54 protein-coding genes and 2 pseudogenes (1 of these 56 running past the window's edge) are annotated in these 56,114 nt (G+C 64.3%); 30 read left to right on the top strand and 26 right to left on the bottom strand.

The window, feature by feature from the left end; all coding sequences use genetic code 11:
* Positions 1–443 carry the 3' portion of a phosphoserine phosphatase SerB gene (gene serB / locus FEV53_RS10070; RefSeq protein WP_142834686.1) on the top strand. Its footprint begins 424 nt before the window's first position, so only the last 443 of its 867 coding nucleotides appear in the window; its start codon lies off the left edge, out of view; it ends in the stop codon at positions 441–443.
* A gap of 3 nt (positions 444–446) precedes the next feature.
* Here the strand turns inward: serB and FEV53_RS10065 are convergent, their stop codons facing one another.
* Positions 447–1,430 carry an asparaginase gene (locus FEV53_RS10065; RefSeq protein ID WP_246100778.1) on the bottom strand — a complete coding sequence of 328 codons (984 nt, stop codon included), beginning with the start codon at positions 1,428–1,430 and terminating at the stop codon, positions 447–449.
* A gap of 175 nt (positions 1,431–1,605) precedes the next feature.
* Between FEV53_RS10065 and FEV53_RS10060 the strand changes: the two genes are divergently transcribed.
* The 3 genes from FEV53_RS10060 to FEV53_RS10050 all read left to right on the top strand — a co-directional run bounded on the left by FEV53_RS10060 (position 1,606) and on the right by FEV53_RS10050 (position 4,357).
* Positions 1,606–2,130, top strand: coding sequence for an invasion associated locus B family protein (locus tag FEV53_RS10060; RefSeq protein ID WP_142834685.1), 525 nt, complete (start codon positions 1,606–1,608; stop codon positions 2,128–2,130).
* Positions 2,131–2,208: 78 nt separating this feature from the next.
* Complete coding sequence (rlmN, locus tag FEV53_RS10055; RefSeq protein WP_142834684.1) at positions 2,209–3,393, top strand: dual-specificity RNA methyltransferase RlmN; 1,185 nt, start codon at positions 2,209–2,211, stop codon at positions 3,391–3,393.
* Entirely contained in the window at positions 3,371–4,357 is a 987-nt protein-coding gene (locus FEV53_RS10050; protein ID WP_246100777.1) for an HNH endonuclease, read from the top strand. Before rlmN ends, FEV53_RS10050 begins: the two co-directional genes overlap by 23 nt.
* Before the next feature lie 3 nt (positions 4,358–4,360).
* Here FEV53_RS10050 and FEV53_RS10045 read toward each other — a convergent pair whose 3' ends face one another.
* Positions 4,361–5,182, bottom strand: coding sequence for an LOG family protein (locus tag FEV53_RS10045; RefSeq protein WP_142834683.1), 822 nt, complete (start codon positions 5,180–5,182; stop codon positions 4,361–4,363).
* An 80-nt stretch (positions 5,183–5,262) separates the two neighbouring features.
* Between FEV53_RS10045 and dapD the strand changes: the two genes are divergently transcribed.
* From dapD to FEV53_RS09990, 11 genes are all read left to right on the top strand, one after another.
* Entirely contained in the window at positions 5,263–6,090 is an 828-nt protein-coding gene (gene dapD, locus FEV53_RS10040) for a 2,3,4,5-tetrahydropyridine-2,6-dicarboxylate N-succinyltransferase (RefSeq protein ID WP_142834682.1), read from the top strand.
* Between the two features lie 123 nt (positions 6,091–6,213).
* Entirely contained in the window at positions 6,214–6,456 is a 243-nt protein-coding gene (locus tag FEV53_RS10035; protein ID WP_142834681.1) for a GlsB/YeaQ/YmgE family stress response membrane protein, read from the top strand.
* Positions 6,457–6,548: 92 nt separating this feature from the next.
* The gene (locus FEV53_RS10030) at positions 6,549–6,899 is read left to right on the top strand and encodes a hypothetical protein (protein ID WP_142834680.1); all 351 of its coding nucleotides are present in this window, start codon (positions 6,549–6,551) and stop codon (positions 6,897–6,899) included.
* Between the two features lie 19 nt (positions 6,900–6,918).
* On the top strand, positions 6,919–8,049 hold the full coding sequence (gene dapE / locus FEV53_RS10025; protein ID WP_142834679.1) for a succinyl-diaminopimelate desuccinylase: 1,131 nt from the start codon (positions 6,919–6,921) through the stop codon (positions 8,047–8,049).
* The gene (locus FEV53_RS10020) at positions 8,046–8,483 is read left to right on the top strand and encodes a GNAT family N-acetyltransferase (RefSeq protein WP_142834678.1); all 438 of its coding nucleotides are present in this window, start codon (positions 8,046–8,048) and stop codon (positions 8,481–8,483) included. The genes dapE and FEV53_RS10020 overlap by 4 nt, the downstream gene beginning before the upstream one ends.
* Before the next feature lie 79 nt (positions 8,484–8,562).
* Positions 8,563–9,312 carry an SDR family NAD(P)-dependent oxidoreductase gene (locus FEV53_RS10015; RefSeq protein WP_142834677.1) on the top strand — a complete coding sequence of 250 codons (750 nt, stop codon included), beginning with the start codon at positions 8,563–8,565 and terminating at the stop codon, positions 9,310–9,312.
* 67 nt (positions 9,313–9,379) lie between these two features.
* On the top strand, positions 9,380–9,757 hold the full coding sequence (locus FEV53_RS10010; RefSeq protein WP_142834676.1) for a hypothetical protein: 378 nt from the start codon (positions 9,380–9,382) through the stop codon (positions 9,755–9,757).
* Positions 9,758–9,802: 45 nt separating this feature from the next.
* Positions 9,803–12,067: a ribonuclease R gene (gene rnr / locus FEV53_RS10005; RefSeq protein WP_142834675.1), complete on the top strand. Its 2,265-nt coding sequence runs from the start codon at positions 9,803–9,805 to the stop codon at positions 12,065–12,067.
* Between the two features lie 39 nt (positions 12,068–12,106).
* Positions 12,107–12,988: a DMT family transporter gene (locus FEV53_RS10000; RefSeq protein WP_142834674.1), complete on the top strand. Its 882-nt coding sequence runs from the start codon at positions 12,107–12,109 to the stop codon at positions 12,986–12,988.
* Between the two features lie 26 nt (positions 12,989–13,014).
* Entirely contained in the window at positions 13,015–13,617 is a 603-nt protein-coding gene (pncA, locus tag FEV53_RS09995; RefSeq protein ID WP_142834673.1) for a bifunctional nicotinamidase/pyrazinamidase, read from the top strand.
* The gene (locus FEV53_RS09990; RefSeq protein WP_142834672.1) at positions 13,617–14,489 is read left to right on the top strand and encodes a DMT family transporter; all 873 of its coding nucleotides are present in this window, start codon (positions 13,617–13,619) and stop codon (positions 14,487–14,489) included. The genes pncA and FEV53_RS09990 overlap by 1 nt, the downstream gene beginning before the upstream one ends.
* A gap of 6 nt (positions 14,490–14,495) precedes the next feature.
* Here the strand turns inward: FEV53_RS09990 and polA are convergent, their stop codons facing one another.
* The 3 genes from polA to FEV53_RS09975 form a co-directional block, all read right to left on the bottom strand.
* Positions 14,496–17,282: a DNA polymerase I gene (gene polA, locus FEV53_RS09985; protein WP_142834671.1), complete on the bottom strand. Its 2,787-nt coding sequence runs from the start codon at positions 17,280–17,282 to the stop codon at positions 14,496–14,498.
* Positions 17,283–17,351: 69 nt separating this feature from the next.
* Positions 17,352–18,038, bottom strand: a complete 687-nt coding sequence (locus tag FEV53_RS09980) for a hypothetical protein (protein ID WP_142834670.1) — start codon at positions 18,036–18,038, stop codon at positions 17,352–17,354.
* A 4-nt stretch (positions 18,039–18,042) separates the two neighbouring features.
* The gene (locus FEV53_RS09975; RefSeq protein WP_142834669.1) at positions 18,043–18,225 is read right to left on the bottom strand and encodes a zinc-finger domain-containing protein; all 183 of its coding nucleotides are present in this window, start codon (positions 18,223–18,225) and stop codon (positions 18,043–18,045) included.
* 96 nt (positions 18,226–18,321) lie between these two features.
* Here FEV53_RS09975 and FEV53_RS09970 point away from each other — a divergent pair, with 96 nt between their 5' ends.
* The 3 genes from FEV53_RS09970 to FEV53_RS09960 all read left to right on the top strand — a co-directional run bounded on the left by FEV53_RS09970 (position 18,322) and on the right by FEV53_RS09960 (position 20,985).
* On the top strand, positions 18,322–19,257 hold the full coding sequence (locus FEV53_RS09970) for an ABC transporter ATP-binding protein (protein WP_142834668.1): 936 nt from the start codon (positions 18,322–18,324) through the stop codon (positions 19,255–19,257).
* Positions 19,258–19,263: 6 nt separating this feature from the next.
* Positions 19,264–19,854: a pseudouridine synthase gene (locus FEV53_RS09965; protein WP_142834667.1), complete on the top strand. Its 591-nt coding sequence runs from the start codon at positions 19,264–19,266 to the stop codon at positions 19,852–19,854.
* Between the two features lie 69 nt (positions 19,855–19,923).
* A complete protein-coding gene (locus tag FEV53_RS09960; RefSeq protein ID WP_246100776.1) occupies positions 19,924–20,985 on the top strand; it encodes a transglutaminase-like domain-containing protein in 1,062 nt (353 codons plus the stop codon).
* Here FEV53_RS09960 and FEV53_RS21480 read toward each other — a convergent pair.
* The 4 genes from FEV53_RS21480 to FEV53_RS09945 form a co-directional block, all read right to left on the bottom strand.
* Positions 20,960–21,232 carry a WYL domain-containing protein gene (locus FEV53_RS21480; protein WP_246100775.1) on the bottom strand — a complete coding sequence of 91 codons (273 nt, stop codon included), beginning with the start codon at positions 21,230–21,232 and terminating at the stop codon, positions 20,960–20,962. The two genes, FEV53_RS09960 and FEV53_RS21480, sit on opposite strands and share 26 nt — an antisense overlap.
* A gap of 26 nt (positions 21,233–21,258) precedes the next feature.
* Entirely contained in the window at positions 21,259–21,756 is a 498-nt protein-coding gene (locus tag FEV53_RS21475; RefSeq protein WP_246100774.1) for a hypothetical protein, read from the bottom strand.
* A gap of 85 nt (positions 21,757–21,841) precedes the next feature.
* On the bottom strand, positions 21,842–22,339 hold the full coding sequence (locus FEV53_RS09950) for a DUF6446 family protein (RefSeq protein ID WP_142834665.1): 498 nt from the start codon (positions 22,337–22,339) through the stop codon (positions 21,842–21,844).
* The gene (locus FEV53_RS09945; RefSeq protein WP_142834664.1) at positions 22,336–23,262 is read right to left on the bottom strand and encodes a glycine--tRNA ligase subunit alpha; all 927 of its coding nucleotides are present in this window, start codon (positions 23,260–23,262) and stop codon (positions 22,336–22,338) included. Before FEV53_RS09945 ends, FEV53_RS09950 begins: the two co-directional genes overlap by 4 nt.
* 266 nt (positions 23,263–23,528) lie before the next feature.
* On the opposite strand from FEV53_RS09945, the gene FEV53_RS09940 reads away from it, so the two are divergent.
* From FEV53_RS09940 to FEV53_RS09930, 3 genes are all read left to right on the top strand, one after another.
* Entirely contained in the window at positions 23,529–24,788 is a 1,260-nt protein-coding gene (locus FEV53_RS09940) for a PQQ-dependent sugar dehydrogenase (RefSeq protein ID WP_142834663.1), read from the top strand.
* Positions 24,785–25,363 carry a c-type cytochrome gene (locus FEV53_RS09935; RefSeq protein ID WP_142834662.1) on the top strand — a complete coding sequence of 193 codons (579 nt, stop codon included), beginning with the start codon at positions 24,785–24,787 and terminating at the stop codon, positions 25,361–25,363. Before FEV53_RS09940 ends, FEV53_RS09935 begins: the two co-directional genes overlap by 4 nt.
* 129 nt (positions 25,364–25,492) lie before the next feature.
* On the top strand, positions 25,493–27,223 hold the full coding sequence (locus FEV53_RS09930; RefSeq protein WP_185962162.1) for a serine protease: 1,731 nt from the start codon (positions 25,493–25,495) through the stop codon (positions 27,221–27,223).
* 3 nt (positions 27,224–27,226) lie between these two features.
* Here FEV53_RS09930 and FEV53_RS09925 read toward each other — a convergent pair whose 3' ends face one another.
* Positions 27,227–28,018 carry an alpha/beta hydrolase gene (locus tag FEV53_RS09925; protein ID WP_142834660.1) on the bottom strand — a complete coding sequence of 264 codons (792 nt, stop codon included), beginning with the start codon at positions 28,016–28,018 and terminating at the stop codon, positions 27,227–27,229.
* Between the two features lie 101 nt (positions 28,019–28,119).
* Between FEV53_RS09925 and FEV53_RS09920 the strand changes: the two genes are divergently transcribed.
* Entirely contained in the window at positions 28,120–29,595 is a 1,476-nt protein-coding gene (locus FEV53_RS09920; protein ID WP_142834659.1) for an NAD-dependent succinate-semialdehyde dehydrogenase, read from the top strand.
* A gap of 48 nt (positions 29,596–29,643) precedes the next feature.
* Here the strand turns inward: FEV53_RS09920 and FEV53_RS09915 are convergent, their stop codons facing one another.
* The 5 genes from FEV53_RS09915 to FEV53_RS09895 form a co-directional block, all read right to left on the bottom strand.
* Positions 29,644–30,102, bottom strand: coding sequence for an Hsp20 family protein (locus tag FEV53_RS09915; protein ID WP_142834658.1), 459 nt, complete (start codon positions 30,100–30,102; stop codon positions 29,644–29,646).
* 170 nt (positions 30,103–30,272) lie between these two features.
* A complete protein-coding gene (locus tag FEV53_RS09910; protein WP_246100780.1) occupies positions 30,273–30,977 on the bottom strand; it encodes a trypsin-like serine peptidase in 705 nt (234 codons plus the stop codon).
* Positions 30,978–31,104: 127 nt separating this feature from the next.
* Positions 31,105–32,409, bottom strand: a complete 1,305-nt coding sequence (glcF, locus tag FEV53_RS09905) for a glycolate oxidase subunit GlcF (RefSeq protein WP_142834656.1) — start codon at positions 32,407–32,409, stop codon at positions 31,105–31,107.
* 12 nt (positions 32,410–32,421) lie between these two features.
* Positions 32,422–33,507 carry an FAD-binding protein gene (locus FEV53_RS09900; RefSeq protein WP_142834655.1) on the bottom strand — a complete coding sequence of 362 codons (1,086 nt, stop codon included), beginning with the start codon at positions 33,505–33,507 and terminating at the stop codon, positions 32,422–32,424.
* Positions 33,507–35,006, bottom strand: coding sequence for an FAD-linked oxidase C-terminal domain-containing protein (locus FEV53_RS09895; protein WP_142834654.1), 1,500 nt, complete (start codon positions 35,004–35,006; stop codon positions 33,507–33,509). Before FEV53_RS09895 ends, FEV53_RS09900 begins: the two co-directional genes overlap by 1 nt.
* An 80-nt stretch (positions 35,007–35,086) precedes the next feature.
* On the opposite strand from FEV53_RS09895, the gene FEV53_RS09890 reads away from it, so the two are divergent.
* Both FEV53_RS09890 and FEV53_RS09885 read left to right on the top strand, forming a co-directional pair.
* Positions 35,087–35,794, top strand: a complete 708-nt coding sequence (locus FEV53_RS09890) for a DUF599 domain-containing protein (protein ID WP_142834653.1) — start codon at positions 35,087–35,089, stop codon at positions 35,792–35,794.
* The gene (locus FEV53_RS09885; protein WP_185962161.1) at positions 35,791–36,144 is read left to right on the top strand and encodes a hypothetical protein; all 354 of its coding nucleotides are present in this window, start codon (positions 35,791–35,793) and stop codon (positions 36,142–36,144) included. The genes FEV53_RS09890 and FEV53_RS09885 overlap by 4 nt, the downstream gene beginning before the upstream one ends.
* A 9-nt stretch (positions 36,145–36,153) precedes the next feature.
* On the opposite strand, the gene FEV53_RS09880 is transcribed toward FEV53_RS09885, so the two are convergent.
* The 5 genes from FEV53_RS09880 to FEV53_RS09860 all read right to left on the bottom strand — a co-directional run bounded on the left by FEV53_RS09880 (position 36,154) and on the right by FEV53_RS09860 (position 43,694).
* Entirely contained in the window at positions 36,154–36,915 is a 762-nt protein-coding gene (locus FEV53_RS09880; protein WP_142834652.1) for a TerC family protein, read from the bottom strand.
* A gap of 84 nt (positions 36,916–36,999) precedes the next feature.
* The gene (locus tag FEV53_RS09875) at positions 37,000–39,057 is read right to left on the bottom strand and encodes a hypothetical protein (RefSeq protein WP_142834704.1); all 2,058 of its coding nucleotides are present in this window, start codon (positions 39,055–39,057) and stop codon (positions 37,000–37,002) included.
* A 7-nt stretch (positions 39,058–39,064) separates the two neighbouring features.
* A complete protein-coding gene (locus tag FEV53_RS09870; RefSeq protein ID WP_142834651.1) occupies positions 39,065–41,821 on the bottom strand; it encodes a DUF4159 domain-containing protein in 2,757 nt (918 codons plus the stop codon).
* The gene (locus tag FEV53_RS09865; RefSeq protein ID WP_142834650.1) at positions 41,821–42,696 is read right to left on the bottom strand and encodes a DUF58 domain-containing protein; all 876 of its coding nucleotides are present in this window, start codon (positions 42,694–42,696) and stop codon (positions 41,821–41,823) included. Before FEV53_RS09865 ends, FEV53_RS09870 begins: the two co-directional genes overlap by 1 nt.
* The gene (locus FEV53_RS09860) at positions 42,693–43,694 is read right to left on the bottom strand and encodes an AAA family ATPase (protein WP_142834649.1); all 1,002 of its coding nucleotides are present in this window, start codon (positions 43,692–43,694) and stop codon (positions 42,693–42,695) included. Before FEV53_RS09860 ends, FEV53_RS09865 begins: the two co-directional genes overlap by 4 nt.
* Before the next feature lie 87 nt (positions 43,695–43,781).
* Between FEV53_RS09860 and FEV53_RS09855 the strand changes: the two genes are divergently transcribed.
* Positions 43,782–44,345: a DUF1285 domain-containing protein gene (locus FEV53_RS09855; RefSeq protein ID WP_142834648.1), complete on the top strand. Its 564-nt coding sequence runs from the start codon at positions 43,782–43,784 to the stop codon at positions 44,343–44,345.
* A gap of 845 nt (positions 44,346–45,190) precedes the next feature.
* Positions 45,191–45,847: pseudogene (locus tag FEV53_RS21470) on the top strand (transposase family protein); the annotation flags it as partial.
* Here FEV53_RS21470 and FEV53_RS09840 read toward each other — a convergent pair.
* The 6 genes from FEV53_RS09840 to FEV53_RS09815 all read right to left on the bottom strand — a co-directional run bounded on the left by FEV53_RS09840 (position 45,848) and on the right by FEV53_RS09815 (position 52,098).
* A complete protein-coding gene (locus FEV53_RS09840) occupies positions 45,848–46,438 on the bottom strand; it encodes a Crp/Fnr family transcriptional regulator (RefSeq protein ID WP_185962160.1) in 591 nt (196 codons plus the stop codon).
* 95 nt (positions 46,439–46,533) lie between these two features.
* Positions 46,534–47,511: a hypothetical protein gene (locus FEV53_RS09835; protein ID WP_142834644.1), complete on the bottom strand. Its 978-nt coding sequence runs from the start codon at positions 47,509–47,511 to the stop codon at positions 46,534–46,536.
* The gene (locus FEV53_RS09830) at positions 47,508–48,029 is read right to left on the bottom strand and encodes a (2Fe-2S)-binding protein (RefSeq protein ID WP_142834643.1); all 522 of its coding nucleotides are present in this window, start codon (positions 48,027–48,029) and stop codon (positions 47,508–47,510) included. Before FEV53_RS09830 ends, FEV53_RS09835 begins: the two co-directional genes overlap by 4 nt.
* Positions 48,026–50,815 (bottom strand): xanthine dehydrogenase family protein molybdopterin-binding subunit, encoded by a 2,790-nt coding sequence (locus FEV53_RS09825; protein WP_142834642.1) that lies wholly within the window; start codon positions 50,813–50,815, stop codon positions 48,026–48,028. The genes FEV53_RS09830 and FEV53_RS09825 overlap by 4 nt, the downstream gene beginning before the upstream one ends.
* Positions 50,816–50,909: 94 nt before the next feature.
* A complete protein-coding gene (locus FEV53_RS09820) occupies positions 50,910–51,302 on the bottom strand; it encodes a hypothetical protein (RefSeq protein ID WP_142834641.1) in 393 nt (130 codons plus the stop codon).
* 343 nt (positions 51,303–51,645) lie between these two features.
* Positions 51,646–52,098 (bottom strand): NUDIX domain-containing protein, encoded by a 453-nt coding sequence (locus FEV53_RS09815; protein WP_142834640.1) that lies wholly within the window; start codon positions 52,096–52,098, stop codon positions 51,646–51,648.
* A gap of 94 nt (positions 52,099–52,192) precedes the next feature.
* Between FEV53_RS09815 and hslO the strand changes: the two genes are divergently transcribed.
* The 4 genes and pseudogenes from hslO to FEV53_RS21465 all read left to right on the top strand — a co-directional run.
* Positions 52,193–53,194: an Hsp33 family molecular chaperone HslO gene (gene hslO, locus FEV53_RS09810; protein ID WP_142834639.1), complete on the top strand. Its 1,002-nt coding sequence runs from the start codon at positions 52,193–52,195 to the stop codon at positions 53,192–53,194.
* Positions 53,184–53,768 carry a CoA pyrophosphatase gene (locus FEV53_RS09805; protein ID WP_142834638.1) on the top strand — a complete coding sequence of 195 codons (585 nt, stop codon included), beginning with the start codon at positions 53,184–53,186 and terminating at the stop codon, positions 53,766–53,768. The genes hslO and FEV53_RS09805 overlap by 11 nt, the downstream gene beginning before the upstream one ends.
* Positions 53,765–54,919 carry a CCA tRNA nucleotidyltransferase gene (locus tag FEV53_RS09800; RefSeq protein ID WP_425465479.1) on the top strand — a complete coding sequence of 385 codons (1,155 nt, stop codon included), beginning with the start codon at positions 53,765–53,767 and terminating at the stop codon, positions 54,917–54,919. Before FEV53_RS09805 ends, FEV53_RS09800 begins: the two co-directional genes overlap by 4 nt.
* A 339-nt stretch (positions 54,920–55,258) precedes the next feature.
* Positions 55,259–56,114: pseudogene (locus FEV53_RS21465) on the top strand (IS5 family transposase); the annotation flags it as partial.

The raw sequence follows: 56,114 nt of genomic DNA, 5'->3' as shown, positions 1-56,114 counted from the left end.
GCCGCATCACCCTGACCCCCGGCGGCGAGGCGCTGCTCGCGACCATGCGGGCCAATGGCGGTTATGCGGCGCTGGTTTCGGGCGGCTTTACCCAGTTCACGGCGCGGGTGTCGGAACGGCTGGGCTTTGACGAGCACCGCGCCAACACCCTGATCGAAGAGAACGGACTGCTGACCGGACAGGTGGGTGAGCCGATCCTCGGGCGGGATGCCAAGGTCGCGGCGCTGCAACGGATCTGCGACGACCGTGGCATCAGCACCGACCGCGCCATGGCGGTGGGCGACGGGGCGAATGATCTGGGCATGTTGCAACTGGCCGGAGCCGGGGTTGCGCTGCACGCGAAACCCACCGTGGCGGCGCAGGCGAAGCTGCGCATCAACCACGGAGATCTCTCGGCGCTCCTGTATTTGCAGGGATATGCAAGCGAGGACTTTACCGCCTGAGGCTCAGAAAACCCCTTCGGTCGCGCGGATCTGACCCACTTCGGCCCCCGCCCGGTTCATCACCGGCGTGTTCAAAAACGCCGTGACCTCCGGTGCCGCCGCATCCAACACGCCCAGCCGCACGAGAAGAGCCGCCATAGCAGCTTCGGCGGCACGAGGAGCGCCGTCGGTAATCTTGAGCGCAATGCCGAGGCCGCGTCCAGGCAGGATGCCGACAAAGACCCCCTCGGCCCCGGCCTTTACTGCGAGAGGTTCTTGCGCAGCGCGCATGAACAAGGTCGTGGCCTTGCCCTCCCCCGCGACCAGCTCAGGATGGGCCATCATGCCCTCACGCAGGGCCAACATGGCGGTCTGGCGGGCGTCCGCACCCTCCACTGCGCCTGCGAATCGCGCCATCGCCCGGGCAAGACCCGTCATCGAGGTCGCGAAGTTCGGCGCCGCACAGCCGTCGATCCCGTAGCCGGGGCTGTCCTCGCCCGTGACCTCTTCGAATGCCGCGCGAATCTGGCGCTGTACCGGGCCATTCGGATCCGTATAGTCGCCCTCGGCCCCCAAATGCCGGTGGAATTGCAGAAACCCCGCATGTTTTCCCGAGCACTGGTTGTGGGCCTGTTCCGGCCTCTGCCCCTCACGGATCATCTGGTGCCGATAATCACGGTCGCGCGGCGCTTCGCGGCCACACAGGAGGTCATCGTCCGTGTGACCCGTCTCCGCCAGCCAATCACGCACCATGTCATAATGCATCGGCGCACCTTCGTGGCTCGACGAGGCCAGCGCCAGCCGTTCAGGTGAGAGCCGAATCCCCGCTTCGACCATGGGCAAGGCCTGCACCATCTTGCAGGACGAGCGCGGGAACATGCGTGCGCCCGCGTCGCCCCACGCCTCGACCACCTCCCCGGTGCCGTCGCAAATCACCGCATGGCCGCGATGAACCGTTTCGCAAAACGGTCCGCGCCACAGTTCGATCATCGGAATTGCGTCAGCCATCTGGGTCTCTCCTTCACGAGATAGCGATTTTTTGCCGCTCGCCCTTTCGCGTCGCGGTGTTTTCCCTTTACAGTCGCATCGCTGAATAAGATTGGAAACCGCGAAGGTTCAGCGCCCCGACAGAGGGCGGGCCTGCGTGGTACGAGGCAGAATGCAGCTGGAGGCTGTTAAACAGATGAAAGCACTGACCGGATTTCTGGCGGCACTTGTGACCCTGACCGCCACCACCCCACTTTTCGCACAGGACGAGAGTACAAACCGCGTCGCCGTCGAGACCGCCTGGACGGTTTTCGTAGAGGACAGCCCAAAGGAATGCTGGAGCGTCTCCAGCCCCACCGACACTGTGAACACGCGCGGTGGCCAGGTGGTGACAGTGCGACGCGGGGATATCCTCTTGTTCGTCACCTATCGCCCGGGGGCGAAGGTGCGCGGCGAGGTGTCCTTTACAGGCGGCTATCCCTTTGCGGACGGTTCAACCGTGTCGCTGGCGATCGGCGGCACCAGCTTCGACCTCTTCACTGAGGGCGAATGGGCTTGGCCGGGATCGCCGGAGGATGACGCGAAGATCATCGCTTCCATGAAGCGCGGCGCCGAAGCGGTGCTGACCGCGCGTTCGGGCCGGGGCACCCAGACCAAGGACACCTTCTCCCTGATCGGCTTCACCGCCGCGCTCGACGAGGCGGCCGGACGCTGCGGCTGATCGGCTGACCCGTCAGGCAGGGTTTATTTGTGGACGGAATGGCCTTATATGCCAGCCATTCCGCAAGAGAGTAAGCCCATGACCGTGCCCGCCACGCCGATCACCCAGGACGTTCTGACCCTTCCCCGCAAAGTCGAGGAAGGTGCGCGCCGCAATCTCGTGGGCCTGACCCGCGACCAGATGCGCGCGGCACTGATCGAGATGGGTACGCCGGAGAAGCAGGCGAAGATGCGCGTGGGGCAGGTCTGGCAATGGATCTACCAGCGTGGGGTGCGGGATTTCGGCGAGATGACCAATCTCGCCAAGCCGTATCGCGCGCAGCTCGCCGAGCATTTCGAGATCGCGCTGCCGGAGATCGTGCGCAAGCTCGTTTCCGAGGATGGAACCCGCAAATACCTGCTGCGGATCGCGGGCGGCCATGAGGTCGAGAGCGTCTACATCCCAGAAGAAGGGCGCGGCACGCTATGCATTTCCAGTCAGGTGGGCTGCACGCTGACCTGCTCTTTCTGCCACACCGGCACACAGAAGCTCGTGCGCAACCTGACCGCCGCCGAGATCGTGGGTCAGGTCATGCTGGTTCGAGATGACCTGGGCGAATGGCCCCAGCCGGGCCGCAACCCGAAGGATGAGACCCGCCTCCTGTCGAACATCGTGCTGATGGGTATGGGAGAGCCGCTCTACAATTTCGAAAACGTCCGCGACGCCATGAAGATCGCCATGGATCCCGAGGGCATCTCTCTGTCACGGCGGCGAATCACTCTCTCGACCAGCGGTGTGGTGCCTGAGATCGCCCGTACCGCCGAGGAAATCGGCTGCCTGCTCGCCGTGTCCTTCCACGCCACCACGGACGAGGTGCGGGACAAGCTGGTGCCGATCAACCGCCGCTGGAACATCGAAGCCTTGCTCGATGCCCTGCGGGCCTATCCGAAGCTGTCCAATTCCGAGCGGATCACGTTCGAATACGTGATGCTGAAGGATGTGAATGACAGCGACGAAGATGCCCGGCGGCTGGTGAAGCTGATCGAGGGCATTCCGGCGAAGATCAACCTGATCCCCTTCAACGAATGGCCCGGCGCGCCCTATCAGCGCTCCTCCAACAACCGCATCCGCGCCTTTGCCGACATCATCTACAAGGCTGGCTACGCCTCCCCGATCCGTACCCCCCGCGGCGAGGACATCATGGCCGCCTGCGGCCAGCTCAAATCCGACACCGAGCGCCAGCGCAAATCTCGCAAACAGATTGAAGCCGAAGCGGGGCTTTGATAAAATTGTTGCAACATGTGGTTTTCTGGATTTCCTGGAAACCATGGCAAAGCTGGTTCTCGTGTATAGAGCGGATTCGATCTACGATGACCGACCCGACGTGTCCTATGATTTTCCGAAGCGCTACATAAAGAATATGTCGCGCGGCGAAGGTGATTGGGTCGTCTATTATGAGCCAGTCAAGGCCGGGAACCGCGGCTATTTTGCGGTCGCCAAGATCAGCCGCATCATCGAGAACCCCGCATCCCAAGAGCACTTTCTCGCCATCATTGAACCCGGAACGTATCTTGAGTTCGACAGAACAGTTCCACGCTTGATCGATAATAGCCCGGTCGAATCGGCTCTCCGGGATGAGACAGGGCGGGCCAAGAGAGGCGGGTTGCAGCAATACCCTGTGCGGATCCTGCCGGAGGATGAGTTTTCCCGGATCATCCAGCTTGGTCTTCCGGTAGACCTCGAAGAAATGGAGTCGCGGCGATACGAAGCGTCTCAAATTATCGCCTACGAAAGACAGGAACCCTTTGAGCGTCCTGTTATGGAGCGCCTCATCAACATACGTTATCGTGAGGTGGCTTTCCGGCGTAAAGTCAGGGATGCCTATGACTACACCTGTGCTTTGTCAGGCCTCCAACTCAAGAACGGTGGAGGACGGCCCGAGGTGCAGGCGGCGCATATCGTGCCCGTGGCTGAGCAGGGCAGCGATTCCGTGCGCAACGGTCTGGCCTTGTCCGGCACGCTTCACTGGATGTTCGACCGGGGGCTGGTTTCTGTTGCGGATGACTACAGCATTCTGGTCTCCCGGAACAAGGTGCCATCGGAGGTGAGTGATCGACTGTTGGCTCCGTCGGGTAAGCTCACCTTGCCCGACGATCCGCGCGATCATCCCCACTCGGAGAATCTCCGCTGGCATCGCGAGAACGTCTATGGCCACATTGTTGCCGATATCCCTGAGCAATGGCGCTAAGGTTTACACCTCCGGCTCGGGCCACTCCTCGATCAGTGTAACGGCCTCCTCAGCGGTCTCGACAAAGCGGAACAACTCCAGATCACTTTCCGAGATCGTCCCCGCCTCGGCCAGCGCTTCGAAATTGATGATCTTGCGCCAGAACTCTTCGCCAAAGAGCAGGAAGGGCACGGGCTTCATCCGGCCCGTCTGGATCAGGGTCAGCGCCTCGAACAGTTCGTCCATCGTGCCAAATCCGCCCGGAAAGACGCAAACGGCGCGAGCGCGCATCAGAAAGTGCATCTTGCGGATGGCGAAATAGTGGAAGTTGAAGCACAGCCCCGGCGTCACATATTCGTTCGGCGCCTGCTCATGGGGCAGCACAATGTTGAGCCCGATGGACTGGCCGCCCGCATCCTGTGCGCCCCGGTTGCCCGCCTCCATGACACCCGGCCCGCCGCCCGTGGTGATCACGTAATGCCGGCCATAGGTCTGCATGGACCGCTCGGTCATCAGCCGGGCAAAGCGCCGCGCCTCGTCATAATAACGCGACAGCCCCGCCATGGCCTCGGACTTGGCTTCCTCCGGATTCTCCCGGATCCGCGCTCCGCCAAAGAGGATCACGGTGCTCTCGATCCCGCGCTCGGACATGATCATCTCGGGCTTGAGCAGCTCCAGTTGCAGGCGCACAGGGCGCAGCTCGCGGCGGCACATGAAATCGTCATCGGCAAAGGCCAGACGATAGGCCGGAGCGCGGGTCTGGGGCGTGTCAGGGATCAGCTCGGCGGCCTCGTAATCCGTGGGCGCATCGCGAAAGCGCGACGGGGTCGGCGGGGTTTTGGTCATTCGGTCCTCCATTGCAGAGCAGGGATAGCGGCCCTATAGGCTGTCCACCAGTGGCCCCGCACCCTCAGCAGGAGAAACTCATGTCGAATGCCCAGCTCGAAACCGCCATCGAAGCCGCCTGGGAGGCGCGCGCCGAGATCACCCCGGCAACAACGGGAGAGACCCGTGAAGCCATCGAGGACACGCTGAACGCGCTCGACAGCGGCTCCCTGCGCGTGGCCGAACGGCAGGAAAATGGCGACTGGCATGTGAACCAGTGGGCTAAGAAGGCGGTGCTTCTGGGCTTCCGCATCAAGGATATGGAGCACCAGCCCGGCGGTCCGCAAGCCGGTGGCTGGTGGGATAAGGTGGACAGCAAGTTTGCCGGTTGGGGCGACAACCAGTGGCGTGCCGCCGGTTTCCGCGCCGTGCCCAACTGCGTGGTCCGCAAATCCGCCTTTATCGCACCCGGTGTGGTTCTGATGCCGTCCTTCGTCAATCTGGGTGCCTATGTGGACGAAGGCACCATGGTAGATACCTGGGCCACCGTCGGCTCCTGCGCTCAGATTGGTCAGAACGTGCACCTGTCCGGTGGTGTCGGCATCGGCGGCGTACTGGAGCCCATGCAGGCCGGACCGACGATCATTGAGGATAATTGCTTTATCGGCGCCCGGTCCGAGGTGGTCGAGGGTTGCATCGTGCGCGAGGGCTCTGTGCTCGGCATGGGCGTCTTCATCGGCAAATCGACGAAGATCGTGGACCGGGAAACCGGCGAAGTGATGTATGGCGAGGTGCCACCCTACTCCGTCGTCGTCGCGGGCTCGATGCCGTCGAAGAACGGGATTAATCTGTATTGCGCCGTGATCGTGAAGCGCGTGGACGCCCAGACCCGCTCGAAAACCGGGATCAACGAGCTTCTGCGCGATTGACGTTGGGGGAGGGAGCGAATTTTCGCAGAAAATTCGGGGAACTTCCCTCAACCGGTCGCGTTCAGCGATCAAACCGCGTAAGCGGGCGCCATAACACCACATCCCCATCGAGGAGTACACACTATGGGTTGGATTGCGACCATCATCGTCGGCGGCATTGCAGGCTGGCTGGCCGAGCAGTTCATGAAGTCCGAAATGGGCATCCTGATGAACATCATCCTGGGCATCGTCGGTGCCTTCCTGGTGAACTTCATCCTGGGTTCGGTTCTGGGCCTCTACGCCAGCACCAGCTGGATCAGCTACCTGATCGTCGGCTTCGTCGGCGCTTCGGCTCTCATCTGGATCGCCCGCAAAGTTCGCAGCTAATCCGCTCCGGACAGACGCAACAGGCGCCGCTTTCCATCCGGGAGGCGGCGCTTTGCATTGACAAGACCGCTCACATCACGGACGCCCGGATCATGGCAAAGTCTCACAACGTCTACACACTTCTCGTACAGGTTGGCCGCAGCGCCGAAGATGATCTGCCCGACGGGGCCACCGGCGGCGCGCTCCTGTGCTACGCCACCGGAATCGACGAGGCCGAAGCGGTCCGCGAGACCGTCGCGGTGCTGAAACAGGCCGGCATGGCGCCCCTCGATGTGACGGGCTACGGCTCGCTGGAGGACCGTTTGGAAGACGGGGCAGAGATCGACGACGAAGAGCGTGCCCTGATGGACCGCGCCCGCGAGGAAAACGCTGTGATCGTCGCGCAGGCGACGCCGCTCTATGACGGCGAGCAGGCGGAGGATCCCGCCGCAACCCGCCACTGACCTGTCGAGGAAAGCGCCCATGACCCCCGATCCTGTCGAGCTGACCCGTGCCCTCATCCGCGACGCCTCCGTAACCCCCGACAGCGCGGGCGCCATTCAACTGGTGGCGGATCTCCTGAGCGAGGCCGGGTTTACGGTCACCCGCACAGATCGCAACGGCATCCCGAACCTGTACGCCCGTTTCGGCACCGAAGGTCCTGTGCTGGGCTTTAACGGCCATGTGGACGTGGTGCCGGTGGGCGACGCAGCCGACTGGACCGACCCGCCCTTTGCTGCCGAGATCCGCGACGGCACCCTCTACGGACGTGGGGCCTGTGACATGAAATCCGGCGTCGCGGCATGGATCGCTGCTGCCATCACCGCCGCGCCCGATTGCCCCGGCTCTCTGGTCCTGACCATCACAGGGGACGAAGAGGGCGACGGCGTGGACGGCACTGCCGCGATCCTCGACTGGATGGATCAGGCGGGCGAGCGGATGGACGCCTGCATCGTGGGCGAGCCGACCTGTCCCCAGACCATGGGCGAGATGATTAAGATCGGCCGCCGCGGCTCGATGACCTCATGGATCACCGCAAGGGGCAAACAGGGCCATTCGGCCTATCCCCACCGTGCCCGCAACCCAATCCATGCCATGGTCGATTTCCTCGCCCGCCTGACTGCTGCGCCGCTGGACGAAGGCACGGACCATTTCGACGCCTCGACCTTGCAGATCACCGGGTTCGACACGGGCAACGGTGCCAATAACGTGATTCCCGCAGCCTGCACGGCCATGGCGAATATCCGTTTTAACGACGCCCATTCCAGCGCCAGCCTGACCGAGTGGCTGACCGCCCACGCGCAGGCCGTCGAAGACGCCACCGGCGTCACCATCGAGCAGCGGATCGCCGTCTCGGGCGAGAGCTTTGTCACGCCGCCGGGACCGCTGACGCAGATCGTCTCTGACGCTGTCGAGGCCGAGACGGGCCAGCGGCCAGAGCTGTCGACCTCGGGCGGCACCTCGGATGCGCGGTTTGTCAAGGATCACTGCCCGGTGATCGAGGTGGGTCTGGTGGGCCAATCCATGCATCAGGTCGATGAGCATGTCGAAGTCGCTCATATCCAGCAACTTACGGCTATTTACAGCCGCATCATCCGGGAGTTCTTTGCATGACTCTCACCGTTTCCGTGACAGGGGATCTGGCCGCCTGCCACGCGCTGCGCCGGACGGTTTTTATCGAGGAACAGCAAGTCCCCGAAGAGCTTGAGATGGACGACAAGGATGGCGGTGCACTGCACTTCCTGGCGGTCCTTGACGGGACGCCTGTTGGCACGGCGCGGGTTTTGCTGAGCGCCACCGAGGCGAAGATCGGCCGTGTCTGCGTCCTCGCCGAGCATCGCGGCACCGGAATCGGCAAGGCGCTGATGCACTCCGCAATGGCCACTCTGCGGGACGACCCCACCGTGACGCAGGCCGTTCTTTCGGCGCAGATCTCGGCGCTCGGTTTCTACGAGGCCCTCGGTTTCGTGGCAGAGGGTCCGATCTATGATGATGCCGGGATCCCCCATCGGACCATGCGATGTGATCTGAATCGGGTCAGGCCCTGACAAATTCATCCTGCTCAGGAAACTCCGGACAATTTGAATCGTTAAACCCTCGACACGTAAGATTTATATCGAGGACAAAATGTTTGATCTGAAAGATAAGGTCGTTCTGGTGACGGGCGCCAATAGCGGCATCGGCAAAGCGGCAGCTTTGGGACTGGCCAAAGCGGGCGCGACAGTGGTCGTCAGTGACCTGCCGGGCTCCGATTCCGACGAGACGATGAAAGAGGTCCGTGAACACGCGCCGGACTCCATTTTCATCGGCATCGACGTGGCCGATGAGGACAGCGTCGCCAAGGGCATCGCTGATATCGTGGAAAAGTTCGGCAGGCTGGACGTGGGCGTGAATAATGCCGGGATCGGCGGCGGTCACAAACCGCTCCATGAAACCAGCGCCGAAGAGTGGAACAAGGTGGTGAACGTCAACCTCACCGGCCAGTTCTACTGCGTGAAGCACGAGCTGCTGCAATTTTTGAAGCAGGGCGGCGGCACTATCGTGAACGTGGCCTCTCTCGGTGGCCTGCTGACCATTCCTGGCGAAGGCAGCTACATCGCGTCCAAGCACGGCTCTCTCGGCCTGACCAAGACCATCGCCGCCGAATATGGCAATAAAGGCATCCGCGCCAACGCCGTCTGTCCCTATTATATCGCCACCCCGATGACTGCCAATGCGGATGAGGCGACGCTGAAGGCCTGGAAGGCCGACACCCCGATGGAACGCCTCGGCTCCCCCGAAGAATGCGCCAGTGCGGTGGTGTTCTTCGCCTCAGATGCGTCGGGCTATTGCAACGGCGATACGCTGGTGCTGGACGGCGGCAAGCATATCCGGTGATAAGGCCGCGCGGAGCCCGGCTTTCTCCGGGCTCTACGCCTGATCCTTACCTTTCCGGGAGACCCCGATGCGCGTGCTTATCCTCTCCGCCCTGACCCTTGGCCTGCTGATGGGCTGCAACAGCAGTTCCGAACCGGCGAACGGGATCACCGTTGATCAAGGCTATGTGGACACTGTGAGTCGTGAGAGCGGACTGAGCCGGGAGGAGGTTGAGACCGCCTACCGCGATTGCGTCAAGGGTGGAGGAAAACCGATTTTTGGTGGCTTCGGCCAGCCCGCCTGCGAAACACCAACGCTGGACGCCGGAAAATCCTGCACGCAGAACAGCGACTGCGACAGCTTCTGCCTCGCCGAGACAGCCACCTGCGCACCGAAAAAACCGCTGTCTGGATGTACGTCTGTGCTACCTTCACCGGGTCGCCCCGCGACGATCTGCGTGGACTGATCCTTGCCGCTATGCGCCGCCCTCACGCCGTGCTAGGGGCGGTTTATGGCTCAGATCCCTTCAAAAGCGGAGGTCCTGCAATGGATCTCCGACAATCCCACCCAGACCTCGAAACGTGACATCGCCCGGGCTTTTGGCCTGAAGGGTGCTGATCGCATTCCGCTGAAACGGCTCCTGCGCGAGCTGGAGGATGAGGGGCACCTGCAAAAGCGCGGCAAGACCTATCGCGACCCCGAAGTGCTGCCGCCGGTTTCGGTCTGCGAGATCACCGATCCGACCCGGGACGGGGATCTGCTGGCGAAACCACTGGAATGGCGGGGCAGCGGGGCGGAGCCGCGCATCTTTGTGATCGAAAAGGACGGCGACCCGGCGCTCGGCCGCGGCCACCGGGTGCTCCTGCGCCTGACAAAGCTCGCCGATGGCGAGTATGAGGGCCGTCTGATCCGCAAGATCGGTCCCGCGGGCGGGCAACATGTGCTGGGTATCCTGCGCATGGGTGCCGAAGGGGCGCGGATCGTGCCGGTGGACAAGGGTACGGATCGCGAATGGCGGGTGCGCAGCGCGGATCTGAACGGCGCCGAAGAGGGCGAACTGGTCGAGGCCGAGCGTACCGGGCCGAAGGACCGGCTAGGCCTGCCCTGGGCCCGGATCGTGGCGCGGCTGGGCGATCCGAGCGCGCCGAAATCCGTCTCGCTCATCGCCATCCACCAGCACGGAATCCCCGACCGCTTCCCCGAGGAAGTCATCGCCGAAGCTGAAGCGGCACGGCCCGTGGCGCTCGGCAGTCGCACAGATCTGCGGCACCTGCCCTTGATCACTATCGACCCCGCCGATGCGCGCGACCATGATGACGCGGTCTGCGCGATGCCCGATGACGACCCGGCCAATCCCGGCGGCCACGTCCTTTGGGTCGCCATCGCCGATGTGGCCCATTACGTGCGTCCGGGATCACCTCTGGATCGTGAGGCGCGGCTGCGGGGCAATTCCACTTATTTCCCTGACCGCGTTGTGCCAATGCTGCCCGAGGCCCTGTCCGGAGATCTCTGCTCGCTCCATGAAGGGGTCGAGCGCGCCTGTCTCGCGGTGCGGATGGTGCTGGCCGCTGATGGCACGAAGATCGCCCATCAGTTCCATCGTGGTCTGATGAAGAGCCCCGCTGCGCTGACCTATGAAGAGGTGCAGGCCGCTCATGACGGCCAGCCCGACGCGCGGACAGAGCCGCTGCTGGAGACGGTCATCCGGCCTCTCTACGCGGCCTATGACGCGTTGCGGGAGGCCCGCGCGCGCAGGCAGCCTCTGGAGCTTGACCTGCCCGAACGGCGGATCGAGCTGGATGACTCGGGACAGGTCACCTCGGTGGCCTTCCGCGACCGGCTGGATGCGCACCGGCTGATCGAAGAATTCATGGTTCTGGCCAACGTCGCCGCTGCCGAAGAGCTGAAGGCCCGCCGTCAGCCGCTTGTCTACCGGGTCCACGAAGAGCCCTCGCCCGAGAAACTCGACGCATTGCGCGAAGTTGCGGTGGCCTCGGGGTTGACGCTGGCGAAGGGACAGGTGCTGCAAACCGCGCATCTCAACCGGCTGCTGGCGCAGGCCGCAGAGACGGATGTCAGCGAGCTGATCAACATCTCTACTCTGCGCGCCATGACGCAGGCCTATTATAATCCCGAGAATTTCGGCCATTTCGGGCTGGCGCTGCGCAACTACGCCCATTTCACCTCGCCCATCCGCCGCTACGCCGACCTGATCGTGCACCGCGCGCTGATCGCGGCCCATGGCTGGGGCGATGACGGCTTGAGCGCGGCGGAGTCAGAGGCTCTGGGCGAAACGGCGGAGCATATCAGCCAGACCGAGCGCCGCTCGATGCTGGCCGAGCGCGACACCGTGGACCGCTACCTCGCCGCCTATCTGGCGGAAAGGATTGGGGATGAAATCGGCGGCCGGGTCTCCGGCGTGCAGAAATTCGGCCTGTTCGTAAAGCTCGACGAGACCGGCGCCGATGGGCTGGTGCCCGTGCGGGCGCTGGGCCACGAGTATTTCGACTATGACCGCGATGCGCAAACCCTGATGGGGGTCGAGACGGGGCGGCAGTTCGAGATGGGCCAGCGCGTTCTGGTGCGCATCGCCGACGCAGCCCCGGTGACGGGCGGGCTGATCCTTGACCTGCTGGAGGTCGAGGGGGAGAGCCTGCCCAAAGGCGGGGGCCGCAAGGGCCGCCGAGCCGCTGCGCCGCGACGCTTCAAGGGGAAAGCCTCCGCCAAAGCCCGCGCCAAGGCCCGGAAGATCAATCGCTCCAGCCGTCAGAGGTGATCGGGCCGCCCGCCCGCGAGACATAAGGTGCATTTCTGAATGCAGAACGTGCTGCTCTTTGTGGTGACGGTGCTCGTCTGGGGCAGCACATGGTACGCGGTCGCGGTGCAGGTCCCGCACGCGCCGCTGATCGTATCAGCGCTCTACCGCTTCGTTCTGGCCGCTGTTGTCATGGTCTCGGGACTTCTGATTATCGGGCGCCTTAAGCGTCCTCTTGTCTGGCGCTATGTGATCTTGCAGGCGCTGTGCCTCTTCTCCCTGAACTACCTCGCATTCTACCGGGCCACGGCGCTGATCCCCTCGGGGTTTGTCGCGGTCATGTTCTCGCTCTCGGCAATTTTAAACGCGGTGAACGCCCGGATTTTCTTTGGCGAGCGGATCACATTTCGCGTGGTGCTCGCGGGGGGTATCGGGCTGGCGGGGCTGGTGCTGATCTTCTGGCAGGACCTCATCGCCACGCTGAACGCCGACACGCTGCGCGGCGTCGCATGGGCAGGTCTGGGCACAATGCTGTTCTCTCTCGGCAACATGGCGTCTCGCATGAACGGTGCGCGGGGAGTCACGCCGGTGACAGCCAACGCCTGGGGTATGTGCTTCGGTGCGCTGGTACTGCTGACGCTGACACTCAGCAGCCGGACCCCGATTGTCGTTCCAGATGTTCCGGCCTACTGGACCGCGATGCTGTATCTGTCGGTGATCGGCTCGGTAGTGGCCTTTACCACCTACCTCATCATGGTGGCGCGGATCGGGTCGGCCCGGGCGGCCTATGCGACGGTATTCTTCCCCGTCGTGGCGCTGGCGATCTCAACCGTCTTCGAAGGCTATGTCTGGACCGGCACGGCACTGGCCGGTGTGCTGTTGACCCTCGTGGGCAATCTGGTGATGTTCCTTCCGCGCGGCCTGTTCCGGCGACGCACCTGACATGTACCCCGAAGGGACAAGACACCATGACCGCCGATACCCACGCCCTGATCGTCATCGACATGCAGAACGACTTTTGCCCCGGTGGCGCGCTGGCCGTGCCCGGTGGTGATGCGCTGGTGCCGGGGATCAACGCGCTGATGGACACGTTCCGCACCGTGATCCTGACGCAGGACTGGCACCCGGCGGGGCATTCGTCCTTTGCCTCCAGCCATGACGGCCGCGCGCCCTATGACCTGACCGAGATGCCCTATGGCCCGCAAGTGCTGTGGCCCGATCACTGTGTGCAGGGCAGCAAGGGGGCGGAGTTTGTGCCGGGGCTCCGGACCGATGGCGACCTGATCCTCCGCAAAGGGTACAATTCGCAGATCGACAGCTATTCCGCGTTTTTCGAGAACGACCGCCAGACGCCCACCGGGCTCGACGGCTACCTGAAGACGCGCGGCATCGGGCATCTGACGATGGTGGGGCTGGCACTCGATTTCTGCGTAAACTATTCGGCGCTGGACGCGGCGCGGTTTGGCTATGAGGTCACAGTGCTGCCGGGGCTTTCGGCGGCCATCGACCTCGACGGATCGAAGGACGCGGCGCTGGAGGCCATGCGTGACGCCGGGGTGACCCTCGCCTGATGGACCTGCGCGCGCTTGCCATGGGGTTGGGGTTTGCGGTGATGTGGTCCTCGGCCTTTACTTCGGCCCGGATCATCGTCGCTCATGCCCCGCCGCTGGGCGCTCTGTCGATCCGCTTTGCACTGTCAGGAGCGCTGGCGGTGCTGATCGCGTGGGCCCTGGGGCAGAGCTGGCGGCTGACCCGGTCCCAATGGCGGCTGACCTTCATCTTTGGCCTGTGTCAGAACGCCCTCTATCTGGGCCTGAATTTCGTCGCCATGCAGCAAGTCGAAGCGAGTCTGGCGGCGATCATCGCTTCGACCATGCCTCTGATTGTGGCACTGGCAAGTTGGCTGGCCTTTGGCGAGCGCCTGCCCGCGCGAGGCGTGCTGGGGTTGATTCTGGGTCTTGCCGGGGTGTGTCTGGTCATGGGCAGCCGGATCGGCGGTGGTGCACCTTTGGCCGGGATTCTGCTCTGCATCGGCGGGGTTATCGCGCTGACCGTCGCCACGCTGTCCCTGCGCGGCGCGGCCTCGGGCGGCAATGTCCTGATGGTGGTGGGGCTGCAAATGCTGGTGGGCTCGGGACTCCTCGGCATCGCCGCGCTGGGCTTCGAAGAAGGGTCGGTGGATTGGTCCCCGATCTTCCTCGGCGCCTTCGCTTATACCACATTGGTGCCGGGGCTCGCCGCGACGGTCGTGTGGTTCTGGCTGGTCAGGCGGATCGGGCCAGTTCGGGCGGCCACGTTTCACTTCCTCAACCCGTTCCTGGGGGTCGCGATCGCGGCGCTGATCCTCGGCGAAGCCATCACCCCGCTCGACCTCCTCGGCGTCGCAGTGATCATGACGGGGATTCTGCTGGTACAAATGGCGCGCGGGCAGGCCGCGCGCTGAGAGCGCTTAATGCGCCTCGGCCCAATTCGGACCCTGCCCGGCATCGACGACCAGCGGAACTGACAGGTCCACGGCGGGCAGGGAGGCACGCTCCATCACCTCACGGGCGTGGGCGATAAGCGCGTCCTCATGGCCCTCCTCCACCTCGAACAAGAGTTCGTCATGGACTTGCAGGAGCATCTTTGCCGGCAGATCGGCAATCGCCGCCTCCATCCGCACCATCGCGCGCCGGATCACATCGGCGGCGGTGCCCTGAATGGGCGCATTGATCGCGGCGCGTTTGGCGAAGCCTGCGCCGGGACCCTTGGCGTTGATCTCGGGCGTATGGATGCGGCGGCCAAACAGGGTCTCGACGCGGCCATGCTCTTTGGCAAAGGCGGTGGTCTCGGCCATGTAATCCTTGATGCCGGGGAAGCGCTCGAAATAGCGGTCTATAAAGCCCTGTGCCTCATCGCGCGGAATCCGCAGATTGCGCGCGAGGCCAAAGCCGGAAATGCCGTAGATCACGCCAAAATTGATTGCCTTGGCCTGACGGCGGATCTCGTGCGTCATCTCGTCGAGGGGGACGTTGAACATCTCCGACGCGGTGGCGGCGTGGATGTCCTGCCCCTCACGAAACGCTTGTTTCAGCGCGTCAATGTCCGCGATATGGGCGAGGATCCGCAGCTCGATCTGAGAATAGTCGAGGCTGACCAAAGCCTTACCCTCCGGCGCGACGAAGGCTGTACGGATCCGGCGGCCCTCTTCGCTGCGCACGGGGATGTTTTGCAGGTTCGGATCGGTCGAGGCGAGGCGGCCGGTATTGGCGCCCGCGATTACATAGGAGGTGTGCACGCGGCCCGTGTCGGGGTCGATATGGTCCTGCAGCGCATCGGTGTAGGTGGATTTCAGCTTTGACAGGGCCCGCCAGTCGAGCACTTTGCGCGGCAGTTCGTGCTCGGTTGCGAGGTCTTCGAGGATGTCCGCGCCGGTGGAATAGGCGCCGGTCTTGCCCTTTTTACCGCCGGGCAGGCCGAGCTTTCCAAAGAGGATCTCGCCCAGCTGTTTCGGGGACCCCACGTTGAAATCTTCGCCCGCGAGCTCGCGGATCTCATCCTCCAGCCCCGCCATTTTCTGGGCAAAGGCCCCGGACATGCGCGACAGTACGCTGCGATCGACCTGGATCCCGGTCATTTCCATCCGGGCCAGCACGGGGATCAGAGGGCGCTCCAGCGTCTCATACACCGTGGTGACGGCGCTGCGATGGAGGAGCGGTTTAAAGCGCTGCCACAGGCGCAGGGTGATGTCCGCATCCTCGGCAGCGTAGCGCACGGCCTTGTCCACGGGAACCTTGTCGAAGGTGATCTGACTCTTGCCCGAGCCGATCAGCTCTTTGATCGGGATAGGGGTGTGGTCGAGGTATTTCTCGCTGAGCGCATCCATTCCGTGCCCGTGCAAGCCCCCATGGAGCGCGTAGGACAGGAGCATCGTGTCATCCACCGGTGCGAGGGTTATGCCGTAGCGGGCGAGGATCTTCAGATCGTATTTGGCGTTCTGGAGAATCTTCAGGACCGAGGCATCCTCCAGCATTGGCTTCAGGATCTCTAGCGCGCGTTCAAGCGGGACCTGCCCGTCGGAGAGTGCGTTATCGGCAAAGAGGTCGTCGCCCCCGTCCTTGACGTGGGTCAGCGGGATATAGGCGGCCTTGCCGGGGCTGAGCGCCAGCGAAATGCCCACGAGCTCTGCCTGCATCTCGTTCAGGCTGGTGGTCTCCGTATCGACGGCCACATAGCCCTGCGCCGTGGCGCGGGCGACCCAGTCGGAGAGGGCGGCCTCATCACGGATCCAGATATACTCTTCGGGGAACGGGACATCAGCCGGGGTGTCCGGCGGGGTCCCGGTCGCTTCGGGGCTGGCGGGAGGCTCAGCCCCCAGCGCCTCTGACACCCGTTTCACAATGCTGCGGAACTCCATCTGCTGCAGGAACTCCAGCAGCGGTTCGGCCTCGGGCTCCCGCACTTCCAGCGCCTCGAAGCCGTAATCGAGCTCCATCTCGCAATCGAGCTGCACGAGCCGTTTGGACAGCTCAATCTGGGCGCGGTGCTCGATCAGGGTCTGTCGGCGCTTGGGCTGTTTGATCTCTTCGGCGCGGTTGAGGAGCTCTTCGAGAGAGCCGTATTCGTTGATCAACTGAGCGGCGGTCTTGATGCCGATGCCGGGCGCGCCGGGTACGTTGTCCACCGAATCGCCCGCCAGCGCCTGCACATCCACCACATGCTCGGGACCGACGCCGAATTTCGCCACCACCCCGTCACGGTCGATGCGGGCATTTTTCATCGCGTCGAGCATCTCGACACCGCCACCCACGAGCTGCATCAGGTCTTTGTCCGACGAGATGATCGTAACCCGCGCGCCCGCCTCGCGCGCGCGGCAGGCCAGCGTAGCGATGATGTCATCCGCCTCGAACCCTTCCTGCTCCAGACAGGCAAGGTTAAAGGCCCGTGTGGCCTCGCGGGTCAGCGGGATCTGGGGGCGCAGATCCTCGGGCATGGCGTCGCGGTTGGCCTTATACTGATCGTAGAGATCGTTGCGAAATGTGTGCGAGCCCTTGTCGAAGACCACCGCCGCATGGGTGGGAGCGTCGGGGCCTTTGTTGTCCTGGATCATCTTCCACAGCATGTTCACAAAGCCTGACACGGCTCCGACGGGCAGCCCGTCGGATTTGCGGGTCAGGGGCGGCAGGGCGTGGAAGGCACGGAAGATAAAGGCGGAGCCGTCCACGAGATGCAGGTGATGTCCCTTGCCGAATGCCATGGCGGTGCCTCTTTCGCTCAGATGATTGCCCCCGGGGTGATGCCGCGTTTTGCGCCGCGAGGGAAGGCCTCAGAGGCAGAGGCGCGTGCGGATGCGCTCTTGGTCGATCGGCGCGGTGCCGGTCTCCGGCAAACCCTTGGGGTCGAATGGGCCGGGGCGCAGATCGAACGGATCCGTCTCGATCCCCAGCTTTTCCAGCCCCTGGCGGTCGGGGTCGGGACCGTAGAACGGCAGGCCCGTGTCAAAGGCAGGATCAACCTTCGGTACGGGGATCGAATCTTCTGTCGCGCTTTGCCTCGCCATGACCGACAAGGGATATTGGCACAGGGTCAGCGGTCGTACCGGCACGGCGGTGAGCTGGCCTTGCTTTGTCAGGTCGATGAGGTGACCGTTCTTCGTCGCGTATCCGGCGCGGAAGGTCAGCGGATTGGGAAGGTCGAAAAACTCGGTGTCCGGCCCGAACAGGGCCTCGGGTCCCCGCCAGTCGGACCCGGTTGCAGCGTGGAGTTCATATGTCCCGGGCGGCATCAACAGGCGGAAAAACTGCCCGCCATGGATGTAGGCCAGCACCGCGCTCTGCCCGGTCTCGGCGGTACGCAGGTCCAGATAATAATCCCGCCCCGGCAGGGTTTTGACCTGCAAGGGCAGGGTCAGGGGCAACCCGGTGCGGTTCTCGATCAGCCCGTGGCGCGGCCGTTCCTCTGCCATCCCCGCCGTCGCGAGGATCATCAGCAACAAGGCCACGAGCACGCGCATGGGGTCAGTGCCCCCCGGCGCCGTCCTTCAGCACAAAGCGTTTGTCGCAGTAGTTGCACTCGACCCAGCCGCGATCGAGCGGGATTTGCAGCCAGACACGCGGGTGGGTCATGTGGCCGTCACAGGCAACGCGGGTGGCGGTGACTTCCTCGACCTCGGGGGCGTCTGGGGCGGTGTTGTCGGTCATCTGTTGTCCTCATGGCTTGCCCGTGGCGGGCAGGAGTCTTAGATCGGGTTGATAATACTCACCGCACGGGGTGAGCGGCAAGGGCAGGAGCGCCACATGGTCGAGAACGCCATCGAAATCACCGGATTGCGGAAAACCTACGCGGCGACCAAGCGCAGCGAGGCCAAGGAAGCGCTGAAAGGCGTCGATCTCGCGATCCCCAAGGGCTCGATCTTTGGACTTTTGGGGCCGAACGGCGCGGGCAAATCGACGATGATCAACATCCTCGCCGGTCTGGTGGTGAAAACCGCGGGCAACGTAAAGATCTGGGGATTCGATCAGGACGTGAACCCGCGCCAGTCCCGTGCCGCTATTGGCGTCATGCCTCAGGAGCTGAATCTCGATCCGTTCTTTACCCCCCGCAGTTCGCTGGACGTGCAGGCCGGACTTTACGGGGTGCCAAAATCCCAGCGGCGCACCGAGGAAATCCTCGAAATGATCGGCCTCAGCGACAAGGGAGAGGCCTATGCGCGGGCGCTCTCGGGGGGGATGCGGCGGCGGCTGTTGTTGGGCAAGGCGCTGGTCCATGATCCGCAGATCCTCGTCCTCGATGAGCCCACGGCGGGCGTGGATATCGAGCTGCGCCAGATGCTTTGGCGCAATGTCCGCAAGCTCAACGAGCAGGGCAAGACGATCATTCTGACGACCCACTACCTCGAAGAGGCCGAGGAGATGTGCGACGAGATCGCCATCATCAACCACGGCGAACTGCTGATCCGGGACACCACGCGCAACCTCGTCTCGCGGATCGATTCGAAAACGCTGGTGATCGAGCCCGTCTCCCCCCCCGCCGGGACACTCAGCCTGCCGGAAGGCGTCGAGATGGAGACCCGCGCGGGCGGACGGCTGGCCTTCCGCTACGCGCGAACCAAGGTCAAGCCCGGGGATATTCTGGCAAAGTTGCGCGAGGCCGGGGTGGAGATCGCCGATGTGTCCATCGAGGAGCCGGATCTTGAGGACGTGTTCCTCGACCTGACCCGCAGCGCCGCCTGAGCTTCCATGTCGCGGCCCCGCCCCAGAGCCCGCGCTGCCCGCAGTGGCCCGCCCCGGCTGGTGGCCTTCAACAAACCGATGAATGTGCTCAGCCAGTTCACTGACGACACCCACTGGCCGGGGCTCGGGCGACATCTGGATCTGCCGGGGCTCTATCCTGCTGGGCGGCTGGACCGGGACAGCGAGGGGCTGCTGCTTCTCACCAACGATGGTGGCTTGCAGGCGCGATTGACCGATCCCAAGCATAAGATGCCGAAGACCTACCTCGTGCAGGTGGAGGGCGGTCCTCAGGAGGACCAGCTTGAGGCGCTCCGGACCGGCGTGACCCTGAAGGACGGCCCGACCCGTCCCGCCGAGGTGACGCGGATCGAGCCGCCCGAGCTGTGGGAGCGCGATCCGCCGGTGCGGGTTAGGCTGACGGTTCCCGATGCATGGCTGTCGATGACCATCCGTGAGGGGCGTAACCGGCAGGTGCGGCGCATGGTCGCCCATGTGGGTCTCCCGTGTCTGCGGCTGGTGCGCTGGCGGATCGGACCCTATGCGCTGGATGGGCTGGAACCGGGCACATGGCGCGATCTGGAGCCGCCCCGGCGCTGAGCCCGGCTTGTCATTCGGACGAGGCTTGCGTAACGCCCCCCGCCAAAGGCCAGTGTGACGGAGTGCGGGATGACCCAAAGCATGATGAGACGTGAGTTTATCGCTGCAATGGCGGGCTTTGGGGCCGCGCTGTCCTTGCCTGTGTCCGCTCGTGCCTCGGGCGTGGGGGCGTGGCGGCGCTATGAGGTGACCACCCATCTGAGCCTGCCCAAAGGTCAGGCGGGCCAAGCCTGGGTCCCGGTGCCAAGCCTCGACGACCCGCTCTGGTCCCGCCCCGGTGACACCCGCTGGACCGGCTCGGCGGGCGAGGTGTCCCTCCTGCGGTCTGGCGATGCGGGCATGGTGCACGCCGTCTGGACCGGCGACGAGGCGGAGGCGGTGCTGGAGGTGACATCAGAGATCACCACCCGCGACCGGAGCGTAGATCTGACCATGCCCGCGCAGGCCTTAGCATTATCCCCCGCCGAGCGCGCCCATCACACGGCCCCGACCGCCTTGATCCCCACTGATGGCATCGTCGCCGAGACCGCCGAAGCGGCTGTGGGGCGGGCGCAAAGCGATCTGGAGAAAGCCCGGAGACTTTATGACTGGGTCGTCGCCGAGACCGAGCGCAACCCCGAGACGCGGGGCTGTGGTCTGGGGGACGTCGCTTCGATGCTGCAGATGGGCGATCTGACCGGCAAATGCGCCGATCTGAACGCGCTTTACGTGGGTTTAGCCCGGTCCGTCGACCTGCCCGCACGGGATCTCTACGGCATCCGCGTGGCGCCGTCGGATCGCGGATATCATAGCCTTGGAGCCAAAGACACCAACATCACCGGCGCGCAGCATTGCCGCGCGGATGTCTGGCTGGAGGGGTTTGGCTGGGTGCCCGCCGACCCTGCCGATGTGCGCAAGGTCGCTCTTCAGGAGCCCGAGAAACAGCCTGACGCCGAGGCGATGCTCTTTGGAGCCGCCGAGGGCAACTGGATCGCGTATAACGCCGCCCATGACGTGGTGTTGCCGGGGGCGGGCTTTGGGCCCGTGCCCTTCCTGATGTATCCAATGGCGGAATTCGGCGGTCGCCGGCTCGATGAGCTGGATCCCGAGGGCTTTGCCTACACGATCACGGCGCGCGAGATGCCGGTCTGACCCGGTCCAAGCCCTCGCAGGCCTGCCGGATGTAGAAATCCGCCAGGCTCTGCCCCGGCGCGTGAGCAAAACGGCCTGCGGGCGTCACTGCCGTCATGCGATCCTCGCGGAACATGCGAAAATCCTCCCACAGCCCACACCACGCGATCAGGGTCCAGACCTTGCCCCGGAACACCAGAGTCAGGAGGCGCAGGATGCGGGTGCGGAGATGTGTCTCGCCGCACCCCCGCCGGTTTCCGTTGAGCAACGGGGTTGAGGAGCGCTTGAGTCTGCCTACTTCAGAAGCGGCGTCAGAGTCGGTCCAGACTTCTGGGCGGGACGGAACCGATTTGTGGGCGGGGGCGGAGGAGATCCGGGGCACAGACCAATGGTCCGTTGGAAACCCGGATGGAGCAGGTTGCTGCCGCTGGCATCCGGCGCGTAGACGGTCAGCAGCATCGTTCCCACCGGCGAACCGGGATATGGTCTGAGATGTTTCGAGCTGATGCGGGTACTCATCTGGGCCGTGATTCCGTCTGTCGGCCTGAGCGAGAAGTTCTTGCCGTCACCTTTAAGATAACTGTGGTGCGCGACCTCGAAAATTACCCGTCCATTCAGAGTAGCAGTCGTGAAGTTGTCCACCTCCACCGTAACGGCAACATCGCCGGTTCCCATGAAACAGGGCGTTCCGGTAAGGTTAAGTTCGAGATTGCCACTCTGGGCCGTGGTCGCGCCCATCAGGCAGGCGAGGCCCAGCAGGGCGGGCGCAGAAAAACGAGAAAGAAGGGCCATGATATCCACCATCGTTTGAAGATGGACTTATCTTGCTCCTTGGCGCGCAGTGGGCATCCCCCAAACGGGTGAAATCAATGCGCGGTCAGTCCTGTCGCTCCGGGCAGGCGTCGCCCACCGGGTTGCCGAAATTGTCGGTTTCGCCGCAATTGTTGAGCTGGTGCCAGACATAGCCCCGGCCATCGTTGGTCACCGCGACGACCCGGTCCACGCCATAAGCAATGTTCTTTTGCGCCAGCCACGCCGTTGCCTCACCCGCCTCCAGCGCGGCGCCGACGGCCTCCGCGTCGAAGCAGCCGAACCAGAACGGCGCGGTCAGCGGGATCGCGTCCTCATAGGGGACAGCGCCGTCAGGGAGCGTCGCGTCGGTGTCGAAGCACGCGCGAAAGCGGATCGGGGAGCTGTCCGCGTCGATGGCCTCAATGTTCTCAGCCACCAGCGCCATCGGCCCCGCCGCCGTCTCGATCGTGAACCCCTCAGGGCTGACCGTGTCGTAGAAATGATAGACCTGCAGGTAATAGACCGACACAGCCGTGATCAGCGCGAGGACGGCCAGCGCGCCGACGATAAATTTGCCGCTCATGGCGCGTCGGGCGCGTAGCCCCCTGCCTCGGTCTGAACGAACGCATCGGCGCATTGCTTGGCCAACGCCCGGACGCGGCCGATATAGCTCTGCCGTTCGGTCACCGAGATCACCCCGCGCGCGTCCAGCAGGTTGAAGATATGGCTCGCCTTGATGCACTGGTCATAAGCTGGCAGCGCCATGACGATGCGGCGTCCGGTGCGGGGGTCCTCGGCGGGCTGGCTCAGGATCGCGGCACATTCCGCCTCGGCTTCCTTGAAGTGCTCGAACAGATCCGCCGTATTCGCGGTGTCAAAGTTGAACCGCGCATATTGCGCCTCCGCCTCGCGGAACACGTCGCCATAGGTCAGGGGCTGCGCGCTGTCGGGGTGGTTGAACGGCATGTCCATCACATGATCGACGCCGAGCACATACATGGCCAGACGCTCCAGTCCGTAGGTCAGCTCGCCCGAGACCGGGTGGCAGTCATGGCCACCCACCTGCTGGAAATAGGTGAACTGGCTGACTTCCATCCCGTCGCACCAGACCTCCCAGCCGAGACCCCAGGCGCCCAGCGTCGGGCTCTCCCAGTCATCCTCGACAAAGCGGATGTCATGCAGGTCGGTGTCGATGCCGATGGCCTTGAGCGAGCCGAGATAGAGCTCCTGCAGGTCCGGCGGCGACGGTTTGATGATCACCTGATACTGGTAGTAATGCTGGAGACGGTTCGGGCTGTCCCCATAGCGCCCGTCCGTTGGGCGGCGCGAGGGCTGGACATAGGCCGCGGCCCATGGCTTTGGCCCAAGAGAGCGCATCGTGGTCGCCGGGTGGAACGTCCCCGCCCCCACCTCCATGTCATAAGGCTGCAACACCGCGCATCCGGTGCCGGCCCAGTAGGACTGGAGCGCCATAAGGATATCCTGAAAGCAAACGGGACGAGACATTGGGGGCAAACCCTCCGCAAAGAAAGCCGGGCCTGCATAGGCAGACTGACCCGGAGGGTCAATCGGGCGTGGCATTGTCATTGCCCGGCGCCGGGATTGTCGCGCGATACGCCAGACCTACTCGGCTATGGGATGCATCAGACATGCGCAAACTCCCAAATAAGTTGACATGTCAGAGGTTGAGCAACAATCATTGCGTGTTGTGGAGGGTATAGACTCAAGCCAAAGGCAGCAGACCCTCCTCGCTTTTCTGGGAGGATATCGTGATGAACAGAACGACTCTGTCCGCATTTTTGCTGGGCACCATGCTGACTGCACCGGCGCTGGCCGACGACAACATGGAAAAGCTCGGGAATATGCAAAAGACCGACGCGAGCTTTACCTTCGTGGATCAGGAGGGCGAGCGGACCGACGCACTCAAGTCCATCGTGCCGCATATCAACGTTCCCGACGGATTCGAGGTCAGCCTCTACGCCGTTGTGCCGGATGCCCGATCTATGGCGATGGCGCCGCAGGGGACGGTGCTGTTTGCCGGTACGCGCAAGGACAAGGTCTGGTCCATCGTCGACCGGGATCGCAACCGCGTGGCCGATGAGGTCAAGGATTTCGCCCCCTCGGTGACCTTCGACATTCCGAACGGGCCGTGCTTTTCGCCTGACGGGTTTCTCTACATTGCCGAACGCAACCGAATCCTCGTGTTCCCGGCGGCCGAGTTCTTTTTTGAGAGCCCCGATATCGCCGTGGGCACCGTGGTGGCGCAGGGAGATCTGATCCCGGCGGAAGAAGAGAGCTTTAACCACTCGGCGCGGGTCTGCGACATCGGGCCGGACGGGATGCTTTATGTCTCCCTCGGCCAGCCGCACAACGTGCAACCCAAAGAGAAGGTCGAGCTCTATGACAAACTCGGCATCGGCGGCATCATCCGCATGAAGACGGACGGCTCGGGCCGGGAAGTCTACACCCGCGGGGTCCGAAACTCGGTCGGGCAGGACTTCAACCCGGCCACGGGCGAACTGTGGTGGACCGACAATCAGGTGGACGGCATGGGCGATGATATCCCGCCGGGCGAGCTGAACCGTCAGACAGAAGCCGGGCAGCATTTCGGCTTCCCGTGGACCAATTCCCGGGTAGAGATCCCCGACTACAAGGATGTGCCACGGCCCGAGGGCGTGACCTTTGTGGAACCGCAACTGGAACTGACCGCCCATGCGGCGGATCTGGGGATGCGGTTCTACCACGACGACTCGTTCCCCAATCAGTATCACGGCGGCATTTTCTGGGCGCAGCATGGGTCGTGGAACCGCACGACGCCGGTAGGTGCGCGGGTGATGTTCACCGCGCTCGATGAGGAGGGCAATGCGACCGGGGCCGAGGTTTTTGCCGATGGCTGGCTCGATGAGGATACCGGCGAATACCGGGGCCGTCCGATGGATATCGAGTTCCTGCCCGACGGCTCCATGCTGGTCTCCGACGACTTCGCCGGAGCGATCTGGCGTATCGCCTACAACCCCTCAACAGACGGATGAAGGGTGCTGCGACACTCATCCTCGGCGGGCTGACGCTCGCCGGGGGACTGCCAGCTCAGGCCGATGATCCGGCCGCCGGGCGGCTGATCGCCAATATGTGCCGAACCTGTCACGGGTTGGACGGTTATGCCCAGATACCCATCGCACCCCATATCGGCGGCGAGCCCCAAGCCTATCTCGAAGCGCAGCTCATGGCCTTCAAGACCGGCGCCCGCGAGCATGAGATGATGTCCATCGTGGCGGCGGGACTCTCAGCGCAGCAAATCTCGGACGTGGCCGCGTGGTACGCCGAACACGAGGCCAGCGCGACGCTGCCCGACGGCACCGACGCCGGTGACGCGCCTGGCGCCTGCGTCGCCTGTCATGGGGCGGACGGCCTCTCGACCTTACTCGACGCACCAAACCTTGCGGGTGAGGTGAACATCTATCTCGACACGCAACTGAAGGCTTTCCGCAGCGGCCAGCGCCAGCACGAGATCATGTCCGGGATCGCCGCAGACCTCACCGACGACCAGATCCGCGACATCGCCGACTGGTACGCCAATGTGAAACTGGAGATCTCACCGCCCGATTGATCGATGGCAGGAACACCTTGCACCAACTGGCCCATTGTCATTCCCGCTCAGGCTTGTGAAACAAGGCAAGCACCCAGACCGGACCGCTGCGGCGCTTGTGCTTCAGGCGCGGCCAAGAATGAGGGCAAAATGGTCAAAAGACTGCTGAAGGTCAGCCTGATCCTGCTTCTGACGACACCTGCCATGGCCGAGGAGGTGTGGCTTCAGATCGAAGCGAAACGGTCCCAGGCCGAAGCCATCGAGGCCGCGCAAGGCTACGATGCGCAGATCGACGGTGTTGCGGCCTATGATCTCGAAAACTCGTCCTGGAATGCCATCGTTGTCGGCCCTGTCGAACGCGCGATGGCGCCTGCCTTGCGACGGCAGCTGGTTGCAGCTGGTCTGATTCCGAAGGACGCCTACGCGGTCGATGGCGCAAATTTCGGTCAGCAGTTATGGCCGGTGGCAGGGCGTGGACCCTCCAACGCGCCGTCACTCGGCGCCGCCTCCGCCGGAGATCCTCCGCCTGCGCTGGGACCCGCTCCGGGAACGGTCGACGAGACACCAGCTGCCGCCCGGGCCGGTGAAGCACGGCTCGACGCGGAAACGCGCGTGGCGCTTCAGGCCGCTCTCGCGTGGGCCGGACACTATCGCGGGACGCTGGACGGGGCGTTCGGCGAAGGCACCCGGAGCGCAATGGCGGATTGGCAACAGGACAGTGGTCTGGAGCCAACAGGCATTCTGACGACCCGCCAACGCGACCAACTCCTCGGCGCCTACAAGGCGGTGTTTGATGGGTTGGGGATGGAGATGGTCGAGGATGACACGGCGGGCGTGATGCTTGAGCTGCCGCTGGGCGTCCTTAGCGCCCCCCGCATCGCGCCGCCCTTCGTTATCTATGAACCGCGCGAAAACGCTTCGCCTGCCGCAACGGTGCTGCTGATTTCCGAAGCCGGCGGCTCCTCTGAACTGCGCAGCCTCTACGCGGCAATGCAGACGCTGGAGATCGTGCCAGAGACCGGCCCGCGTAGTCTGGAGGAGCGAAATTTTGTCCTGACGGGTGAGAATGACGAGATCGTCAGCCATACAGAGGTCCGGGCGCAGAACGGTGCCCTCAAGGGGTTCACGCTGGTCTGGCCGGCAGGCGATGAAGACCGCCGGACCCGGGTGCTCGCCCAGATGCAGCAGAGCTTTGCGACCCTGCCCCGCAAGGTCCTGCCCCCGGTCACTGAGGCCCCCGGCGAACCCGTGGATCTTTTGGCCGGGCTGGAGGTGCGGCGCCCGATCTTTACCCGATCAGGCGTCTATGTTGGCGCTCAGGGCGAGGTTCTCACGGCGCTTGAGCAGTTGGACCGATGCGGACACATCAGCCTCGGGAGTGGGGTAAAAGTCACCGTAAGTCACAGCGACCCGGACCGTGGACTGGCCCTCCTGCTGCCAGAGACATCGCAAGTTCCCATGGCCACCGCCAAGCTCGCTCAAGCCCCCCTGCGCCCGGAGCAAACGGCCATTCTCGCGGGGTACGCCTTTGGCGGCCAGCTCCCGGCACCCACCCTGACTACGGGGCGTCTGGCTTCGCTGACCGGGCTGGCGGGGTCGGAACAGCACGAGAGATATGCGCTTGATGCCCGCCCCGGGGACGCAGGGGGGCCCGTCTTTGCACCGTCCGGCGCGCTGGTCGCTACCCTGCAACCGCGGGATGACCTCCCGCGTCGTCTCCCCGATCAGGTAAACCATGCGACGGGCATCGCAAATATCGTCGGGTTCCTCGAAGCGTCTGGCATCTCACCGGAGCGGAGCCGCTCTGACAGCGCCCTGACCATCACACAGCTCGACCGGCTCGCGGGGCAGGTGACGGTGCTCATCTCCTGCTGGGAGTGACGCTCAGTCGAGCAATGTCCGGACCATGTCGCTCTCGGCATCCCGGAGCGCGTCGATGATGTCGAAGTGGTGCCGCCCCGCGACCTCGTGGAGCGGTGCGTCCCACGCCCCCGCCAGCCAGCGCGCCTGATCCACGAAGGCGGGCAGTTCGTCCGCGCCCACCCAGACGCTGACAAGCGTCTTGCTCCGCTTGTTAAGGAACAGAGGGCTCTCGGCCTGCGCCTCCTCCGGCGTCAGGCGTAAATCATCGTTCAGCGCCAGACCGAGGAGCGGGGTCAGATCCGAGATCGGTGAGATCGACATCACGTGGGTGATGCGTGCCAGAACCACATCCGGCAACGCGCTGCCCTCCGCGATCAGGCGCGCCACCATATGCCCGCCAGCCGAATGGCCGACCAGACGGATCGGCACGTCCGGAACCTCCCCCGCCAGCATCTCTACGGCGGCGGCGAGACGTTCGGCCATGGTGGTCAGGGTGATCTGCGGCGCCAGCGTGTAGGATGGCATCGCCACCGCCTGCCCCCGGGCCAGCGAGCCTTCTGCGAAATGGGACCAGTCGTCGCGGTCGCGGGAGCGCCAGTAGCCGCCGTGGATGTAGATCACCAACCCCTCTGTGGAGCATTCGGGTAGGAAAAGGTCCGCGCGCTCCCGAGGGGCGGGACCGTAGGGCAGGCCGAGCCTCGCCCGTGATCCCAGCGCGTCGCGAAAGGCCGCCGCCGCCTTGGTCCAGATCGCACCATAGCGCTCTGATCCGGCCACCGCGGCCCCGTTGTCATAGTCCAGATCCGTGACCATCCGCCCCTCCTTCATGCACCACAGACATCTAGACCCCTGACGCGGAAAAGCGCAACGTAGTGCAGGACACGCTCATCTGTGCCCATGGGAGGATGCATCACATGTTGAACAAGACGGATTTCAGCGCACTGCTCACGGACCCGAGCCTGCTTGCGACCCAGGCCTATCTGGCCGGGGAGTGGGTCGATGCCGAAGGGGGCAAGACCTTTGAGGTGACAAACCCCGCGCGTGGTGATGTGCTGGCCGAGGTTGCGGACCTGTCCCGCGCGGAAGTCGCCCGCGCCATCGATGCCGCCGAAGCCGCGCAGAAAGACTGGGCCGCGCGCACCGCCGAAGAGCGCGCCGAGGTGCTGCGTCGCTGGTACAGCCTGATGATGGAGAACGCAGACGATCTGGCGCGCATCCTGACCGCCGAACAGGGCAAGCCGCTTGCCGAGGCCAAGGGCGAGATCACCTACGGTGCCAGCTTTATCAAATGGTTCGCCGAAGAGGCGCTGCGCGTGCGCGGCGAGATCATCCCCGGCCACGCGCCGGACAAGCGCATCCACGTGATCAAGCAGCCCATCGGTGTCGCCGCTGCGATCACGCCGTGGAATTTCCCCAACGCGATGATCACCCGCAAGGCAGGTCCAGCGCTGGCGGTCGGGTGCAGCTTTGTCGTGCGCCCGCCGACGCTCACCCCGCTCTCGGCGCTGGCGCTGGGTGTCCTCGCCGACCGGGCGGGCATTCCCAAGGGCGTGTTGTCCATCCTGCCCTCGTCCGATTCCTCCGGCATTGGCAAGGAGTTCTGCGAGAACCCGACAGTGCGCAAGCTGAGCTTTACCGGCTCGACCGAGGTCGGGCGCATCCTGCTGCGGCAAGCGGCGGATCAGGTGATGAAATGCTCCATGGAACTCGGCGGCAATGCGCCGTTTCTGGTCTTTGACGATGCCGATCTGGACAAGGCCGTCGAGGGGGCCATTGCCTGCAAATTCCGCAATGCCGGTCAGACCTGCGTCTGCGCCAACCGGATTTATGTGCAGTCCGGCATCTATGACGCCTTTGCCGCGAAACTGCGCGACCGGCTGTCGCAAATGAAGGTCGGCGACGGGTTGGAGGACGGCACCGATTTCGGTCCCCTGATCGAGCCGAGTGCAGTCGAAAAGGTGGAAAGCCACATCGCTGATGCCGTCGCAAAGGGCGGCGAGGTGATCCATGGGGGCAGTCGCCACGAGATGGGCGGGACGTTCTTTGAGCCAACGATCATCACCGGCGCGACGCAGGAGATGCAGTTTGCCACGGACGAGACCTTCGGCCCGCTGGCGCCGCTCTTCCGGTTCGAGACGGACGAGGAGGCGATTGCGCTGGCCAATGACACGATCTTTGGCCTCGCGTCCTATGTCTACGCCAATGATCTCGGTCGCGTGACACGGATCACCGAGGCACTTGAATACGGGATTGTCGGTGTGAATACCGGGATCATTTCAACCGCCGTCGCCCCGTTCGGCGGTGTGAAACAGTCCGGGCTGGGTCGCGAGGGCTCCCATCACGGGGTCGAGGACTATTTGGAGATGAAGTACATCTGCCTCAGCGTCTGAGGCAACGGGAGAGGTCCCCGGCCTGGCTGGCCGGGGACCTTTATGCGATCAGGCGGAGATTTCAGCCTCAATCGCTCCGGCACGGTCAGACGCAATAGCGATCTGGCGCGGCTTCAGGGCGTCGGGCACCTCGCGGCGCAGTTCGATCACCAGCATTCCGTCGCGATGGCGCGCGGCCTCAACCCGGACGTGGTCTGCCAGATGGAACCGGCGCTCGAACGCACGGGTCGCAATACCGCGATGCAGGTAGTTGCGCTTGGCATCATCGGCGGCCTTCTTGCCAGTCACGATCAGCGCTTTCTCGCGCTGTTCGACACTCAGGTCAGCCTCACCAAACCCGGCGACAGCGATCTCGATGGACCAGGCGTCGTCAGCCGTTTTCTCGATGTTGTAAGGGGGATAGCTCTCGCCGCTGCGGGTGTCGCGCATCACGCGGTCCATCAGATCGGCCATCTGATCAAAACCGACAGTGGCACGGTAAAGCGGGGCGAGATCATAGGTTCTCATAGGGTGCATCCTTTCAAAAGCGATACGTTAGTCTGCCCTCCCGTTATGGGACGAGCGATCTGGCAAACCCGATCCGGCGTCTGCCAAGACACGAGATGTGGATCATCTTTCCCGATTTCAAGATCCAAGCACACCGAACAACGCCGTCCGCTTTCCCTCGGAATGCCGGATCAGTGGGCGCGCGAGACCGGATCTGGTACCAAACCGGGTACCATCGCAACCTCCGATGATTCCACACGATCACCATGCAGTTCGGCCAGAAAATCGGCCAGCGCAGCCGGGAGGTCGGAGCCAATCAGTACGGACATTCCACCCAGCCGCGCTTCTGCCGTGATCAAAGACACAAGTCGCATCTGACCGGCGCCGTCGTGATCGAATACCGGCGCACCGGACGCACCGCGCTCGGCCTCGCAGGACAGCAACAACGCGCCCTGAGACCTCTGCGCGGTTTCACACCCCTCAGTAACGGTGAGCCGCGTAGATCGCTGACCGGAATAGGATGCGAAGCCAAAGATCTGCCCGTCAGACGGTGCGACCCGGAGAGGCGCAATTTTCTGACGCGATACGGGTGTGTCGAGAACCAACAGCGCCACATCCCGCGCCAGATTTGCCAGTTCCTGCATATCTCCTGAGAAGTCCCGGGGCATCAGAACGCGCCTCACCTTGCGAACTGCGCGGGCCGTTTTGCCAGAAAGGCCGGCCTGAAATGACAGACCTTCCAAAGCACGCGGAGTCCCCGTTTCACTCACAACACAATGTGCCGCTGTCACGACGAACTGCTCATCAATGAGGGTTGCAGTGCAGTACTCGCTACCTCCCAGATTGAGCCGACCCACCGCATCGAACGGTGTGCCCTCCGCCGAGGCTTGAGACATCCCAGCCACACAAAACACGAAGATCCACAACGCTCGAACCGCATGTTGCACAACCATCTCCTTCATCCCTCTCATGGGCAGGACGTCTACAGGAGCAGGGTTTCGGAAAACTGAAGTTGTGTGGAAATCACCGAGACAATTTGCGGGGCTTCGGACCTCCGCTCGCCCAATCGAGCAGTTCCACCGTGTGCACAATCGGCAGATCAGTCCCAGTGCCGATCTGGGTCATGCAGCCAATATTCCCGGCTGCGATCACCTCCGGCTGTAGCCGCTCCAGCGTGCCGACCTTACGGTCGCGCAACTGCCCGGCGATCTCAGGTTGCAGGATGTTATACGTCCCCGCCGAACCACAGCAGAGATGACTGTCCACGGGCTCGACAACATCGAATCCGGCGCGCTTCAGGAGCGTCTTGGGGGCCTGTTTCACCCCTTGCCCATGCTGGAGCGAGCAGGCAGCATGATAGGCGACCCGCATCCCCTCGTGGGTCCGGTCGTCCCGCAGAGGCAGGTCTTCGGTCACCAGGCGTTCCAGAAGTTCCGAGATATCACAGGCGAGGCCAGACACCTCAGCAGCCTCAGCGGCCAGATCCGTCTGGCGCATCATATGGCCGTAATCCTTGACCGTAGTGCCACAACCGCTGGTGTTGATCACGATCGCGTCCAGACCACCGCTGGCCTTTACCGCCATCCAGGCGCGGATATTAGCCGCCGCCTGAGTGTGGCTCTGATCTACCTGCCCCATGTGATGGGTAAGTGCGCCACAACACCCCATCCCCTCGGCGATCACCACCTCACAGCCCAGTCGGGTCAGAAGCCGCACTGTTGCGGCGTTGATCTCCGGATCGAGCGCCGATTGCGCGCAGCCGGTCAGCAGCGCCACCCGCATCCGCGGCGCGACCTCAGTCCGATGGACCTGCGGCCGGTCCACGTCCGACGCGGGCGCAACGCGCTTCGGCGCCAGTTCCAGCATGGCGCGGAGCCGCTTGTCCGGCATCATGGCGCTCAGCGGGCGGGCCAGGCCCGCCGCCCGCAGGGCCAGCCGAAAGCGCCCCGGATAAGGCAGAATCATCGCCAGCATCCGCCGCAACGTGCGATCCCAGAGCGGACGCTTGTAGGTTCGCTCGATATGGGCGCGGGCATGGTCCACCAAATGCATGTAATGTACGCCGGACGGGCAAGTGGACATGCAGGACAGGCAGGACAGACATCGGTCGATATGCTTGACGGTTTCCGCATCGGCCGCGCGGCCTGTCTCCAGCATGTCCTTGATCAGGTAGATCCGCCCTCGGGGCGAGTCGTTCTCCTCGCCCAAGAGCTGATAGGTCGGGCAGGTCGCGGTACAAAACCCGCAATGGACGCAACTGCGCAGCACCTCATTCGAGCGCGCAATGTCCGGGTCCTGCAACTGCGTTTCGGTAAAATTCGTTTGCACCGGGCGCTCCTCTCAGGCCGCAGATCGAAACAGGCCGCGCGGATCGAACCGGGCCGCGATCCCGTCACTCAGCCTCTGAACACCCGCAGATTCCGGGTGCAGTGTACCGAGCCGTCCGTGGGTCTCGGGGGTCGCACGCACCAGCGTCGCGTGCCCGGCACAGCTCATGAGCTGCCGCAGGTCCGTACCAGCGGGTGCCTCAGCCCAGATCAGCCCGCCCCCCCAGTCCATCAGCCACCGTCCCGGCAACAGCGCCACGAGGTCCGCCGCATCCGAGGACCGCACCGAGATCCGCCAAAGATCCCCCGATCCTGCCAGATCCGCCGCATCCCGCACGCGCGCCCAATCCCGGCCACGCTCCACATGCCAGTCCCCATGACCCGCCAGCGCTTTCGTCAACCGCTCCGCGCGCAGTTCCACAGACAAAGCCGACCCTTCCAGCCGCAACGCCGTCTCCCCGCGCGCCGGATCATGGGCCGCGCCGTTGACCTCGAACGCCGTCCCCAGCGCCGCCTGCATCGCCGCAACCGCTGCCCCGGGTGAGAGCCCCTCCGCTACCAGTGTCGCGGCATCCGCCGGACCCGGCTGGGTCTTCAGGCTCACTTCGGTGATCACCCCCAGCGTCCCGCGCGATCCACAGGCCAACCGCACCAGATCAACCCCTGTGACGTTTTTCATCACCCGGCCGCCTGCCCGGATCACCTCACCCGCGCCATCCACGAGCCGCACTCCCAGAGCCGCATCCCGCGCCGCACCCGCGACAATCCTGCGCGGGCCAGAAGCATTCGTCGCGATCACACCGCCCAGCGTAGATCGCCCGGACCGCCCCAGAACCACTGACGCATCCCAGGGCTCGAAGGCCAGCCTCTGCCCTTCCGCCGTCAAAGCCGCCTCGATCTCCGCCAGCGGCGTACCCGCCCCGGCCACCAAAGTCAGCGCCCCGGGCTCATAGAGCCGGATCCCGCTCAGCCCCGCCGTCGAGATCACCAGACCCTCCGGCAGTTCCGCCGGCGCCCGAGTCCTGCCACCCCGGATCGCCACAGAACCCTCAGCGCTCCGTAAAACGTCGGCCAGCTCCGCCTCGCTTTCGGGCCGCATCACGAGCCTGTTCCTCTTTGTGTCTCCAAATACCCCGGGGGCTGCACAGCAGCGGGGCGGAGCCCCTCGCCGGTCCGCCTGCTCCTCGATACCTCCAAAGGAAACACCTTCGCCGGGTTCAACAGCCACTTTGGATCAAACACATCCTTCACCCGCATCTGCGCTTCCAGATCGGCGGGGTCATATTGCACCGACATCAGATCGCGCTTCTCCACGCCAATCCCGTGCTCGCCGGACAGACAGCCCCCCACCTCGACGCAGGTCTTCAGAATTTCGGCCCCGAGCGCCTCGGCCTTCTCCAGATCCCCCTCCTTGTTCGCATTGAACAGGATCAGCGGGTGCATATTTCCGTCGCCCGCATGGAACACATTGGCCACGCCTAGGCCATATTCCTCAGACAATTCCTCGATCCGCCCCAGAACCCGGGGAAGCTCGGTCACCGGGATCGTGCCGTCGAGACAGATATAGTCGTTGATCTGCCCCATGGCCCCAAAGGCCGACTTGCGCCCCAGCCAGATCCGCGCGCTTTCTTCCGCCGACTGACTGACGCGCAGCTCCACCGGGTCCAGCCGCCGGGCGATCTCGGTGATCTGACCCAGTTGCTCCTCGATTTCCGGATCAGAGCCCTCGACCTCGACGATCAGCAGCGCTGCGCAATCAGGGTAGCCCGCCCCCGCGAACGCCTCCGTCGCCCGGATACAAGGCCGGTCCATGAACTCGATGGCCACCGGCAGGATACCGGAGCGGATGATGTCGCTGACGCACTGACCTGCTGTCTCAAGGCTGTCATAGCCGATCAGCACCGGCCGCGCGCCCTCGGGTTTCGGCAGGATGCGCAGGGTCGCTTCGGTCACCACGCCCAACTGCCCCTCGGAGCCGCAAACGAGCCCCAGCAGATCCAGCCCCGGCGCATCCATGTGGCCACCGCCGATCTCCACGACTTCGCCATCCATCAGGACCAGCGTCACCCCCATCAGGTTGTTGGTGGTCACGCCGTATTTCAGGCAATGCGCCCCGCCCGCATTCATCGCGATATTCCCCGCAATGGAGCAGGCCAGCTGCGAGGACGGGTCGGGCGCGTAGAAAAACCCGTCGCCCTCCACCGCGCCGGTCACCGACAGGTTCGTTCGCCCCGTGCCGACCCGGATGTAGCGGTCCGCGAAATTCGTCTCCAGAACGCCGGTCAGCCGCGCCACGCCGAGGATCACGCAATCCGCCGTGGGCAAGGCCCCACCCGCGAGCGACGTCCCCGCCCCGCGCGGCACCACCGGCACACCTTCGTCATGGCAGATCCGCAGCACGGCCGAGACCTCCTCGGTCGAGGACGGCAGCACCACGGCCATGGGTGGGCAGGCATAGGCCGTGAGCGCGTCGCATTCATAGGGCTTCAGCTCTGCTGCGCGGTGGATCAGCGCGTCCTCGGGCAGGACGCCCGCGAGGCGCCGGATGATCTCATCGCGACGAGGCAGAATTCGGGGGTCGGGAGACGGCATATCCATGGTCAGACTCCTTTGCCCGCGACCGTAGCCAGCGAAAGACGCGGTAGCAAGCGGCGCATCACCGCAGTATGACGGATCCCATGACAACCCTCGAAGTACTTAGTGTCCTGACGATTGCGGATTACGCTGCGGTGACGGCGCTCTTTCTCGGCTGGAAGCTCCTCAGCCTGCGGATCGAGAGTGAAACCGCGAAAACCCCCTCGGTCACCGTCCTGATGATCCAGCACCGGCGCGAATGGATGCGGCAGATGCTGACCCGCGATCCGCGTATTTTCGACGCGACGATCCTGGGCTCGCTCCGGCAAAGCACGACCTTCCTCGCCTCCACCACGGTCATCGCCATCGGCGGTGCATTGGCACTGATCGGCAATATCGAGCAATTCACCGGCGTCGCGCAGGATCTGGGGGTGAGCCCCGATGCCCGGGCAGAGCAGATCAAGCTTGTCATCATCGTCGTGATCCTCACCGAAGCCTTCCTGAAATTCCTCTGGTCGAACCGGATTTTCGGATACTGCGCCGTGGTCATGGCCGCGGTGCCGAACGACCCGTCGGACCCGATCGCCGCCCACCGCGCAGCGCAGGCCGCCGAACTGAACATCCGCGCAGCGTGGAACTTCAACCGGGGACTGCGGGCGCTCTACCTCGCCCTCTCGACGCTCGCGTGGCTGATCGGGCCAATCCAGCTCGCCGTTGCATCGCTCTTCGTGTTCTGGGTGATCTGGTCACGGGAATTCCGCTCGATTCCTCACCGCATCCTCCGGGATGACCAAAAGGACAAACGCCCATGAAAGCCACGTTCCTCGCGCTCGGCATCCTATCTTCAGGATCCGCTTTCGCCCATCCGGCACAGATCGAGGGCGTGGACCTCCGGCCCAATGGCGACAGCTACCGGGTCTCGGTCACGATCTCGCATCCTGAAACCGGCTGGGAGGATTACGCCGATGGCTGGCGGGTCGAGGCGCCGGACGGGACCGTGCTGGGCACGCGAGTGCTGGCCCATCCCCACGAGACCGAGCAGCCCTTTACCCGGTCGCTCAGTGGTGTGGTGATCCCGGACGGTCTGACGGAGATTGTCATCCGCGCCCGGACCCTGACCACGGGCTGGGACAGTGAGCCCGTCACCATCCCCTTGCCCTGAGGCGCTGTGTCAGGCGGCGGCTTTCTTCCGCCGCCGTGCCAGCATGTTGAGGATCTCGACCAGCACCGCAAAGGCCATGGCCGAGTAAATGTAGCCCTTGGGCACATGCACGCCGAACCCGTCCGCAATCAGCACCATGCCGATCATCAACAGGAAAGCGAGCGCGAGGATCACCACCGACGGATTGGCATTGACGAACCGCGTCACCGGACCGGCAGCGGCAAACATGACCCCCACCGCGACGATGACCGCCGCGACCATGATCGGCAGTTCGTTGGTCATCCCGATGGCGGTCAGGATCGAGTCGATGGAGAACACCGCATCCAGCGCGATGATCTGCGCGATGGCTACCCCGAGAGAGGCCGCCGCTTTCTGTGTTCCGCCCGAGTGATCCTCCGGCGTGACCTTGTGGACGATCTCCTGCGAGGCCTTGATGCAGAGAAAGATTCCCCCAGCGATCAGGATCAGGTCCCGCCACGAGAGCGCCGTCTCAAAGGTCGGCTCGCCATGGGGCCCTGGGGCGCCCTGAATCCCGAGATCGATGACCGGCGCCGTCAGCCCGACGATCCACGCGATGACCGACAATAGCGCCAGCCGCAGGATCAGCGCCAGCGAGATGCCGATGCGCTGGGCGAGCTTGGCCTGCTTTTCGGGCAATTTTCCGGAGACGATGGAAATAAAGATCAGGTTGTCGATCCCCAGCACGATTTCCATCGTCACAAGGGCCGCAAACGCCGCCCATGCCTGGGGTTGGCTCAGTAGATCAATCATCGGGGGGCACTCCGGTGCAAGAGGGGGTCTGTCCCGGCGGAGATAGGGCGCGCTGGCACCGGCTTCCAGAGGAATCGCGCGGGATCAGCGCCCTTCGCGCAGCCAGCCGCCGATGGCGAGCCCTGCCGCAAGGATCAGCCACACCCAGCCGGGCAGGAGCGGCGTGGTGGTCTGATCGACCGTCAGATAGGCCCCGCGCGGCATGTAGCCGATCCAGCCCCGCCCGGCCGCCGGCTGGCCCTCACGCACGGCCCGCAAGCGCGGCACGCCATCCTCCAGCACCACGATCCCGCCGCGCACAGCATCAATGACCGGAGCCATGAGCACGCCGGTGGCCACGGTTTCCTCGAATTCGCGCGGTGCCCTTGGTCCCAGCGCAATCACCGCCTCTCGTTCCCCTTCGGTCACCCGGTAAAGCCCCGGATCCTCGGCGGGCAACACCGTCTCGAAGAGCCCCGGCGCGATCTGTTCCAGCGTTACAGTGGCAACCGTTCCATCGGGCGCGGTCACCTCAGCCGACCCGATGCTGTCCCCCAGAGTGCGCCGCGTGATGCGCAGTCCGGTCTGGTCGGAGGCGAGGCTCAGCGCTTCTTCCTCCAGCTCCGGCTCCTGCATCGCCCAATGGGCCACCCGGCGCAGCAGGTCGAGCTGCGGCCCCCCGCCCTCGAAGCCACGCGACCAGAGCCACGCCTGATCGGAGCCCAGCAGCGCCGAGCGACCTTGCCCGAACCGGCCAAGGATCAGCAGCGGCCCGTCATCGGCCCCGGTCATCACCACCTGCCCTCCGCCGGTCGCCTCCAGCTCCACCTGCCGCAACCAACGCCCCCAGTCGGGATCGCTCTCCGCCGTCGCTCTGCCGAGGCCCCGCGTCACCGGATGCCGTTCGCCGGTCTCAGTCAGGCGGGGCAGGTAGGGCTCCTCCAGCACCCGCGCCGTGGGTGCTCCGGGCAGGATCGGGCGCAGTTGCGACCGGTAGAGCGAGGCGGCAGAGGCAAAGTCCGGACCCGCCGCGACCAGCACCGCCCCGCCGCTCTCCACGTATCGACGCACGTTATCGAGATAGAGTGCAGGCAGGATTCCCCGGAGTTTGTAGCGGTCAAAGATGATCAGATCGAACTCGTCGATCTTTTCCAGAAACAGCTCCCGCGTGGGAAAGGCGATCAGCGACAGCTCCGAGACCGGCACCCCGTCCTGCTTTTCCGGTGGGCGCAGAATGGTAAAATGTACCAGATCCACGCTGGCATCGGATTTCAGCAGATTGCGCCAGGTGCGCTCGCCCGGATGGGGTTCGCCCGAGACCAGCAGCACCCGCAACCGGTCGCGCACCCCGTTCATCTGCACCACGGCAGCATTGTTGCGATCGGTCAGCTCGCCCTCGGCCACAGGGGTGGAGATCTGAATAATGTTCTGGCCCGCATGCGGCAGGCGCACGGGCAACTCCATCTCCTGCCCCAGAGGCACCGTAAACCGGCGCGGCTCGCCCCCATCCACCGCGATATCGAGCGGCACCGAATCCAAGCCCCGGGGCGCGCGGCCCTGATCTTCGACCTTCAGTCTCACCGCGACCTCTTCGCCCAGAATGGCAAAGGCCGGAGCCGTCGTGATCACCAGCCGCCGGTCCCAGTCGCTGTCCCGGCCCGTGCGCAACAGATGCAGTGGCGCGGTCATCGCAGGTGCGCGCTCCATGTCGTGGATCTGCCCGTCTGAGATCACCACCGCCCCGGCGATCCGCGCGGCGGGGGCCTCTGCCAGCGCCTCGGTGAGTGCGGTCATGACGAGGCTGCCCGCGTTATCGGGACTGTCCCCCACCCTCACCACACGCAGCTCGGTATCCGGCAGAGCCGCCACCTGCGCTTCCAGCCGGGCCAGCGCCGCGTCGGTCTGGTCGGGCCGGTCGCTCAGAACTTGCGAGGCGCTGTCATCGACCACAGCGATAAGGATATCCCCCAGCGGGTCGCGCGCTTCGTCCACCAGCGACGGCCCCGAGAGCGCGGTCAGCAGCACCAGCGCCGCGAGCCCCCGGAGGCCCCAGCCCGGCAACCCCCGCCAGAGCGCCAGCGCCACCAGTATCAAGGCCAGCACACCCAACCCGGCGATTACCGGCCAGGGCAGCATCGGGTCGAAGATCACAGCATCCGCCATCATCCGCTCAGTTCCCCAGCCGGTCGAGCAGGGCCGGCACATGGACCTGATCGGATTTGTAATTGCCGGTCAGCACATACATCACGAGGTTGATGCCAAACCGGTAGGCAATCTCGCGCTGGCGATCACCGGCAAAGCCGCGACCCACCGGGCGCAGGGGACGGCCCATCTCGTCCAAAGCCCAGGCGGAAGCCCAGTCATTGCCCCCGATCACCACCGGGGTCACGTTGTCGTTCAGATCGCGAAAGGGCATCCCCTCGGCCTGCACCTGCCCGGGCGGCGCGGCTTCGACCCAGACAGGCCCACGAGCATAGCGACCGGGGAAGTCCTGCAAGAGGTAAAACGTCCGCGTCAGCACGTGATCTTCGGGCACCCGCTCCAGCGGTGGCACGTCCAGCCGGGCTGCGATCCGTTGCAGCCGCTCCCCCGCCGGGGTCAGAGCACCGCTGCCTGCAATATCCGCATCCGCCGTGTCAAAGAGGATCATCCCTCCGGTGCGCAGATAGGCGTTCAGGCGAGCATAGGCGGCATCGGACGGGATCGGCTGATCCGCCGTCACGGGCCAGTAGAGGAGCGGGTAGAAGACCAGCTCGTCCCGCTCGGGATCCACGGCCACCGGGAGCGCTGGCTCGACAGAGGTCCGGCGCGCCAGCATGTCGCCGAGACCCTGCAACCCCGCTGCTGCGATCCGGTCGCGCGTCGGGTCCCCGGTCAACACATGCGCCAGCGTCACGCGCGCGGCGGCCTCAAGATCTGCCGCGCTGTCTTGCTGGGCCTGCACTTGTGGTGCTCCGGAGACGGCCAGCACGCCCACAAGTAACAGCGCGACGCGCGGCCCGAGGAGCCGTCCCGACACCCAGAGAGCTGCCAGAACGTCGAGCGACAGGAGCCCCAGAGCCAACGCCAGTAGGGGTCCCGCCAGCGCCCGTTCCTCGCGCGCGCCGAGGCCCGAGACCCGCGCCGAGGCAGGCCAGACCGCCGGGCGCAGCTCCGCGTTGGACGACAGCACGTTCAATGCAATCCGCCGCGCGTCGGAGGCATAGAGACCCGGTGGCAGCTCTGGCCCCGGCGCCGCCTCAGCCAGTGTTTCGCCCGGCACCCCGGCCCGCGTGCCCGCCTCTTGCAGAAGGCCGAACCCGTCCAGCTCCTGATCGAGCGACCAGACGGTGCCCGCCAGCTCCGCCGCGCCGGGCTCCGCCGCGCGGCTCGACACGGCAAGGCGTTCGAGCATCGCCACGAACAGCCCCGAGAGCGGCAGTGTGGACCATTCCGCATTGGCGGTGACGTGGAACAGGACCACCTGCCCGGCGCCCAGCGGCTTGCGCGTGACCAGCGGCGTGCCGTCGGCCAGCGAAGCGATGGTCCGCTCCGACAGACCCGGATCGGGCTGGGCCAGAACCTGTGCCGAGACCTCGACCTCCGCCGGGACCGGGAGGCCAAAGAACGGCGAACTTTCGGGGAAATCCTGCACCCGCTTAGCTTCGCCCCAGCTCATGGCGCCGCCCACGGATTGCCCGCCCGCGCGCAGCCGCACCGGCATCAGGGCATCCTCAGAGACCCGCGCGAGATCCGACGCAGCGAGCCGTGGACCGGCAAATCGTACGAGCAGTCCGCCGCCCTCGACCCAGTCGGTCAGAGCGGTCTCTTGCGTGTCGGTCACGCGAGCCACATCGGCGAGGATAATGGTGTCAGGATTGGCCAGCAGCACCTCGTCGAGGGACCCTTCGATCAGGTCGGTCACCGGGTCGAGCGCTTGTCGCAGGAAATGCAGCGGGTCGAGCAGCTGCAGCCCCTCACGGTTCTCCTGACCCGCCAGAATTGCCACCTCGCGCCGCCGCAACGCATCGTCCACGAGGCTCACTCCCCCGGCAGAGCGGATCCCGGCCAGCTCAAACCGCGTCACCCGGTTGCGGAGCTCAGGTGGCAGGTCGAGCCGGGCCGTGGCGGTGGTCTCCCCGGCAGTAAAGCTCAGATCGACCCCCGACAAAACGCCCGTCATCCCGGCCGGGTTCGGGCCGATGGCGTTGAGGCGGATCACGGACTCAGGGCCCGCTTCGGTCCGGAGCGCGGTCAGCTCAAACGCCCCCTCATCCAGCCGCCCCGGCGTCAGGCCATAGACCGGCGCGCTGCCCTGCACGATCTCCACATCACCGCGTCCGTCGAGCAGATCCAGCACCGCCCCCCGCCATGAATACTCCAGCCCATCCGCCAGCCAGAGCGTGTCATGCCGCCCTTCGCGCGTACCCAGCCAATCGGCAGGATCGGAGGGGCTCCAGGCTCGGGGGCGGAGACCGCCCAGCTGGGCAACCCAGCTCCGCCCGTCGCGTAACGGGATTTCGGCATCAGGCGGCAGATCGGTGGCCAGCACCACGGCGGCTGGACGCCCGTCCCGCTGGGCCTCTTCGAGCGCCGCCTCGACCCTGTTCATCCGCGCGGGCCAGTCGGACGCGTCCGCCCAGCCCCCATCCATCAGGATCAGGAGCGGCGCATCCCCGGCCACGCGGTCCTCTGGGTTCAGAACCGGCCCGGCAAATCCGACAATCGCCGCCGCAATCGCCAGCATCCGCAGGAGCAGGAGCCACCACGGCGTGCGGTCGGTGGTCTGTTCCTCGTCCCGGAGCCCCAGCAGCAGCGCCACGCCCGGAAACCGCCGCCTCACCGGCGCGGGCGGCACGGCGCGCAGAATTAGCCACAGGAGCGCCAGCAACGGCAGCGCAAGCAGCACCAGCGGGGCGGTAAAGCCGATGGGACCCAAAACCAGCATCAGGACACCCGCTCCAGCGCGCCGAAGAGCCACAGGAGAGCCGATTGCGCGGGCTGGTCCGTGTGGTGCAGGTGAACCTGCCAGCCTGCGCGACGGGCCGCGTCCCGGATCTCGGCCTTGCGCTCGGCGAGGCGCGACAGATAGCGGTCGCGGAGATCGGCGGCCTTGAGCGTCTCGTGGCGCAGCGTCCCGCCCATGCTGTCAAAGATCGTCCGTCCGCGAAACGGAAACGCCTCTTCTTGCGGGTCGAGGATCTGCACCAGAGCGCCAGTGACACCTCGCGCCGTCGCCTCGTCCAGCGCGGTGTGCAGAGCCTCAGTTGGCCCCAGAAAATCAGAGAAGAACACCGCCCGGCCGCGCGGATGCAGATGACCGGTCTCTGGCGCGCCGTAATCCTGCGCCTCCCCGCCCTGCACCAGCAGATCCGCGATCCGCAGCATCTGCACCTGCCCGTGGCGCGGTGGCAGATGGGGGGCAAGTAGGCCGATCCGCTCGCCCCCGCGCTCCAGCAGCAGTGCCAGCGCGAGCGCCAGCAGCGCGGCGCGGTCGGCCTTCGTCGGCAGTGCGTCCGTGGAAGCGAACCCCATGGAGGCCGAGCGGTCCACCCAGAGCTCCACCGATTGCGCCGCCTGCCACTCCTTTTGCCGCAGGTAATGGGTGTCGGAGCGGGCCGAGCGGCGCCAGTCGATGAGCCGCAACTCGTCCCCGGGCATGGCCGGGCGATATTGCCAGAACTCCGTCCCCTGCCCCGCCTGACGCCGCCCATGCGCCCCGAGGATCACCGTCGAGGCCAGATGCCGCGCGCCCACGAGGAGCGGCGGCAAACGGTCCGAGAGATCCTCGGCCCGGGCGCGGAGTGCGGGGGCGTCGCTCACGCGGCGGCCTTGTCGCCCAGACGGCGGGCCACAGTGTCACGGATCAGCGCCGACAGGTCCTCGCCTCGCGCGCGGGCGGCGAAGCTCAGCGCCATGCGGTGCTCCAGCACCGGGATCGCCAGATCGGCCACGTCGCTGGCATCGGGGACCAGCCGCCCCTGCAAGAGCGCGCGCGCCCGCACGGTCAGCATCAGCGCCTGTGCCGCACGCGGCCCCGGTCCCCAGCCCACCGCATCGCGGACCCGCTCGGGCGCCGACTGATCATCGGGACGGCAGGCGCGCACGAGATCGAGGATCGCCTCGACCACGCTCTCGCCCACCGGCATCCGACGCAGGAGCTGTTGCGCGGCCAGCAGATCGCCGGGGCTCAGCACCGCCTCCGCCTCGGCCTCACTGGCGCCGGTCGTGGCCAGCAGGATCGCGCGCTCGGTATCACGGTCGGGATAGGGCACGTCGATCTGCAACAGGAACCGGTCAAGCTGGGCCTCAGGCAGCGGGTACGTCCCCTCCTGCTCAATCGGGTTCTGGGTGGCCAGCACGTGAAACGGCTGGTCCAGCGCATGGGCAGCGCCCGCCACGGTCACCGTTTTCTCCTGCATCGCCTGCAACAGCGCCGACTGGGTCCGGGGGCTGGCCCGGTTGATCTCATCCGCCATCAGCAGTTGGCAAAAAATCGGCCCGCGGATGAACTTGAACGCCCGGCTGCCATCGGCTCCGGTCTCCAGCACCTCGGAGCCCAGAATATCCGCCGGCATCAGGTCGGGCGTGAACTGCACCCGCTTGCCATCAAGACCCATTACCGTCGACAGCGTCTCGACCAGCCGCGTCTTGCCCAGCCCGGGCAGGCCGATCAGCAGCCCGTGACCGCCGCAGAGCAGCGTGGCCAGAACAAGATCCACCACCCGCTCCTGCCCGATAAAGCGCGTGTTGATCGCCGCCCGGGCGCGCGCGAGCGTTTCGCCCAGCGCTTCGACGTCTTCGAGAACGGGATCGGACATGCTGCGTTCCTTTGCCGGTTTTGCTTATGCGCTATTGTTGACTACCTATGCCATCATGGACAATCGGCAAAACAAGGGGTGAGACAAATGGCTGTGATACCCGACGCAAATGCGCTGGCCGAGGCCGCCCGCGCCGCCACTAAGGGCGGTCTGCCCCCGGTCGAGCGCTGGGATCCACCCTTTTGCGGCGATCTGGACATGGAAATCCGGCGCGATGGCACGTGGTTTTATGAAGGCACCCCCATCGGTCGGCCCAAGCTGGTGCGGCTCTTTTCCACCATCCTGAAACGCGAGGGCGACAGCTATTTCCTCGTCACCCCGGTGGAAAAGGTCGGCATCCGGGTCGAGGATGCTCCCTTTGTCGCGGTGGATTTCGAGGCGGAGGACGGCGCCCTGATCTTCCTGACCAATGTGGGCGACCGGGTGCGCGCGGATGCAGAGCACCCGATTCGCGTGGTGCGGGACGCAGGCGATGAGCCCTCGCCCTATGTCATGGTGCGCGCGGGCCTTGAGGCGCTGATCGACCGCAAGAGCTTTTACCGGTTGGTGGAGCTGGGCGAGACCCGGACCCACGATGGCGCGGAATGGTTCGGCGTGGTCTCGGCTAGCAGCTTCTTTCCGATCATCCCGGCTGAAGAATTGCCGGAGTGACATCGCGCTGACGACCCTCCTCACCAAACGGACGGAGTTACAGACGAGGGTCTGCGGAAGGATTTGTCGCTGCCCCCGTTTCGCGGAGGCGATCATCCCGTCCCTCCCCAGCCTTCGCTGGTGCGCACGACTATACCGAAAATTCCACCGGTTCAGCACACAAATCGGCAGGTTCGCGGGCCCGATCCACGAACCAAGGCACAGCCTAAAGAATTGTTATTAAATTTAAAACTGGCCCTCGACATAACCGTTGTGGGTATTGCCGCCGCTCGAAATGAAGCGCTCAATTTCTATGAGAGACTCCTGTCGCACATCCTGCGGGAGGCGTGGCAAACATGGCGCGGGTGACATATTAAGTGGCTGTCATAAATGAGTTTTCATATGAAGGCGCCGCCGGCGAGTTCATCGAGATCAAGCTCGCACTGGATGAGAGCCCTGTCGGGATCGCGGTGGAAACATACATAAAATCTGGATCAAATGCGGTGCTTGATCGCGTCATTGACCTGACAGACGGGACATTTTCCACAGATGGACATTATGATTACTACATTTTCTACACCGCCCTGACGCAAGGACCCCGCGAAGCAATCGCGCTGACCACAGATGGCGAAGCAACCGCCTCCGTGGCCTGGGGCGCCGACCAGTCCTTCAACATCATCGGCGGATCGCTGGATGGGACGGTTGCCGAGAGCATCGGCATGCCGCTCTCGAACAACTCGACCACGTCCCTGAGCATTTCCGAGGCTGGGAGCTGGGTGGAGACGACGCCAACGCCCGGAACCACAACCGCCTTCTTCTGCTTTGCCGGCCCAACGCTGATTGCCTGTGTGGGGGGCTGCGTCAGGCCGCTGAAAGCGCGGATCGCGGAGATGACGGCGCTGGTAAACCGGTTGCTGGCGCAGAAGCCAAAGGACCGCAAGACGCTTTACAGCCTGCACGAACCGGCGGTGGCTTGTATCTCGAAAGGCAAGGCGCACAAGCGCTGTAAGTTCGGCACGAAGGTCAGCGTCGCGACCACCGCGTAAGGTGGCTTCGTCGCCGGCATGCGATCACCGCCGGGCAATCCTTACGACCCTTTCGACGGGCACACCCTGCACGCGGCACTGGAACAGTTGGACATCCTGACCGACCGGCGCCCGGACATGGCCTTCGTCGACCGTGGCTGCCGTGGCCACGGCGTTGAAACAGTGAAGGTCTTCATCAGCGGTGCAAGGCGCGGCGTCACCAGGACCATCGCGAAACTGCTGCGACGACGAAGCGCCATCGAACCAATGACGGGCCATATGAAAACCGACGGACGTCTGATCCGATGCCCTCTCAAAGGAACCGAAGGTGATGCCCTTTTCGCGGTCGTCTGCGGCTGCGGTCACAACATCCGCATGATCCTGCGAAACCTGAGGGTCTGTCTGTGCCATTTCATCTGGCTGATCACACTGCTCCGAGGCCTCACCCCCGGCGCCGACCGCCATCAGAGGCCGCAAATCGCCGCCGGAGCCTGTTGATCAGCATGGACTATGTACTCCGTCGGAACCACCGGCGGGCGCGCCGCTGTCCTCCTCGGGTGACAGCAGGGAGATCCTGTTCTTTCCACATTCGACAAGACCTTTTCTGCGCAGTGAGGCCAGAGCCTTGTTCACACTTTGACGGGAACAATCCAGCATATCAGCGAGCGCAGACTGGCTGGTGTGAACCGTATATTTATGATCCCGAAGCGTCTCGAGCAGGTTCATCAGGCGGCTCTCGATCGTGCCGTGGCGATCCATCACCTTGCCGCGATTATCCCCGTCGAGGCGGTCGCAGAATACGTCGGCGACGCTCTGCACGAAGAGGCGGTTGCGCAGGGCCTCAAAGAGGGCGGGAGTCGGACATAAAAGCAAAGTGGTCATAGGTTGTGCGATACACGAGGCGAGACAATCCCGTCCGGCGATCGCCTCGATTTCCCCCACCGTGCACGCCGGCCCAAGATTGGCCAGAAGAACCTTCTCACTGGCTCCGACATTCAGGAACACATCGACGCGCCCATGTGCGATCAGGAACAGACCCGGAGACGGCGTACCCTGTTCCAGAACCTGCTCCTCCTGAGGATAGGTCACGACGGTGCATTGGTTGAGAAAGTCTGTCTTTGCATCCGGTGGAAGGTGAGTCAGGAGGCGCGCTCTCAGCAAATGCGGAAAGCGGACGGCATTCGTCATCTCAAAGGCAGCGCGTCCAGAAATGAGTCAATCTCGTTTACGGCACAAAAATCTTGTGAATGATCCAAGCAACAGGAAAAGACATTAGCCGAAGAGTCTGCATATGTCACGTCCCATGCCGGATGAGACAGGCCAAAGTTGATCGGCATCCCGTGGCTGCCGGGATAGCGTGCGGCTTGGTGATCCGCTCCGGGTGGCACATCCTGACCCGTCATCCACAGGGTAAGCTGGCCGCAGGATCCGGGCTTGATGTCATCAGCATAGTTATCAGTGGTCTGCCCCGCACCGATCCGATGACACGCCGTGCAGGCATTATCCCGGATCTCGAAATGACGGGTCGGCCAGCGGTCAAAGCCAAAACCGGCGTCAATATGGGCATAGGGACCAAACGGGTTGACGGGAACAAGATCCCAGACCTGTCCGACGAAAGGCGAGTACATGAACGGGTCATTGTCATGACAGACGCCACAGTCCCCCTTTGCAACGGCTTCGGGCGACTGCCAGAAGCTGCCATCGGTCGCGCGTGTCGGAGAAGGCACGGCGCCGCCGCTCACCGGACCGCTCTCGTCTGCGCTGGCCTGAAACCAGCACGTGGCGCCCGTCGCCGGGTTATGGGCGATCACATCAATCTCGTCATACTCTGTCGCGTCAGCGCTGCGGAAACGTTTTTGCCGGCACATGACTGCGATCTGTGCAGTGTCGGTCGAGAGGTCGAGGATACGCGAGAACGGAACGCACTGCCCGTCGGAGTCCGGGGCATTGTCCAGCAAGGCCGGCCGGTCGCAGGTACCCGGCGCCCGGTCGGTGACAGGTGTCCCTTCAATTGTGATCGGGATGGCAGCACCGGACTGACAGTCAAACACCGGCACCTCCCCGATGGCCTCTGCACAGGCCGAACCATAAGTTTCCCAAGGCGAGCTGTCGGCACTGGCAAGACCCGGCAGACACAAACAGAGGATGAGGGCCTGTCTCATAGCTTGATCTCTTCCCCGGCATTGACCCGCTCGGCGAGGTCCCGGATCGCGTTGAAATAGCGGACATACCCCGTGCAGCGGCAGATGTGGTTGCCGATGGCGTCCATCATGGCCTCTTCGAGCTGATCGGGCGGCAAGGGTCGGGCCTGAAGGTGGGTGAGGAACGTACGGGTGGCCATGACAAAGCCCGGAGCGCAATAGCCGCACTGAAATGCGAAATGGTCCAGAAAGGACTGCTGCACCGGATCAGGTATACCGTCTTGCGCGACCGACTCGATCGTGTGGATCTCCGTCCCGTTCAGCGAGCTGAGCGCCGTGGAGCAGCTTATCATCGCGGTGGGTACGGGACTCGGGGGCTTGACCACCTGAACCGTGCAGGCCTTGCAGATCCCGATGCCGCAACAGAGCTTCGTACCAGTCAGATTGAGGTCTTCGTGCAGGAAATCGATCAGCGACTCCGTGCCGCGGCTGTCGGGCAGCTCGTGAGACGTGCCATTCACGCTGAGACGGATGGTCATCGGCGCATCTCCTCTCTGATCCGCTCAGGCGTAATCGGCAACGCGGAGAACCGCTTGCCTGTTGCGTCGCGGATCGCGTTAGAGATGGCTGGCGGAACGGAGCACATCACCGCCTCGGCGATCCCCCGTCCAACCCGCCCGGTGCCGGGCAGGGGCGGCAACGTGATCAGCTCCTGCGCCCGGCCGCCGCGGACATACTGACCGCCCAGCGGAATGTCGGCGGCACGCGCCACGTGATACTTGTGCAGGTTCCATGTGCCATCGGCAGGGCCGTCCATCCCGGGGGGCATATCTTCGAGCAAGGTATAACTGATCGCCATGGCCACACCGCCCTGACTCTGCCCCGACACCAGTTCCGGCACATGGAGATGGCCAGCGTTGAGTACGCTCAGCACGTTTTCAATCTGCACCGCACCGCTCTGCTCGTCCACGGTCAACCCGACCACATTAACGCATGGCGCCCAGACATACCGGGAATACCGCCGTGATGCCCAGCCGGGGCCGTTGCCGTCCTGTCGCTCTACAAATTGCGGATCGCTCTGGTCCGGCAGATAAAAGGACAGACCATCCAGTTGCAGTCGCAGGGTACCGCCGGGCGTGTCATAGCTGGCTTCCGCCCACGTGTTCTGAAAATAGGCGTGGCCGAGAGCACCGCAGGGTAAGCCTTTGCGATAGATGAACTCCGCCAGCCGAGGCAGATCGAGGGGGGAGGCGGTCCCGTCGATCCGGGTCACGCGCCCATCGTCCCAGACCACATCGTCGGGCGAAACCGCACCAGTGCCCCATATCTCCGCCGCAGCCACGAGGATCGACCCTTCGAGCAGCGCGGTCGCGGTTTGCTGCGCGGTATGGACCTGATGCAATCCCGTCAGGCAGGCGGACGAGGATCCCACTGTCTTCGGGGTCCAGCGGGCATTGCTCCAGTTCTTGGGTTTTGACTTCGTGCCGAGACCAGTCTGACCCGCCAGGGTGTAATCCGACATGTGGACGCGCGCGGCATTGGCGCCTAGGATCGGACCAATCACGACGCCCAGCGTGGTGGCCGATCCGTTGCCCATGTCCACGGCCGCCGAGGATACCGTCAGGCTGCCGTCCCGTTCCAGCCGCACCGCCGCGACCATGCCATCGCCCGAGGTTCCATAAGCCTGCAACGACATCGCAAAGCCGGTGCCGTAGGTCCGGCCCGCCTCTTTGTGATCTTTCCTGATCTCAGCACGATCCGCCCAGAGCGGATGCCGCTCAGCGATGTCCAGCATTTCCGACAGACGCAGGGACTGGGTGATCGGCCCGCCGACGACCGTGCGATCACCCTTCCGGATCAGGTTGGCCCGGCGCAGGGCGACGGGGTCCCAGTTCTGCGTGATCGCGAGTTCGTCCAGCGCCGTCTCGATAGCGAAATACGCCTGTGGCCCGCCGAAGCCGCGCTGAGAGCCGCCAGAGATATTCTCCGTGTGGATCGCCTCAGCGCTGATATCCGCCATGGGCGTCACGTAGGACCCGCCAGCGCAGAGCGCGCCAAGCGACGCGACAAACGGGCTGAGATTCCGCCGCCCACCGCCGTCAAAGGTCAGCGTCATCTTGATCGCCTGCAATTTCATATCGGGCGCGACGGCGATATGTCCGTCAATTTCAGCCGCGTGACGCTTGAGCCCGACGCGGAACTGCTCGAACCGGTCATAGGACAGGCTCACCGGATTTCCGTCCGCGAACCCACCCGCCAGCGCCAGCATCAGCGAAAACGGTGAGCTGTCCCGCCCACCAAATCCCCCTCCGAGGTAGCAGTTGGTCAGGTTGATCTGCCGAACCGGCGCCGGGGGATCGTCCGTGCCGTAGAGGCTGAGAATATTGTCAATATCCGCGTCCGGCGACTGTGTGCCCATCAGCAGATGCATGGTCGCTGAAGCCGGATCGATCCAGACAAGGCCGCTCTCGGGCTCCATGAACATGGGGTCCACAGCCTGCATCGCAGCGTCGACGTTCTGAATTATGAATTCCGGGTGACGTGCGACGGTTTCGCGGATCTGCTCGCGGTACTTTTCGGCATTGTCTTTGTAACCCTTGGCGTTCTGCGCATAGCTGAACTCATCGTGATACTTCACGTAATCGGTCAGAGGCCTGAAGGGCTCGCCGGGTGATGGCGGCCCGTCAGACGAGACAGGCGCACCGTAGACCTGAAAGCTATCATCGTTGAAAAGTAGCGCTTTGCGGGCCGCGAGATAGGAGGCCCGGCTGTCAAACAGGAGCAACGCTACGGCCTGACCCAGATAATCGGGCCTGTTATTGGGCTGGACGATCAGATCGTAGAGAATATTCCGGGGCAGGTTCACCGACATTAGGCCGATCCTGGAGGCGGTCATCGCTTCGATTGCCTCTTCTTCGATCCGTTCCTCGACATGAAGGTCGCGGTTGAAGGACAGGCTCATCGCGGCCTGCGTCTCGCGCAGCTCATCGCCCAATACCACGCGGGCAGGCTGGGCTTCGGCGGGCAGCGCCGACAGATCCAAACGTTCGAACGGGCGATCCGCATGGAGAGCGCGCAGGTACTGGGCGTGCCATTGGCGGTTGGGCCAGCCATCCATGTCACGGGCTTGGAAATCCCGGGCAAAGACCTTCTTTCCGGTGATCTTCGACAGGCCCTCAATCCGCTGTGTCGCGACGCCCGGAGCGCCTGAGCCAGCCGGCCCTGTCCCGGACGCGAGCGCGGGCAAGGAGAAAATTCTGCAGGTGATAAGGGCTCCCGACGCTGTGAGAAAGCTGCGCCGTGACACCGCCGAAGTCTCGATCATAAGGCGTCCTTTCGGCCTGTTTCCGCGGACAACCTCCCCGTTGTCTGCCTGTAGTTAGGAGTCCCGGCACGCCACTCCTGAGGAAACGCGGCCCTCAGGCGAGTACGGGGCTTCCCGACTGATCCGCGCTGGTCGTTGCGAATTCGACGGGCAAGAAGAAATCGCTGTTGGGGTCGCCGCCCAATATCGTCAAAGCCACCCGCTCGTCATCATCAGGCATGGGACTCAGATCGGGACCGCCAATGGCCTGTCCCAAAATCATCAGGCTATCCTCGGCAGGCGGGACCAGCGCACCGTCGAAGGCCGCCGCGTTCCGGGTTTCCGCCTCTTTCACCCAGATCACACGATCATTCACGAGGTCCTGTGTTGCGTCAGAACCCTTGGCGGACTGGATCGCAGGACGAAAAGTGCTGAAAATCCGGGTGATCACCCCTTTGGCGTTCTCAACATGTGTGGACGTGTGAAACTCAATGGCGCTGTGCTGCATGACCATGTCAGGCTACCCCCATTTTAACGCAGGCTCCGCACAGTCCGCGAAGCATTTACCTTGGGTTAACCCTAGTTCGCAGATCGCGCTTAGGTGGAGATAAAAGCGCCACTAAGTGTAAGGTAGTTTACATTTGACATAGGATCGTCCCAGTTTCACGTCCGCCTAAATGGCTTTGGCCCGAAAATACTCTTCTCTGGTTGAGAATTTGGCACGAGGAACGGGGGTCGAACAGGAGATGCGCCGCGTCAAAAAACATAGGCTTTCAGCAATCTCTAGCGGGCAACGACGGTTCATACAGCCGACAACAGGACCGAAGGAACAACCGGACCCGAGAGTCGGATCACCGCGACCGACCTTTCCGCCAGACCTGCCTCAGGGCGGCCGCATCGCCGGGATTGCTCATGATCCGCAGGGCTTTGGGGACGGGCAACCATCGTGTGAGATGATTGGGTTCGCTGGGCGGGCCAAGACGATACGCGGGCCGGGCGGCAAAGACATGGCAGATCTTCTCGGCATCCATGTCGTAAATCTCGATCCGGGCGAAGCGGCGAAAGGTGAGGACATGGCCTGTGACCCTGACCCGCCAGCCGGTCTCCTCCAGCACTTCGCGATGTAACGCCGCCAGAGGGCTCTCCCCCGGATCGATACCGCCACCCGGCAACTGCCACTCGCTGTCCGGATCGTCCTGCCGGGTCAGCATCACGCGGCCCCGATGCAGGATCAGCGCATAGGCTCCGGGACGCCGCAGATAGCTGGCCGCATCACGGGGCGCTGGACCGAACCGACGGATCATCCGATCACCTCGGTCAGAATGGGAGGGTTCAAGCGACAGTTTGCCATCCCTATATGGTGCCGGTATGTCCTCCGGGACGCCAGAGAGAAAGCCCATGTCACTCGGAACAAAGATCGCCTGGGACGATACCGTCCTGCCTTTCCAGCTCGACCGCTCGGATATCCGTGGCCGCCTCGCCCGCGTGGACGGGGTCATGGATCAGGTGCTGGCTCAGCATGACTATCCGCCGGTGATCGAGGCTCTTGTCGCCGAGGCGGTGATGCTGACCGCGCTGATCGGCCAGACCATTAAGCTGCGCTGGAAACTGTCGCTGCAAGTGCGCGGCGACGGCCCGGCCCGGCTGATCGCGACCGATTACTACGCACCGGGTGAGGATGGCTCGCCCGCGCAGATCCGCGCCTATGCCAGCTATGACGCCGAGCGGCTGGACCTCAGTGCCGAGCCGTTCTCGCAGATTGGCAAGGGATATTTTGCCGTTCTGCTCGATCAGGGGCCGGGGACCACGCCCTATTCCGGTGTCACGCCCATCGCGGGCGGTTCCCTCGCATCCTGTGCCGAGGCGTATTTTGCCCAGTCCGAGCAGTTGCCCACCCGGTTCGCGCTGACCTTCGGTCGCGCGCAGGAGCCGGGCGGCGAGAGCCATTGGCGCGGTGGGGGTATCATGCTCCAGCATATGCCCGAGGCGTCGCCGCTGCGGGCGGAAGCCGAGGCCACCGGAGAGCAGAACCTGCTGACCGCAGAGGATATCCTTGACGGGGACGAGGCCGAAAACTGGACCCGCGCCAACGCGTTGCTGGACACGGTCGAGGAAACCGAGCTGATCGGCCCTATGGTTACCCCGACCGAGCTGCTGATCCGGTTGTTCCACGAGGAAAGGCCACGGGTCTTCGACGCGCAACCGGTGCGGTTTGGGTGTACTTGCTCTGCGGATCGCGTCCGGCAGTCCCTGTCGATCTACTCGCAGCGGGACATTGGCCACATGACCACCGAAGAGGGCATCGTCACCGCCGATTGCCAGTTCTGCGGCGCCCATTACGAGTTCGACCCGAAGACCCTCGGTTTTGAAGCCGAGAGCGCTGGCGGCGATGACGGCTGACCTTGAAACCCGGCTGCGAGACGCCCTGTCCCGGGACGGGGCGTCTTCGTCGGATTTCGATCTGAACCGCGACCGTCCGCGACCGTCCACGAGCTTGCGTGGCGCGGCGGTGCTGGTCGCGGTCCGGCCTGACGGGCGGGTTCTGCTGACCAAACGGGCCTCCCACCTGAGCAAACATCCCGGCCAGATCGCCTTTCCGGGCGGCAAGATCGACGCGGGCGATGCCGACGCCACTGCCGCTGCCCTGCGCGAGGCAGAGGAGGAAACCGGCGTGCCGCCCCAGGCCCTCAACGTGCTGGGCGCGCTGCCGACCCATGTGACCGTGACAGGCTACAAGGTCACGCCCATTGTGGCGATGCTCCATTGGGACGGAACGTTTCGTCCCGAACCCGGCGAAGTCGCAGAGATCTTCGAGGTGCCCTTGGCGCATCTGGAGAACCGGCGGAACTTCCGCATCGAGGGACGCGACTGGAGCGGCACCACCCGGTATTATTATGTCGTCCCGTGGGGCCCCTATTACATCTGGGGCGCCACCGCCCGCATCTTGCGTGGACTGGCGGAGCGTCTGGCGTGAGGATCGACGGCGACTGGCGGCGCGGCGCGATGCTGCAGCGCTTCATGGCGGCGATGAGTGCGAAGGGCTACCAGATCCTGTTTGTCGGCGGGTGCGTGCGCAATGCCGCATTGGGCGCCCCGGTTGCCGATCTGGATCTCGCCACCGATGCAAAGCCCGAGGAGGTGACCCGCATCGCCGAGGACCTGTCGCTAAAGGTCATCCCCACCGGCATCGCCCATGGCACGGTCACCGTGATCGCTGATGGACAGCCGCTGGAGGTCACGACCTTCCGCCGGGACGTGGAGACGGACGGGCGACGCGCTGTGGTGGCCTTTGCCACCGACATCGCCGAGGACGCCATGCGGCGCGATTTCACCATGAACGCGCTCTATGCGGAGGCTGATGGCACCGTCCGCGACCCGCTGGGAGGTCTCCCGGACCTTCACGCCCGCTGCGTCCGGTTCGTCGGCGACGCAGATCAGCGCATCGCCGAGGATTACCTCAGAATTCTGCGGTTTTTCCGCTTTCATGCGTGGTACGGTGCACCGGAGGAGGGGCTGGATGCCGACGCGGTAGCCGCCTGTGCTGCCGGAGCCGAGGGGCTGGCCCATGTCTCCGCCGAGCGGATCGGCCACGAGATGCGCCGCCTGCTCGCCGCTCCGGACCCTGCCCCCGCGACCGCCTCCATGGCGCAGACCGGGGTCCTGATGCGCGTGCTGCCCGGCGCCGAGACCGCCCCCCTCGCACCGTTGGTTCATCTCGAAGATCTGACCGGCACCGCCCCCGACTGGCGGCGGCGGCTGGTGGCGTTAGGGGGCGAAGGCGTCGCCGAGCGCCTGCGCCTCTCCCGCGCCGAAGCCCGCCATCTGGCGACCTTGCGCGCGGCGCTGGGCTCTGAGGCCGGGCTTGCGGAACTGGGCTGGCGTCACGGGGCAGACATCGCGCGGGACGTGGCGCTGATCCGCGCCGCGAGCTTCGGCGTCCTGCCGCCCCACGACATGGACACGCAAATCGCACTGGGCGCAGAGGCGACGTTTCCCGTCCGGGCCGCCGACCTTCCATCGGAGACTACAGGTGCTGAGATAGGCCAGATGCTCAGACGACTCCAACAGGACTGGATCGCATCCAATTTTTCTCTCGGGAGAGCCGAACTTTTGGCCAGCCTCTGATCTCTCCGAATCAACGGTGCTCTGCTCGACTCAACACGGCCACAGTCAGTCAGTGCGCGTCGAAGATCATCTCGATTGCGCCATGTATATCTTTGCAAAGACATCCTGATAATCAGAAAAACTGAGTTCGTAAGCTTCGGGGTTTTCAGGATAGCGGTCAAAATTGACGTCCAGGAGCGCGCTGTCTTCCGGAGACCAAGTCCTGTTGATGATCTCATTCGTTCGCCCTGAACAACACCCATCCCATTGTTTTTTCTATATACCACAGTGTCTCTGGTAGGTTTCAGGCCCAGCATTTGGTATTTCTGCAGCCGGACCCCTGCAATTTCGAGCTGCGATATGAAGCCCGGAAAGCCTCCCCCGAAACAGGATGATCTGCTGCGCGCGCGACGGGTCGGGATGATCGACATGCGCCACGAACTGGTGAAGCTCGCCGCTCTGATCGACCGGGAGCTGTTCGAGCGGGAATGGGCCGGGTTGTTCCCGTCGCAGACCGGTCGCCCTGCCACGCCGACGCGCCTGGTCGCGGGGCTTTTGTATCTCCGGTACGCCTTTCGGTTGTCCAACGAGGCGGTCGTGCACGGTGGGCCGGGACCCCTTACTGGCAGCATTTCTGCGACGGGACGGTCTTCCGGCATCGCCTGCCGATCGACCCCTCGTCGATGACGCGTTGGCGCAACCGGATCGGCGAGGAAGGTGTCGAGTGGCTGCTGWCCGGGACGATCAGGGCCGGACAGCGCGCCGGAGTGGGGCAGGATGCACCATCTCCAGAAGACTGCTGTCGAGACCACGGTGATGGAAAAGAACATCGCGCACCCCACCGATGCCCGGCTTTACGACGTCGCACGGCGCAAGCTAGTCGGGCTGGCCCGCGCGGCCGATATCAACCTGCGCCAGAACGACAATCGCCTCGGCCCCCGGCTTTGCGGGCAGGTCGGGCGCGATGCCCACGCCCGCCAGTTCAGGAGGATGCGCAAGGCCCTGCGTCGGCTCAAGGGCTATACCGGCCGCGTGCTGCGCGACATCGAACGGCAGACAGACAAGGGGACTGAGGGACCGCTGAAAGCGCGGATCGCGGAGATGACGGCGCTGGTAAACCGGTTGCTGGCGCAGAAGCCAMAGGACCGARAGACGCTTTACAGCCTGCACGAACCGGCGGTGGCTTGTATCTCGAAAGGCAAGGCGCACAAGCGCT

It is taken from the genome of Palleronia caenipelagi (assembly GCF_007004065.1).
GTDB lineage: Bacteria > Pseudomonadota > Alphaproteobacteria > Rhodobacterales > Rhodobacteraceae > Palleronia > Palleronia caenipelagi.
This window is presented reverse-complemented; position numbering and strand designations above follow the sequence as displayed.

Bases quoted from the DNA above. Each gene is read 5' to 3' on its own strand.
- FEV53_RS09885 (WP_185962161.1), top strand. From the start codon at position 35,791: ATGAAAGCCACGTTCCTCGCGCTCGGCATCCTATCTTCAGGATCCGCT.
- FEV53_RS09950 (WP_142834665.1), bottom strand. From the start codon at position 22,339: ATGAGCGGCAAATTTATCGTCGGCGCGCTGGCCGTCCTCGCGCTGATC.
- FEV53_RS09940 (WP_142834663.1), top strand. From the start codon at position 23,529: ATGAACAGAACGACTCTGTCCGCATTTTTGCTGGGCACCATGCTGACT.
- FEV53_RS09835 (WP_142834644.1), bottom strand. From the start codon at position 47,511: ATGAGACAGGCCCTCATCCTCTGTTTGTGTCTGCCGGGTCTTGCCAGT.
- FEV53_RS09820 (WP_142834641.1), bottom strand. From the start codon at position 51,302: ATGCAGCACAGCGCCATTGAGTTTCACACGTCCACACATGTTGAGAAC.
- FEV53_RS09910 (WP_246100780.1), bottom strand. From the start codon at position 30,977: ATGTCTCAAGCCTCGGCGGAGGGCACACCGTTCGATGCGGTGGGTCGG.
- FEV53_RS09880 (WP_142834652.1), bottom strand. From the start codon at position 36,915: ATGATTGATCTACTGAGCCAACCCCAGGCATGGGCGGCGTTTGCGGCC.
- FEV53_RS10020 (WP_142834678.1), top strand. From the start codon at position 8,046: ATGACTCTCACCGTTTCCGTGACAGGGGATCTGGCCGCCTGCCACGCG.
- FEV53_RS09960 (WP_246100776.1), top strand. From the start codon at position 19,924: ATGACCCAAAGCATGATGAGACGTGAGTTTATCGCTGCAATGGCGGGC.
- FEV53_RS10030 (WP_142834680.1), top strand. From the start codon at position 6,549: ATGGCAAAGTCTCACAACGTCTACACACTTCTCGTACAGGTTGGCCGC.
- rnr (WP_142834675.1), top strand. From the start codon at position 9,803: ATGGCTCAGATCCCTTCAAAAGCGGAGGTCCTGCAATGGATCTCCGAC.
- FEV53_RS09930 (WP_185962162.1), top strand. From the start codon at position 25,493: ATGGTCAAAAGACTGCTGAAGGTCAGCCTGATCCTGCTTCTGACGACA.
- FEV53_RS09900 (WP_142834655.1), bottom strand. From the start codon at position 33,507: ATGCGGCCCGAAAGCGAGGCGGAGCTGGCCGACGTTTTACGGAGCGCT.
- FEV53_RS09890 (WP_142834653.1), top strand. From the start codon at position 35,087: ATGACAACCCTCGAAGTACTTAGTGTCCTGACGATTGCGGATTACGCT.
- FEV53_RS09965 (WP_142834667.1), top strand. From the start codon at position 19,264: ATGTCGCGGCCCCGCCCCAGAGCCCGCGCTGCCCGCAGTGGCCCGCCC.
- hslO (WP_142834639.1), top strand. From the start codon at position 52,193: ATGTCACTCGGAACAAAGATCGCCTGGGACGATACCGTCCTGCCTTTC.
- FEV53_RS09870 (WP_142834651.1), bottom strand. From the start codon at position 41,821: ATGCTGGTTTTGGGTCCCATCGGCTTTACCGCCCCGCTGGTGCTGCTT.
- polA (WP_142834671.1), bottom strand. From the start codon at position 17,282: ATGGCATTCGGCAAGGGACATCACCTGCATCTCGTGGACGGCTCCGCC.
- FEV53_RS09990 (WP_142834672.1), top strand. From the start codon at position 13,617: ATGGACCTGCGCGCGCTTGCCATGGGGTTGGGGTTTGCGGTGATGTGG.
- FEV53_RS10015 (WP_142834677.1), top strand. From the start codon at position 8,563: ATGTTTGATCTGAAAGATAAGGTCGTTCTGGTGACGGGCGCCAATAGC.
- pncA (WP_142834673.1), top strand. From the start codon at position 13,015: ATGACCGCCGATACCCACGCCCTGATCGTCATCGACATGCAGAACGAC.
- dapD (WP_142834682.1), top strand. From the start codon at position 5,263: ATGTCGAATGCCCAGCTCGAAACCGCCATCGAAGCCGCCTGGGAGGCG.
- dapE (WP_142834679.1), top strand. From the start codon at position 6,919: ATGACCCCCGATCCTGTCGAGCTGACCCGTGCCCTCATCCGCGACGCC.
- FEV53_RS09970 (WP_142834668.1), top strand. From the start codon at position 18,322: ATGGTCGAGAACGCCATCGAAATCACCGGATTGCGGAAAACCTACGCG.
- rlmN (WP_142834684.1), top strand. From the start codon at position 2,209: ATGACCGTGCCCGCCACGCCGATCACCCAGGACGTTCTGACCCTTCCC.
- FEV53_RS10010 (WP_142834676.1), top strand. From the start codon at position 9,380: ATGCGCGTGCTTATCCTCTCCGCCCTGACCCTTGGCCTGCTGATGGGC.
- FEV53_RS09915 (WP_142834658.1), bottom strand. From the start codon at position 30,102: ATGAGAACCTATGATCTCGCCCCGCTTTACCGTGCCACTGTCGGTTTT.
- FEV53_RS09980 (WP_142834670.1), bottom strand. From the start codon at position 18,038: ATGCGCGTGCTCGTGGCCTTGTTGCTGATGATCCTCGCGACGGCGGGG.
- FEV53_RS09925 (WP_142834660.1), bottom strand. From the start codon at position 28,018: ATGGTCACGGATCTGGACTATGACAACGGGGCCGCGGTGGCCGGATCA.
- FEV53_RS09935 (WP_142834662.1), top strand. From the start codon at position 24,785: ATGAAGGGTGCTGCGACACTCATCCTCGGCGGGCTGACGCTCGCCGGG.
- FEV53_RS09855 (WP_142834648.1), top strand. From the start codon at position 43,782: ATGGCTGTGATACCCGACGCAAATGCGCTGGCCGAGGCCGCCCGCGCC.
- FEV53_RS09945 (WP_142834664.1), bottom strand. From the start codon at position 23,262: ATGTCTCGTCCCGTTTGCTTTCAGGATATCCTTATGGCGCTCCAGTCC.
- FEV53_RS09805 (WP_142834638.1), top strand. From the start codon at position 53,184: ATGACGGCTGACCTTGAAACCCGGCTGCGAGACGCCCTGTCCCGGGAC.
- FEV53_RS10065 (WP_246100778.1), bottom strand. From the start codon at position 1,430: ATGGCTGACGCAATTCCGATGATCGAACTGTGGCGCGGACCGTTTTGC.
- FEV53_RS09830 (WP_142834643.1), bottom strand. From the start codon at position 48,029: ATGACCATCCGTCTCAGCGTGAATGGCACGTCTCACGAGCTGCCCGAC.
- FEV53_RS21475 (WP_246100774.1), bottom strand. From the start codon at position 21,756: ATGGCCCTTCTTTCTCGTTTTTCTGCGCCCGCCCTGCTGGGCCTCGCC.
- FEV53_RS09815 (WP_142834640.1), bottom strand. From the start codon at position 52,098: ATGATCCGTCGGTTCGGTCCAGCGCCCCGTGATGCGGCCAGCTATCTG.
- FEV53_RS10060 (WP_142834685.1), top strand. From the start codon at position 1,606: ATGAAAGCACTGACCGGATTTCTGGCGGCACTTGTGACCCTGACCGCC.
- FEV53_RS10000 (WP_142834674.1), top strand. From the start codon at position 12,107: ATGCAGAACGTGCTGCTCTTTGTGGTGACGGTGCTCGTCTGGGGCAGC.
- FEV53_RS09875 (WP_142834704.1), bottom strand. From the start codon at position 39,057: ATGGCGGATGCTGTGATCTTCGACCCGATGCTGCCCTGGCCGGTAATC.
- FEV53_RS09860 (WP_142834649.1), bottom strand. From the start codon at position 43,694: ATGTCCGATCCCGTTCTCGAAGACGTCGAAGCGCTGGGCGAAACGCTC.
- FEV53_RS10045 (WP_142834683.1), bottom strand. From the start codon at position 5,182: ATGACCAAAACCCCGCCGACCCCGTCGCGCTTTCGCGATGCGCCCACG.
- FEV53_RS09825 (WP_142834642.1), bottom strand. From the start codon at position 50,815: ATGATCGAGACTTCGGCGGTGTCACGGCGCAGCTTTCTCACAGCGTCG.
- FEV53_RS10035 (WP_142834681.1), top strand. From the start codon at position 6,214: ATGGGTTGGATTGCGACCATCATCGTCGGCGGCATTGCAGGCTGGCTG.
- FEV53_RS09975 (WP_142834669.1), bottom strand. From the start codon at position 18,225: ATGACCGACAACACCGCCCCAGACGCCCCCGAGGTCGAGGAAGTCACC.
- FEV53_RS09920 (WP_142834659.1), top strand. From the start codon at position 28,120: ATGTTGAACAAGACGGATTTCAGCGCACTGCTCACGGACCCGAGCCTG.
- FEV53_RS09895 (WP_142834654.1), bottom strand. From the start codon at position 35,006: ATGGATATGCCGTCTCCCGACCCCCGAATTCTGCCTCGTCGCGATGAG.